A 56729-nucleotide genomic window follows, 5' to 3' on the forward strand; every position below is an offset into this window, starting at 1 on the left:
CCGCAGACCCTGATCAACGTGCGCCCCGTCGTCGCCGCGATCAAGGAGTTCTTCGGAACGAGCCAGCTGTCGCAGTTCATGGACCAGAACAACCCGCTCGCGGGCCTGACCCACAAGCGCCGCCTGTCGGCGCTGGGCCCGGGTGGTCTGTCCCGTGAGCGTGCCGGCGTCGAGGTGCGAGACGTTCACCCCTCGCACTACGGCCGCATGTGCCCGATCGAGACTCCTGAAGGCCCGAACATCGGCCTGATCGGTTCGCTCGCATCGTTCGCCCGCATCAACGCGTTCGGTTTCATCGAGACCCCGTACCGCAAGGTCGTGGACGGTCGCGTGACCGACCAGATCGACTACCTCACCGCCAGCGAAGAGAGCGACTACATCGTCGCTCAGGCCGGCGTCGAGCTGAAGGCGGACGGCACCTTCGTCAACGAGCGGGTCCTGGCCCGTCGCGGCCAGGGTGGCGAGGTCGACCTGTTCCACGCCGATGAGATCGGCTACATGGACGTCTCCCCGCGCCAGATGGTGTCGGTGGCGACCTCGCTCATCCCGTTCCTCGAGCACGACGATGCCAACCGCGCCCTCATGGGTGCGAACATGCAGCGTCAGGCCGTCCCGCTGCTGCGCAGCGAGTCGCCTGTCGTCGGCACCGGTATGGAGGGCTACGCCGCGATCGACGCCGGTGACGTCGTCACCGCCGACAAGCCCGGCGTGGTCGTCGAGGTCTCCGCAGACGTCGTGACGGTGCAGCTGGACGAGGGCGGCACGCAGGAGTACTTCCTGCGCAAGTTCGACCGCTCCAACCAGGGCACCAGTTACAACCAGCGCGTCATCGTCTCGGCGGGCGACCGCATCGAGGTCGGCGAGGTCATCGCCGACGGACCGGCGACGGAGAACGGCGAGCTCGCGCTCGGCAAGAACCTCCTCGTCGCGTTCATGATGTGGGAGGGTCACAACTTCGAAGACGCGATCATCCTCAGCCAGAACCTGGTGAAGGACGACACGCTCTCCTCGATCCACATCGAGGAGTACGAGGTCGATGCCCGCGACACGAAGCTGGGCAAGGAGGAGATCACCCGTGACCTCCCCAACGTCAGCCCCGAGCTGCTGAAGGACCTCGACGAGCGCGGCATCGTCCGCATCGGCGCCGAGGTCCGCCCCGGTGACATCCTCGTCGGCAAGGTCACGCCCAAGGGTGAGACCGAGCTTTCCGCCGAGGAACGTCTGCTCCGCGCGATCTTCAACGAGAAGAGCCGCGAAGTCCGCGACACCTCGCTGAAGGTGCCTCACGGCGAGCAGGGCACGATCATCGCGGTCAAGGAGTTCAACGCCGAGGACGGCGACGACGAGCTCGGCTCCGGCGTCAACCGCCGCGTCGTGGTCTACATCGCCCAGAAGCGCAAGATCACCGAGGGCGATAAGCTCGCCGGCCGCCACGGCAACAAGGGTGTCATCGCGAAGATCCTCCCGATCGAGGACATGCCGTTCCTCGCGGACGGCACTCCGGTCGACGTCATCCTCAACCCGCTCGGCATCCCCGGTCGCATGAACTTCGGCCAGGTGCTGGAGCTTCACCTCGGCTGGATCGCCCAGCAGGGCTGGAAGGTCGAGGGCACTCCGGAGTGGGCGGCAAGCCTGCCCGCGGAGGCGTTCGAAGCCGCCCCCGGCACGAAGGTCGCCACCCCGGTGTTCGACGGTGCGTTCGAGGAGGAGATCGCAGGTCTCCTGGATTCGACCCTGAAGAACCGCGACGGCGAGCGTCTGATCGACTCCACCGGAAAGACGCTGCTGTTCGACGGTCGCTCCGGTGAGCCGTTCCCCGCTCCGGTCTCGGTCGGGTACATGTACATCCTGAAGCTGCACCACCTGGTGGACGACAAGATCCACGCCCGCTCCACCGGTCCGTACTCGATGATCACGCAGCAGCCGCTGGGTGGTAAGGCGCAGTTCGGTGGTCAGCGTTTCGGTGAGATGGAGGTGTGGGCCCTCGAGGCCTATGGCGCCGCCTACGCACTGCAGGAGCTCCTCACGATCAAGTCCGACGACATCGTGGGCCGCGTGAAGGTCTACGAGGCGATCGTCAAGGGCGAGAACATCCAGGAGCCCGGCATCCCCGAGTCCTTCAAGGTGCTCATGAAGGAGATGCAGTCGCTGTGCCTGAACGTCGAGGTGCTCTCGGCAGACGGTACGACGGTCAATCTCCGCGACGGCGAGGACGAGGCGTTCCGCGCCGCGGAGGAGCTCGGAATCAACATCTCCACCCGGTTCGAGTCGACCTCGATCGACGAGATCTGATCCGGCCGATCGCGATATGCCGCAACGCGGCTAACCGAAAATTTTTTGAGACACAGGAGAACTAGTGCTCGACGCAACATCTTTCGATGAGCTTCGCATCGGTCTGGCCACCGCCGACGACATCCGCCGTTGGTCTTTCGGCGAGGTCAAGAAGCCCGAAACCATCAATTACCGCACGCTCAAGCCCGAGAAGGACGGCCTTTTCGGCGAGCAGATCTTCGGGCCCTCCCGCGACTGGGAGTGCGCCTGCGGAAAGTACAAGCGGGTCCGCTTCAAGGGGATCGTCTGCGAGCGCTGCGGCGTGGAGGTCACCAAGTCCTCCGTCCGTCGTGAGCGCATGGGCCACATCGAGCTCGCAGCTCCCGTGACCCACATCTGGTACTTCAAGGGCGTGCCCTCGCGCCTCGGGTACCTGCTGGACATGGCGCCGAAGGACCTCGAGAAGGTCATCTACTTCGCCGCCTACATGGTGATCTCGGTCGACGACGAGGCGCGTCACCGCGACATGCCGACGCACGAGTCGAACCTGCGCCTGGAGATGAAGAACCTCGGCGACCGCCGCGACTCCCGAGTCGCTGCCCGCCTGGCGAAGCTGGAAGAAGAGCTCGCCGCGCTGGAGGAGGAAGGCGCCAAGGCCGACCAGAAGAAGAAGGTCAAGGATGCCGCCGAGAAGGACATGGCGAACATCCGCAAGAGCTTCGACGAGCAGATCTCCAAGCTCGAGCGCGTGTGGGATGAATTCCGCAACCTCGAGGTCGGCAACCTGAAGCAGGAAGACGATGTCTTCCACGAGCTGCAGGACCGCTTCGGCCAGTACTTCGAGGCCTACATGGGCGCGGAGTCGATCCAGCGTCGCCTGCAGGCGTTCGACCTGGCCGGCGAGGCGGAGAACCTGCACCTGCAGATCTCCGAGGGCAAGGGTCAGCGCAAGATCCGCGCGATCAAGCGCCTGAAGGTCGTCAACTCGTTCCTGTCGACGGGCATGAGCCCGGCGGCGATGGTGCTCGATGTCGTCCCGGTGATCCCGCCGGAGCTGCGCCCGATGGTGCAGCTGGACGGTGGCCGCTTCGCGACCAGTGACCTCAACGACCTCTACCGTCGAGTGATCAACCGCAACAACCGTCTGCGGCGCCTGCTCGACCTCGGTGCTCCCGAGATCATCGTCAACAACGAGAAGCGCATGCTGCAGGAGGCCGTCGACGCACTGTTCGACAACGGCCGCCGCGGTCGCCCCGTCACCGGAACCGGTAACCGTGCGCTGAAGTCGCTGTCCGACATGCTCAAGGGCAAGCAGGGCCGGTTCCGCCAGAACCTGCTCGGCAAGCGCGTGGACTACTCGGGCCGTTCGGTGATCATCGTCGGACCCCAGCTGAAGCTGCACCAGTGTGGTCTGCCCAAGCAGATGGCGCTGGAGCTGTTCAAGCCGTTCGTCATCAAGCGCCTGATCGACCTGGGTCACTCGCAGAACATCAAGGCCGCCAAGCGCGCCGTCGAGCGCACCCGTCCCGAGGTCTGGGACGTGCTCGAGGAGATCATCCGCGAGCGCCCCGTGCTGCTCAACCGTGCCCCCACGCTGCACCGTCTGGGTATCCAGGCGTTCGAGCCGCAGCTGGTGGAAGGTAAGGCCATCCAGCTGCACCCGCTCGTGTGTGCCGCGTTCAACGCGGACTTCGACGGTGACCAGATGGCTGTCCACCTGCCGCTGTCGGTCGAGGCGCAGGCCGAGGCCCGCATCCTCATGCTGGCATCGAACAACATCCTCAAGCCCTCCGACGGCCGCCCGGTCACCCTGCCTTCGCAGGACATGATCATCGGTCTTCACCACCTGACCACCGTCAAGGACGGCGCAAAGGGTGAGGGCCGCGTGTTCGGTTCGGTCGGCGAGGCGATCCTGGCCAAGGACGAGGGCACCCTCGACCTGCAGGCCAAGGTGCGCATCCGCATCCCGGGTCTGACGTTCCTCGAGGGCGAAGCCCCCGAGGCCTACGAGCGCCACGGTCTCGTGGACGCCTCGCTGGGTCAGGCGATCTTCAACGACACCCTCCCGAAGGGCTACCCGTTCGTTCGCGAGCAGGCAGACAAGGGCAAGCTGTCGCAGATCGTCAACAAGCTGGCCGAGGAGTACCCGAAGGTGGAGGTCGCAGCTTCGCTGGACCGCATCAAGGATGCCGGCTTCTACTGGGCCACCCGTTCCGGTGTGACCGTCGCCCTCAGCGACGTGCTCACCCCGCCGAACAAGGCCGAGATCGTCGCCGGCTACGAGAAGCAGGCCGCCAAGGTGCAGGGCCAGTTCGAGAAGGGTCTGACCACCGACGCCGAGCGTCGTCAGGAGCTCATCAAGATCTGGACCGAGGCAACCGACGAGGTCCAGAAGGCGATGCGGGACAACTTCCCCGAGGACAACACCATCAACCGCATGGTCAGCTCCGGCGCCCGTGGTAACTGGCTGCAGATCCGTAACATCGCGGGTATGCGAGGCCTGGTGAACAACCCGAAGGGTGAGATCATCCCTCGCCCGATCATCTCCTCGTACCGCGAGGGTCTGTCGGTGGCGGAGTACTTCATCGCAACGCACGGTGCCCGTAAGGGTCTGGCCGACACCGCGCTGCGTACCGCCGACTCGGGTTACCTCACCCGTCGCCTCGTGGACGTCTCGCAGGATGTCATCATCCGCGAGGAGGACTGCGGCACCGGTAAGGGCCTGGAGTTCACCATCGCCGCACCCGGCACCGACGGGACGCTGCGTCGCGATGACAACGTGGAGAACTCGGTGTTCGCCCGTACCCTCGCCGCCGACGTCGTCGACGCGCAGGGCACGGTCGTGGCCACCGCGGGCGAAGACGTGGGCGACGTGCTCATCGACCGCCTCGTGGAGGACGGTGTCGAGACCATCAAGGTGCGCTCGGTGCTGACTTGCGAGTCCGCCGTCGGTGTCTGCGCGAAGTGCTACGGCCGTTCGCTTGCCACCGGCAAGATCGTCGACATCGGCGAAGCGGTCGGCATCATCGCCGCCCAGTCGATCGGTGAGCCCGGCACGCAGCTGACGATGCGTACGTTCCACACCGGTGGTTCGGCATCGGCAGATGACATCACGCAGGGTCTGCCCCGTGTGCAGGAGCTGTTCGAGGCGCGTACCCCCAAGGGCGCGTCGCCGATCGCGGAGTCCGCTGGACGCATCACGATCGACGAGACGGACAAGGCCAAGAAGGTCATCCTGACGCCTGACAACGGCGACGAGCCGCACGTGTACCCGGTGCTCAAGCGCGCGACGCTGCTGGTCGAGGACGGCCAGCACGTCACGGTCGGTCAGCCCCTGCAGGTCGGCACGCTCGACCCCAAGGAGGTCATGCGTGTCATGGGTGCCCGCGAGGTGCAGAAGTACCTCGTGAACGGCGTCCAGGGCGTTTACCGCTCGCAGGGTGTGCCGATCCACGACAAGCACATCGAGGTCATCGTGCGCCAGATGCTGCGCAAGGTCACCGTCGTCGACCACGCCGACACGAACCTGCTCCCGGGTGAACTGGTGGACTTCAAGCGCTACCAGAACATCAACCGCGAGGCGGTCGCCGAGGGCAAGCGCCCCGCATCGGGTCGTCCCGAGCTGATGGGTATCACGAAGGCGTCGCTCGCGACCGAATCGTGGCTGTCGGCGGCGTCGTTCCAGGAGACCACGCGCGTGCTCACGCAGGCCGCGATGGAGGGTCGCAGCGACCCGCTGGTCGGCCTCAAGGAGAACGTCATCATCGGAAAGCTCATCCCCGCCGGCACGGGACTTGCGAAGTACCGCAACGTCGTCGTGGAAGCGACGGAGGAGGCCAAGAGCGAGCGGTACCCCAACCGCATCTTCGCCTCGGACGGCACGTACAGCGATGCCGACCTGAGCTACGTCGATTTCGACAGCTTCTCGACGGACGACTTCACGCCCGGTACATACAACTGATCGGGGACTGACCCCGATAATCCGAAGCGCCCCCGGTTCACGCCGGGGGCGCTTCGGCGTTCCGCGCGCCGCCGCACACTGCGGGCCGCCACGACCTACCGTGGTGGGGGAGGTGGCGCATGGCCAGAAGCGGTGAGCGAAGCCCGTGGCTCGCGTGGACGGTCGGCATCCTGTCCGCCGGTGTCGTGGCGGGACTGGTGTGGCTGGCGATCCCGGGGCTGCCGGTGGTCGTGGGTCTCGCCGGAGATTCGCAGAACGGTTCCGCCGACGATGCCACTCCCGCGGCGTGCCGGACGCTCTACACCGATGCGCTGTGGGCGGGGTTGTCGTGGGAAGCCGGCTCGCAGCTGACGCAGGACCAGTCGCCGCCCGCCACCGCGGCGACGGTGCTCGTGGACTCCGTCGCCCCGCAGGTGCGTTTCACCTGCACCTGGACCTCCGATCTCGGCACGATCGTCACGACGCTCGCCGATGCCGGGCCGGATGCCGGCGCGATCGCCCAGTCGGCCCTGCCCGGCCTCGGGTTCGGCTGCGGCCCCGTGTCGGACACCCGCATACGCTGCACCAAGTCCGAGGGCGACGTGCTGGAGACGCTCGAGCTGGGCGACGGGCTGTGGCTGTCGACGGTCGAAACGGCGTGGCATCCGGAGCGCTACTCCTCGCGCGTGGCCGAGACGGTGTGGAACGGCTGAGTCAGTCGAACACCGCCGCCACGACCGCCGCGGTGAAGCCGGTGGGGGCGAGGTTGGAGTACTGCGTGTCGATGAGCACACCCGCGCGGTAGTACAGCGTGCGCCCGTCGGTGACCGGGTGGGTCTCGTTCGGCCAGCTCTTCTCGCACCGCACGCCCTCGTCGGGTCGGTAGCACTGGAAGCCCTCATCGGCGACGAGGGCGTTCAGCGCATCCATCGTGGGGTTCTCCTCGACCGCTGAGATCGCGGTGCGGAGGTTGGTCGTGACGGCATCGGGTGCGCCCCAGACGCACACCAGGGAGCCGTCGAGCTGGGTGCCTGACGGACCGAACGCGGGGTCGTTCAGCGGTGTGGCGCCCAGCTGGGCCAGGACCGCGCCGGAGACGATGGCGCGGCAGTCGCGCGGCAGGTCCGCCGCGCCGGGCAGGGGAGTGGCCGCGGCGGTGGGGGTGCTCGTGGCGGCGGGGGGCGGCGGGGTGGCGATGACGGTGGATGCCGCCGGCTCCGCGTCGCCCGCGCAGCCACCCAGCAGGGCCGCCGCAGCGATGATCGTCGCCGCGATCCATGCCCGATCCGCGTGAATCCTGCCCCACCGACTGTCCATGCCGCCACGATAGGCGCACCCGAGTCAGGAACGGAGTGCGACACACGACGGCACGCCTGCGCTGGTGCGCGCCCCGCCCGGGTTACCCTCGGCACTGCGGTGGCGTGCGCCCCGCGGGAGGAGTGCATCCCATGACCGACCCCAAGCCGTATGGCGAGCCGGTGGAAGAACCCACATCGGTGGACGACGTGGTCGGCCGCGCCCACGAGGGTCTGGCCGATGCCGAGGCCGCCGGGCGTGACGCGGTAGCCGACGGCTACCCGACCGAGCCCGCCGCGACCGACACCGCCGCCGAGCCTGCGCCCGCCGTGGCCGCCGACCCGCTGTCGCCGGACTACGAGCCCTCAGACGACGACTACGCTGCCGCCGGGTACGACCCGGCACGGCCGGAGGCCCCGGTGCGCGACATGACCGATGCGCAGCCCGCCAGCGTGTCCGGTTACGACGCCGCGTCGAGCCCGGCGTACGCCGTCTCCGACGACCGCGCCGACGCCCCCGCGGCGAACGAGCACGAGGCCCCCGCGGCCGTTGCGTACGAGCCGCCGGTGGCACCGGCGTATGAGCCCGTGCTCACCCCCAGCGAGCCGCTGGCCGGCTCCAACCCGCAGCCGATCTTCGTGCAGGCACCCGAGGCTCCCCGCCCCCGCGGCAACCGCGGCGCAGCAGGCGCCATCGGCCTGATCGCCGCGCTCGCATTCGGCGTGCTGTACCTGGCCGCGTGGCTGGGCTTCGGTGCCATTCGCGGCGACGTCACCGTCGAGAACGTCCTCGAGGTCACCCTCGGCATCCTCGGCACGTGGGCACTGTGGGTTCCGGTCGTCGTGTTCTTCTTCGCTTTCTGGCTGCTGGGCTGTCTGATCAACCGGGGCCGTTGGGGCCTCTGGGTGATCTTCGGACTGCTCGTGGGCATCGCGTCCTACGGTGGCCACCTGCTCGGCCAGCTCTTCCAGGCCCCGTTCTGGCTGCTGAGCGCGAGCGAGGGCGCAGCACTCGTTGAGGGTCAGCTGCTGGTGCCGCTGGCGATCACGGCATTCATCCTGGGCCGCGAGCTGACGATCTGGTTCGGCGCGTGGGTCGCCGCGCGCGGCCGTCGCGTCACCGAGCTGAACAACGAGGCGCAGCGCGAGTACGAGCGCACCCTCGAGGCCGGCCCGCAGCTGTACCGCCAGTGATGCCCGAGCGCGAAGGGGTGCAGCCGGCAGCGGCGCTCGCCTTCGCGCTCATCGGCTACATCGCGCTGGCGATCTGCGGGCTCGGCGTGACCAGTCTGGTCAGCGGGCGTGAGGTCATCGACGCCCCCGGAGCCGGTCAGGTACCGGGCATCGCGGGCATGGCGCTGTCGGTGATCGCGGTGGCCGTTGTGCTGTGGGTCATGCTGCGGGCGCCGCGGCCGTCGTACAGCGCGGCGCTGGTGGCGGCGCTGGCCGCCTTCCTCGGCTACCTCGCCGGGCTGTGCGTCGGGGTCGTCATCGCCGGAGTCGACGTCGGGCTGCTCGGGGGAGCGGTCTCCAGCTTCGTGCTGTCGTGGTTCTCGGTCGTGCTGGCGGTGGCCGGGGCGGTGGCCGGGTGGAGCGCCGTGGCACTTGTGCGCACCCGTTCCCAGCGGCCGCGGTGGCCCTGGGAGAGCGACGAAGACGAGTGATCGGCGACCCTGCGGCGGGGCGCGCTGTGCGCGAGGCCCCTTCGCAGGCGAGAATGTGACCGTGGAGCGCTCGCTCGAGACTCAGGTCAGCCAGGCCGTCGACGCCTGGCTGCGCTGGCTGCCGCGCTGGGAGCCGGCAACGCACCGCGGCCGCATCGCCCCGTGCCGGCGGTGCTTCGGCTCGCCGGTGCTCTCCGCCGCCGGACTCGGCTCCGACGTGCCCCACGGCGTGCAGCATGGCCTTTCCACCCGGATCAAGACGATCGTCGACCACGCCGTGGCGGTCTACACCGCCCAGAACCTCCCGATGCTGCAGGCCGAGCTCGATCAGCAGGCGGCGCGCAACCGTGCGCGCAGTTACCGGCCCGCAGAGGATCTGGAGCCGGAGTTCGAGGGCCTTCCGCTGGACCCCGAACCGCAGCCGGGCGCACCCTTCCTCTTCACGATCGCCGGACTCGCGCAGGAGGCGGATGCCGACGTGCCCGACCTGCCGCCGCTGGGGCCGGAGGCCAAGGCCGCCCTTCGCCAGGAGGTCGGGCTCGCCGACGACTACGCGAACATGATCGGCCGCGAGATCTGCGCGATCCTGTTGCGCCACCGCCTGCGCATCCAGGCCGGCGTCACCCAGTACGTCGAACCCCAGATCGCCGCGATGCTGGACGAGCTCACGCGCTCGCTGGACGCGCCGTTCGGGCCCGGCCTGGACACCACGGACCCGGCGTGACAGGTCCGGCTCACGTCGCAGCGTCCGTGGGCTCTAGGGTGGAGGCATCTTGCATCGCGGTGTGTGCCGCACGGCTCGTCGGGGAGGAGGCTGGGGCGGTGCTTCCTGCCCTTGATCATCGTGTCCGATAGCCTCTCCACCCCCACCCTCGTGCTGATCACGCTGATCGGTGTCATCCCGGCGCTCGCGATCTACGTCTGGACGGCCCTGGCGCTGTCTGCGGTGTTCGGCAAGATCGGCCAGGAGCCGTGGCGCGCCTGGGTGCCGATCGTCAACCAGGTCACGCTCGTGATGGTCGGGGGCATGTCGGGATGGTGGTTCCTGCTGATCCTCATCCCGGGCCTGGGGGCGCTGGCGTTCTGGGTCATCACGATCGTGGCGGTGCACCGCATCAACCGGGGCTTCGGCCTGGGCGGCGGGATGACCGCGCTTGCGGCGCTGCTGTTCCCGGTGTGGGCCAGCGTCGTCGGATTCGGTGAGCCCCGCTGGCGCGCCGCGGATGCCGTGACCGCCTCGGGCCCCGCCTACGCGCGCAGCGAGCACGTGCGCACCCTCGACCCCGCGCTGGGCGGCCTGCCGGCCACCGCGGAGCTGACGGTGCCGCCCCGGCCGCCGCTGCCCGCCCCCGCGTACCCGCCGCCGCCGCTGCCCCCCAGGGTCCCCGCCATGGCACCGATGCCGGAGCACGCGGCATCCGCCGCGGCCCCTGCCATGCCGGCGGCCCCCGCTGCGCCGGCCGCCCGACCGGCCGTGCTCGAACCCGGTGTCACAGCCACTCCGGCCGTGCCCGCCGAGGCTGCGCCGGCCCGCGCGCAGCAGCCCGCCGCGCGGTCGACCGCGTCGTCCGCCTGGGCACCGCCGCCTCCGCCCGCCCCGCCGAGCCCCACCGCGCCTGTGCCGACCGCCGCCGATGCGGTGTTCGCGCCGCCCACCGCGGGCCCGGACGCCCAGCCGGCATCCGGCCCCGTGCCGTGGAAGCCGGCGGCCGACGCCACCGCGCGACCCGCCCTCGCCGATGAGGGATTCGACGCACGCTGGGCCAGCGGCCTGGACGAGGTGTCTGCCATCTCGCAGCCGCCGCAGGGCGCGCCGGTCGCCGCGCGCCCCGTGGCGACGGGCCTGCCCGCCCTCGCCGGAGACGGTGCCACCGGTCCCGAGCGCGGTCGCACCGGCGAGGCCGCCCCCAGTGCGGCGATCGCGCCGCCGGTGCTGGCCGAACCCGCGCACCCGGTGCCGCTGCGCACCGCCCCGGTCGACATCGACCCGTCATTGCCCGCCGTCACCCGCGCGCCGGCGGGAGCGCCACGTGCCGCGAGGGCGGTGGACCCCGAGTTCCCCCTCGACACGGCGGACGAAGTCTCCGCGGTCGCCGGCGCACCGGTGGCGGGGGCCCCTCGTTCGGCGCTCAGTGCCGTCGCCGGGACCGACGCCACGTCTGTCGACGAGGGTTTCCCCGACCAGACCGTCGTCGCCCGTCGCCGCCGGGTGATGTGGACGCTGCAGCCGGCATCCGGTGCCCCGATCGACCTGACCGCCGATGTCGTCATCCTCGGGCGTCAGCCGGCATCCGACCCCGCCTACCGCACGGCTCAGCTGGTGGCCATCGCCGATGACACGCGCACCGTGTCCAAGACGCACGCCCGCCTCGAACTGCGCGGTGACCGGTGGATCGTCACCGACCTCGGCTCCACCAACGGTGTGATGCTGCCCACGCTCATGGGCACCGAGATCGAGGCGGATCCGGGTGCGGAACTGGCACCGGGGGAGCGGTTCCTGCTCGGCGACGTCGCGTTCCGGCTGGTGCGCGTCGAGGGGTGACCTGCCCCTCGTTTGACCACCACACCGCTCGCGCGTATCATTGACCGGGTGTGCGCATTGCGCGCCCTGTGTCGTGCCATGGCGCGGGACGGGTGCGGGAAGCGCCGCATCTGAGGGATCGGCCTGCGAACAGGCCACCCCCACGGCATATCCACTCACAAACGCCCGGCCACTTCGCGCCGCGCCGGTGGATCTGTGGTGAAACCACTTCGCTGTCACCGTGCAGCACAACAAGGAGAGAACGTGCCAACCATTCAGCAGTTGGTTCGCAAGGGGCGCTCGCCGAAGGTCACCAAGACCAAGGCACCCGCGCTGAAGGCGAACCCGCAGCAGGCCGGGGTCTGCACCCGCGTCTACACGACCACGCCCAAGAAGCCGAACTCGGCTATGCGCAAGGTCGCTCGTGTCAAGCTTCGCAACGGCACCGAGGTCACCGCTTACATCCCCGGCGAGGGCCACAACCTGCAGGAGCACTCGCTCGTGCTCGTGCGCGGCGGTCGTGTCAAGGACCTCCCGGGTGTGCGTTACAAGATCGTCCGCGGCGCCCTGGACACCCAGGCCGTCAAGAACCGTAAGCAGGCTCGTAGCCGCTACGGCGCAAAGAAGGGTTGAGTTAGATGCCTCGCAAGGGACCCGCCCCGAAACGCCCCGTCGTCAACGACCCGGTCTACGGCGCACCTATCGTCAGCCAGCTGGTGAACAAGATCCTCGTCGACGGCAAGAAGTCGATCGCCGAGTCGATCGTCTACACCGCCCTGCGCGGCGTGGAAGCCAAGAACGGCCAGGACGCTGTCGTCACCCTCAAGAAGGCGCTCGACAACGTGCGCCCCACCCTTGAGGTCAAGAGCCGCCGCGTCGGTGGCTCGACCTACCAGGTGCCGGTCGAGGTCAAGCCTCACCGCGCCAACACGCTTGCCCTGCGCTGGCTCGTCAGCTACGCGAAGGGTCGTCGTGAGAAGACGATGACCGAGCGCCTCCAGAACGAAATCCTGGATGCCTCGAACGGCCTGGGTGCCGCGGTCAAGCGCCGCGAAGACACTCACAAGATGGCCGAGTCGAACCGCGCCTTCGCCCACTACCGCTGGTAAACCCTCGACTGGCTCGGGGACCGGCCGCAAGGTCCGGTCCCCGAGCCGCGTCGGAGGGCACCGCCCCCGCGACATCCGTCACTACACGTAAGGAATACCCCGTGGCACAAGACGTGCTCACCGACCTCAACAAGGTCCGCAACATCGGCATCATGGCCCACATCGATGCCGGCAAGACGACGACGACCGAGCGCATCCTCTTCTACACGGGCGTCAACCACAAGCTCGGTGAGACGCACGACGGCGCCTCGACCACCGACTGGATGGAGCAGGAGAAGGAACGCGGCATCACGATCACGTCGGCCGCCGTCACCTGCTTCTGGAACAACAACCAGGTCAACATCATCGACACGCCCGGCCACGTCGACTTCACGGTCGAGGTCGAGCGCTCGCTGCGCGTCCTCGACGGCGCCGTTGCCGTCTTCGACGGCAAGGAGGGCGTCGAGCCCCAGTCGGAGACCGTCTGGCGTCAGGCCGACAAGTACGAAGTGCCCCGCATCTGCTTCGTCAACAAGATGGACAAGCTCGGCGCTGACTTCTACTTCACCGTCGACACCATCATCAAGCGCCTCGGTGCCAAGCCCCTCGTGCTGCAGTTGCCGATCGGTGCCGAGAACGACTTCGTCGGCGTCATCGACCTGGTCGAGATGCGCGCACTCGTGTGGCCCGGTGACTCCAAGGGTGACGTGACCATGGGCGCCAAGTACGAGGTGCAGGACATTCCCGCCGACCTCGCCGAGCGTGCCGCCGAGTACCGCGAGAAGCTGCTCGAGACGGTCGCCGAGACCGACGAGGTCCTGCTGGAGAAGCACTTCAGCGGCGAGGGCCTCACGGTCGCCGAGGTCAAGGCCGCCATCCGCAAGCTCACCGTCAACGGCGAGCTGTACCCCGTGCTGTGCGGTTCGGCGTTCAAGAACCGCGGCGTGCAGCCCATGCTCGACGCGGTCGTGGACTACCTCCCCTCGCCCCTGGACGTGCCGGCCATCGAGGCCCACGACCCCAAGGACGAAGAGAAGATCATCGTGCGTCACCCCGACGCGAACGATCCGTTCGCGGCGCTGGCGTTCAAGGTCGCCGTGCACCCGTTCTTCGGCCGCCTCACCTACATCCGCGTCTACTCCGGTCACCTGGAGTCCGGCGCACAGGTGGTCAACTCCACCAAGGGCAAGAAGGAGCGCATCGGGAAGATCTTCCAGATGCACGCCAACAAGGAGAACCCGGTCGACTCGGTCACCGCGGGCAACATCTACGCCGTGATCGGCCTGAAGGACACCACCACCGGTGACACCCTGGCCGACCCGCAGCAGCCCGTCGTGCTGGAGTCGATGACCTTCCCCGAGCCCGTCATCGAGGTCGCCATCGAGCCGAAGACCAAGGCCGACCAGGAGAAGCTGGGTCTTGCGATCCAGAAGCTCGCCGAAGAGGACCCGACCTTCCGCACCGAGCTCAACCAGGAGACCGGTCAGACGGTCATCAAGGGCATGGGCGAGCTGCACCTGGACATCCTCGTGGACCGCATGAAGCGCGAATTCCGCGTCGAGGCGAACGTCGGCAAGCCCCAGGTCGCGTACCGCGAGACCATCCGCAAGGCGGTCGAGCGTCACGACTACACGCACAAGAAGCAGACCGGTGGTTCGGGTCAGTTCGCGAAGATCCAGTTCGCGATCGAGCCGCTGGACCTGTCGGGCGATAAGACGTACGAGTTCGAGAACAAGGTCACCGGTGGCCGCATCCCGCGCGAGTACATCGAGCCGACCAACCAGGGCTTCCAGGACGCGATGAACGTCGGTGTCCTGGCCGGCTACCCCATCGTGGGTGTCAAGGCGATCCTTCTCGATGGCGCCTCGCACGACGTCGACTCCTCGGAGATGGCGTTCAAGATCGCCGGCTCCATGGGCTTCAAGGAGGCTCTCCGCAAGGCGAGCCCCGTCATCCTCGAGCCGCTCATGTCGGTCGAGGTGCGCACGCCCGAGGAGTACATGGGCGATGTCATCGGTGACCTGAACTCCCGTCGCGGCCAGATCCAGTCGATGGAGGATGCCGCCGGCGTCAAGGTCGTGCGGGCGCTGGTGCCGCTGTCCGAGATGTTCGGCTACATCGGTGACCTGCGCTCGAAGACTTCGGGCCGCGCCGTCTACTCGATGGAGTTCGACAGCTACTCCGAGGTTCCTCGCGCAGTGGCCGACGAAATCGTCCAGAAGAACAAGGGCGAATAACCCTGGTGCCGGGGGCTCGCCTCACCTTCGCGGTGAGCTCCCGGCATCCACCCAACTGAATATCGACCTGTCTACTAGACTGAACCAATCCCCGTAGAGCCCCGGTCGCAATCCAGCGCCCGTGCACTACACGACTGTCCTGAGGAGGACCCAGTGGCTAAGGCCAAGTTCGAGCGGACCAAGCCGCACGTCAACATCGGAACCATCGGTCACGTTGACCACGGCAAGACCACGCTCACCGCGGCGATCTCCAAGGTGCTCGCCGACAAGTACCCGTCGGCCACCAACGTGCAGCGCGACTTCGCGTCGATCGACTCGGCCCCCGAGGAGCGTCAGCGCGGCATCACCATCAACATCTCGCACGTTGAGTACGAGACCCCCAAGCGTCACTACGCGCACGTCGATGCGCCCGGTCACGCCGACTACATCAAGAACATGATCACCGGTGCCGCTCAGATGGACGGCGCGATCCTCGTGGTCGCCGCCACCGACGGCCCGATGGCTCAGACGCGTGAGCACGTGCTGCTCGCCAAGCAGGTCGGCGTGCCGTACCTGATGGTCGCGCTGAACAAGTCGGACATGGTCGACGACGAGGAGATCCTGGAGCTCGTCGAGCTCGAGGTGCGCGAGCTTCTCTCCTCGCAGGACTTCGACGGCGACAACGCCCCCGTCATCCGCGTCTCGGGCCTGAAGGCCCTTGAGGGTGACGAGAAGTGGGTTCAGTCGATCGTCGAGCTCATGGAAGCCGTCGACGAGTCGATCCCCGACCCGGTGCGTGACAAGGACAAGCCGTTCCTCATGCCCGTCGAGGACGTCTTCACCATCACCGGTCGTGGCACGGTCGTCACCGGCCGCGCCGAGCGTGGCACGCTGGCCATCAACTCCGAGGTCGAGATCGTGGGTCTGCGCCCGACGCAGAAGACGATCGTCACCGGTATCGAGATGTTCCACAAGCAGCTCGACGAGGCATGGGCCGGCGAGAACTGTGGTCTGCTCCTGCGCGGCACCAAGCGTGACGACGTCGAGCGTGGCCAGGTCATCGTGAAGCCGGGTTCGGTTACGCCGCACACCGACTTCCAGGGCACCGCGTACATCCTGTCGAAGGAAGAGGGCGGCCGTCACAACCCCTTCTACACGAACTACCGCCCGCAGTTCTACTTCCGCACCACGGACGTCACCGGCGTCATCTCGCTGCCCGAGGGCACCGAGATGGTCATGCCCGGCGACACCACGGACATGACGGTCGAGCTGATCCAGCCGATCGCCATGGAAGAGGGCCTCGGCTTTGCAATCCGTGAGGGTGGCCGCACCGTCGGCGCCGGCACGGTGACCAAGATCATCAAGTAACTCTTCGAGTTCCTTCACGAAACCCCCCGGAGCGATCCGGGGGGTTTTGTGCGTCCGGGCGCTTTCGTGCACGTGTCGACGGGTGCCGCAAGCCCCCTTGACGGGTCCATGGGCGGTTTGTAGCTTGTCCATGAGCTCGCGCTGCAGGCGGCCCTGGGGGGCCACATGCCGCAGAGGAACGCGTGTCTTGGGAGTCCGCTTCGGGGCTGCCCGCACGTCGACGAAAGCGACGAGGGTCTGGGATGAGCGGTATTCGGAGTGCGCGGAATCAACGGCGGGCAGAGCGACCAGGGTCGCTGCAGCGGCGGGGGCGGCGCCGCACAGGCATCGCGCTGATCGCGTTGCTGGTTGCAGGCCTCACCTTCGCGAACACCGCACCGGGCACCGCTCTGGCCGCTGTCGTGCCCCCGACCCCGCCGGTACCGGCGGAGTCGCCCGCGCCCGAGCCGCCGGCCCCGGAGGCTCCTGCCCCTGCTCCCGCGCCTGAGCAGCCGGCGCCCGAGCCGCCCCCGACCGAGGCGCCCCTGCCCGCCGAGCCCGAGGCGACCGAGCCACCCGCCACGGACCCGCCGGCAACCGCCGAGGAGCCGGCTCCGCTTGTGGACGATCCCGGAATCGTGACGCCGCTGGCTGCCGTCAGCGACTGTGTGGGGGGAAACACCGTCTGCGGCACGCTGAACATCGTGAACGTCGTGCAGGGCGGCTCGGCGACTCCGGCCGACTGGGCGCTGCGCGCCAACATCGTCGGCTCCGAGGACTGGTACGACTTCACCAGCGGGCAGTCGCGCCGCGTCGCCAAGCCCGGCTCCTACACACTGGAGGCGATCGGGACACCCGGGGTCACCGACAACTACACCACGACGCTCAGCTGCTTCCTCAACGACACCAGCGGGACCACCCGCCTGCAGTTCACCGAGGCCGAGGCCCTCGTGCAGTTCATCGGCACCGGGAACTCATCGTTGGTCGCCTCCTGCACCTTCACGCACACCTACACCGCGCCGGGCACCCTCGTGCTGAGCAAGGGCGGCGAGCGCACCGGCGCCCAGAGCGTCGCGCCGCTGGCGGGCGCCACGTTCGCGGTCTACAGCGGCGGCACGGCGACGCAGCCAGACACCAGCCCCGCAAACCTGGTCGGCACGTGCGTGACCGAGGAGAACGGTCTCTGCGAGGTGACGGTGCCCTCCGGTGCGCAGTACTGGGTCATCGAGACGGCGGCGCCGGCCGGGTACCGGATCATCGACAGTTTCGACGTCGGCACATCGACGACGGTCACCCAGCAGCCGTACCGGCTGCGCACCGACGTGATCCCGGCCGGCGAGCGGGTGAGCTACCCCGCGCAGACCGGCGGCAACACCAACCTGCAGGCGCGGGGCAGCCAGTGGGCCAACGCCGCGATCAACCCGACGCTGGCACAGACCTGCGGGCTGCGCGTAGGGCTGCTGGTAGACCTCTCCAACTCCCTGCAAAGCTCGCAGCAGGACCTGCGCAACGCGGCGGCGGGCTTCGTCGACGTCCTGGAGGGGACTCCCTCCTCCATCGGCATCTGGACCTTCGCCGGCGGTGCGCCGGCGGCGGGCAGCGCGAACACCACCCTGCCGCTCACGCCGGTGTCCACCGCCGCAGGGGCTGCCACGGTGCGCGCCAAGGCGAACAGCCTGACCGTGGTCAACACGGGCGGGTGGGAGCAGGGCACGAACTGGGACCAGGGGCTCTGGCAGGTCGCGGGGGCCAGCACAGCCGACACGCTGGACGTGCTGCTCGTCCTCACCGACGGCAGCCCCACCTACTACGGCCCTCCCGGAACCGGCTCCGGCGGCGCGCCGTCGGGCCCCGGCAACCGCACCCGCTTCGTCGAGATGGAAAACGCCGTCGCCTCGGCCAACGCGCTCAAGATCGAACGCGGCACCACTGTCGTGGGCGTGGGCATCGGACCGGCCTCGGCCGGTGAGGAGCAGAACCTGCAGGCGATCTCCGGGCCCACCATCGGTCAGGACTACTTCCTCGTCGACGGCTACGAGGATCTGCAGGCGTTTCTCGAGGAGCGGGCGCTGGGCGAGTGCGCCGGCACCGTCAACGTCACCAAACTCGTGATTCCGGCGGAGGGCGAGATCGCCGACGCGGTCCCCTCACCGGGGTGGACCTTCGACGCGGCGACCGATACCGAGGGAGTCACGCTCGATCCGGTATCCGCTGTGACCAACGAGACCGGTGCGGTCAGCTTCGCCGCCAACGACATCCCCGCCGGCGGCACGGCTGACGTCACCGTCACCGAGACGCAGCAACCGGGGTTCGAGCTCGTCCAACAGGACGGCGTCAACGCCGCCTGTACGGACACCGCAGGGACAGCTGTGCCCGTCACCGACGCCGGCGAGTTCGGGTTCACGACCACGGCGCAGCAGGGCGACATCGTCACCTGCACGGTGTACAACCGAGCACCGGAACCCACGGTGTCGCTGCGCGTGGATAAAGCGTGGGTCATCGACGGCGTCCCCTATGAGGACGGCACGCAGCCGGTGGGTAACGCCGACCTGACCCTCGACGGTGAGCCGCGCACGTTCGGCACCACCTACCCGCAGTACACCGTGGGGGACACCGTCGCCATCGGCGAAGAGGTGAGTGACCTGCCCTCCGGTTGCACCTACGAGTCGACGGGCGCCGGCGCTCACGTCATCACCCCCGACGACCCGAACGTGGTGACCGTGACGAACACCGTCACGTGCGTCACGTCGCTCACGCTGGTGAAGTCCATCGCGAACGGCGACGCGACCGTCGGCGACTTCACGCTCACCGCGTCGCCGATCGGCGGCACCGGTGTCGAGGGCCCGTCGGGCGTGAGCGGGACGACCGCGCCGGTGACCCCGGGCGTGCGGTACCTGCTCACCGAGACCGGGCCGGCCACGTATGTGCAGACCGTCGAGGAGGGGGTCACGCTGATCGACGGGGCCACCGGCAGCTGGGACTGCGTCGTCGACGGCGTCGGCGACTACGACGGCGCGGACGGCGGCGTCACCGTGTCGCTCGGGCAGGAGGTCACCTGCACGGCGACCAACCAGACCGCCACGATCGTGCTGCTCAAGCAGGTGATCAACGACGAGGGCGGAACCCTCACCGAGGATGCCTGGGACCTGACCGCCGACCCCGGCGGGGCGGTGCCCGGCCTGACGCCCACCACCGTCACCGGCGCCCCGAGCGCGACCGCGGACAACACCTTCGCCGTCAGGCCCGGCCAGAGCTACACGCTCTCCGAAGCCGGGGGCGGCCCCGGGTACCGCCAGTTCGCCCTGGAGCAGCTGGTCGCGGGGGCGTGGGTCATCGTGGATCCCACGGTCACCGTGCCCGCGCTCGGCACGAACACCTACCGCTTCGTCAACGTCGACGTCGCACCCACCCTCACCCTCGTCAAGACGGTGACCACTGACGACGGCGGCACCGCCGCCGAAACCGACTGGACGCTGTCGGCGACCAGCCCGGGCGAACCTGAGGTGACCGGCGTCACCGGCACGGAAGCGGTCACCGCGGTGCCCGTCTTCGGCGGGGTCCCGTACACCCTCGCCGAGGACGGACCCGATGGCTACACGTGGGAGTCGCTCACGTGCGACAACGGCGCCGACGTCTCACCGGCCAGCCCCACCCTGACCCTCGAGGTGGGCCAGGCCGTCACCTGCACCTTCGTCAACGACGACGTGCCCGGCTCGCTCACCCTGCTCAAGGACGTCGACAACACCCTGGGCGGCAGCGCCGAACCGGCCGACTGGGACCAGCGGCTCACGGCCCAGCCCGCCACGGGCGAGGCGATCGCCTTCGACCACGCCCAGACCCAGACCGTGCCTGCCGGCAGCTACACGCTGGCCGAGGTCGACCAGATCGCCGACTACGCGTGGACGGCGCTGTCGTGCGACACGGGCGGGGTGAGCCTCGACTCACCGGTGGTCACGGTCGCCAACGGCCAGGCCGTCACCTGCACGTTCATCAACGCTTCGATCGCCCCGACGCTCACGCTCGTGAAGAACGTCGACAACCAGGGCGGCGTCGGCTCGGCCACGCCCGAGCAATGGACCCTCAACGCCGTCGCCGGGGACAGCGATCCCCTGCTGTCGGGCGAAGGCACGCGCACCGGAGAGACCACCGCCGCCCTCTCGGGGCAGGTGGCCGCCGATGTCGACTACACGCTGTCGGAGACGTTCGGACCATCCGGATACACCGCGGGCGACTGGGCCTGCGTCGAGACCGAAGGCGGCGCCGCCTATCCGCTCGTCTCGGCCGGAGTCGTGCGGCTCAGCCTCGGCGTCGACGTCACGTGCGAGATCGTCAACACGGCGATCCGGGCGGAGGGGACGATCGACAAGCAGGTGACGGACGGTTCGCCGGTGCAGAACGCCGACGGCACGTGGACCATCTCCTACGACATCGTCGTCACCAACAACTCCGACACCTCGACGTTCATCTACAGCCTCGCCGACGAGCTGCAGTACGGCGACGGGATCACGCCGACCGCGGCCAGCTGGACCGGGCCCGACGGCACGTCCGGCACGTTCACCCTGCCGGCCGGCACCGCCACCCTCGCCACCGACGCCGCGCTGCCGACCAGCGGCGACCCGCAGGCGCGGGCGACGCACACCTACACGGTGACGGTCACGGCCGAGATCGCCGACGGCACCCAGGACGGCGACGAGTGGCGATGCGACACCGCCCCCGGTGTACCCACGGCGGGCGGCTTCCTCAACGCGGCGACGCTGTCGGCGACCGGCGAGGACGACCAGACCGTGTTCGGCTGCGCCGAGCCGGCGTTCCCGACCCTGGTGAAGACGGGCGTCGACCCGGCCACCCAGAACCCCGACGCCTCGTGGAACGTCTCGTACACCCTCACGCTCACGAACCCCGGTGCGGTGGCGGTGCAGGCGGAGCTGACCGACACGCTCCCGGCCGTGCCCGACGGGTGGATCCTCGCCGACGGGGCCTGGACGATCGCAGCCGAGGGCGACACCCCCGCCCCCGCCGCCTCGACAGCGGCACCGGGCGAGACGGCGGACGTGTGGACCGGACAACTGGAGCCGGCGGCGGTCTTCACGTACACCGTCAGCGGGGTGCTGACCCCGACCAACGACGCGGCGGACCCGGGGGAGTGTGCGACGGGCGGTGGCATCGTCAATACGGCGGGCGTCACCTCCGGCGAGATCGTGGTGGATGCCGAGGGCTGCGTGACGGTGCAGATCGCCGGCGTGACCGTCGACAAGGGCGACGGCGCGGCGCAGCAGCTGCCCGACGGGACCTGGCAGATCGATTACGTCGTGACCGTGGCCAACACCAGCGACGAGGTCGCCACGACGCACACACTCACCGACGCGCCGGCGCTGGGCGAGGGGATCAACCTGATCTCGGCAACGTGGGTCGGCGGCGCTCCGGCGCCGAACAGCCCGCTCGCGGCCGGGGCGACGGCCCAGTACACCCACCGAGTCGTGGCATCCATCGACCCCGCCGTGGAGGAGCCGTCGCTGGAGTGTGAGCCCGGCGAGGGTGGAGCCTTCTTCAACACCGTGGCGATCGCCTTCCCCGGCGGCACCGATGCCGACGACGGCTGCGCGGAGCCCGGCGGCCCCACGGTCACCAAGACCGCCGAGGCTGCCACGCCGCTCGGTGCGGGCGTCTGGGCCGTGTCCTACGCCGTGACGGTGTCCAACACCAGCGGCGTCACCGTCGCATACACGCTCGAGGATCGCCCCGACGAGCTCACCGGCGGGATCACCCTCGTGACGCCGTGGGCGGTGACCGGCCCCGTGATCGACCCGGCAGGCGCGGGCACCGCCACTCTCACCCCCGACTGGGACGGCGTACAGCAGCCGACGGTCGCGACCGGCCTGCTTCCCGACGGTGCGACCCACACCTACACCGTGACCGGACAGGTGAGCGTCGTCGGCGCCGACCCCGACGCGCTCACCTGCGGGGAGACGTCGGCGGACGGTGGCGTCTGGAACACCGCGAGGGTGGACAACGGCGCGTTCGAGGCGACGGATGAGGACTGCAGCGGACTGGTCGTGGTGCCGGTACAGCTGGAGAAGTCCGACGGCACGGTGAGTGAACTCGGCCAGGGCCGGTGGCGCATCGACTACGTCGTGACGGTCACCAACCCCGGGCTGCAGCCGACGACCTACACCCTCACCGACGCTCCCGACTTCGACACCGCGTTCACGATCCTCGCGCAGGGCTGGGTAGGGTCCCCGAGCGTCGCCGACGTGGAGATTCCGGCGGGAGGCGTGGACACCTACACCTACCGGGTGGATGCCGCGTCGACGCAGAGCCCGCTGCCCGGCACCGCGCTGGTGTGCACTGAGGACGGCGGCGGGTTCTTCAACACCGCCGCCGCAACGCACCCCGGCGGCGTGGCCGTCGACAGCGGCTGCGCGGTCCCCGTCCCGCCGGCGCCGGCACCCGCACCCGGGCTCGCCGGCACGGGCGGCACCCTGCCGATCGCGGCGACCTGGCTCGGGGGGACGACGCTCATCGGGGGCATCTTGCTGCTGATGATGCTCCGCCGGAGGCACCATCGGGCGTAGGGGTGACCGAAACCCCCCGGAGGGATCCGGGGGGTTTCGTGCGTCCGGGGCGCGGCATCCGCTGGCCGAAAGGCACCGGCTCGGGTGAGGAGATCTGCCGAGGTGAGGATGTCAGGGCCGGACCGGGGCCGCATCCGGGCGGATCTCCTCATCCCGGCGCTGACATCCGGCCACCACCGCGGCATGCTGGAACCAAGCGGACGGTCCGCGGAGGAGGAGAGCGACATGGGCGTTGACGACGTGGTGAACAAGGGCAAGGAATTCCTCGAGCAGAACCGGGAGAAGATCGAGCGGGCCCTGCGCTCGGACAAGGCGGAGGAAGTCAGCGACAAGGTGCTGCAGGCGGCGACCGAGTTCGTCAAGAAGATCGCGCCGGACTCCGCCGGCGAGAAGATCGACAAGGTCCGCGAGAAGGTGGACGGGGCCCTCGGTAAGAACAAGCCCGACGCCACCGGCGACGACGACACCCCCGCCGGTCCGGTCGGCGGCGCGTAGGGGACAAGCGGCACCAGCTGCCGCCTCGACGACGCGAGACCGACCCGCGACGGCATCCATCCCGCGACACGCCCGAGTTTGCGACACGCCCGGGCGGCACGTACACTAGTGAAGTTCCACATTCCGGTGGCCGCTGAGCGTGCCCCGGATCACTGTCACGGCAGTGCATAGGCGGCGCGAAATGCGCAGGGTCCTAGGCCGCGGGCAGCAGAACACCACATCCCACACACCCGACCCGGCAACGGGTCACCGCCATGCGCGCGGGTCGTGGGGGAGCCGGATGCCTTCGGGTGTGCGGTTTGACATGAGAACAGCGGTGCAGCATCCCCCGCCCCGGCGGTGGAGAAGTGCCAGGCGCTCCAGCGCCACCGTGCGTCCAATGCGCTCACGACCTGTGAGACGTAAGACGCGGATAGAGAGTGAGCAGACAATGGCGGGACAGAAAATCCGCATTCGCCTGAAGTCGTATGACCACGAGGTCATCGACACGTCGGCGCGCAAGATCGTCGACACCGTGACCCGTGCGGGCGCGACGGTTGTGGGCCCCGTGCCCCTGCCGACCGAGAAGAACGTCGTGTGCGTCATCCGGTCGCCCCACAAGTACAAGGACAGCCGCGAGCACTTCGAGATGCGCACCCACAAGCGCTTGATCGACATCATCGACCCGACGCCCAAGGCCGTCGACTCGCTGATGCGTCTCGACTTGCCGGCCGACGTCAACATCGAGATCAAGCTCTGAGGTTCGACATGGCTGACATCAACAACAAGATTTCGAAGGGTCTCCTGGGCACGAAGCTCGGCATGACCCAGGTTTGGGATGAGAACGGCAAGCTCGTTCCCGTCACCGTCATCGAGGTTGCACCCAACGTGGTCACCCAGGTGCGTACGCCCGAGAAGGACGGCTACAAGGCCGTTCAGATCGCGTACGGCCAGATCGACCCCCGCAAGGTCAACCAGCCCCTCACGGCCCACTTCGAGGCCGCAGGCGTGACCCCCCGTCGCCACCTCACCGAGGTGCGCACCGCTGACGCTGCTGACTACTCACTCGGTCAGGAACTCACGGTGGATGCCACGTTCGAGGCCGGCCAGCTGGTCGACGTCGTCGGCACCAGCAAGGGCAAGGGCACCGCGGGTGTCATGAAGCGTCACAACTTCAAGGGCGTCTCGGCTTCGCACGGTTCGCACCGTAACCACCGCAAGCCCGGCTCGATCGGCGCATCGTCGACCCCGAGCCGCGTCTTCAAGGGCATGCGCATGGCCGGCCGTATGGGTGGCGAGCGCGTGACCGTCCTCAACCTCAAGGTGCACGCCGTCGACGCCGAGAAGGGTCTGCTGCTCGTCAAGGGCGCTGTCCCCGGCGCGCGCGGCCGCATCGTCTACGTCCGCAACGCAGTGAAGGGTGCCTGAACATGGCTGACTCGACTCTCGCGCTCGACGTTCGCACTGCCGATGGCAAGAAGGCCGGCTCCGTGGAGCTGCCCGCCGCGCTGTTCGACGTCAAGACGAACATCCCCCTGATCCACCAGGTCGTCGTCGCGCAGCTTGCCGCCGCACGCCAGGGCACTCACTCGACCAAGCGTCGCGGTGAGGTCTCCGGTGCCGGCCGCAAGCCCTTCAAGCAGAAGGGCACCGGTAACGCCCGTCAGGGCTCGATCCGCGCGCCCCAGATGAAGGGTGGTGGCATTGTCCACGGCCCGAAGCCGCGTGACTACTCGCAGCGCACCCCCAAGAAGATGATCGCCGCCGCCCTGCTGGGCGCGCTCAGCGACCGTGCTCGCGGGGAACGTCTGCACATCGTCGAGTCCTTCGCGATCGACGGCGCCCCCTCGACGAAGGCCGCAGCTGCGGTGCTCGCCGAGTTCGCCTCCGCGAAGCGGGTTCTCGTGGTCATCGACCGCAACGACGAGATCAGCGTCAAGAGCCTGCGCAACCTCGAGGTCGTGCACGTGCTGACCTTCGACCAGCTGAACGCCTACGACGTGATCGTCTCCGACGACATCGTCTTCACCAAGGCCGCCTACGACGCGTTCGTCGCGTCGAAGACGGCCAACACCGAGGAGGTCTCGGCATGACCACCGCGCACATCGCACTGAACAAGGACCCGCGCGACGTCATCCTCAAGCCGGTCGTTTCCGAGAAGAGCTACGGGCTCATCGACGAGGGTAAGTACACCTTCCTCGTGGATCCCCGCGCCTCCAAGACCGAGATCAAGCTCGCCATCGAGAAGATCTTCGACGTCAAGGTGGCCTCGGTGAACACGCTCAACCGCCCCGGCAAGGCACGTCGCACCCGCTTCGGGATGGGCAAGCGCAAGGACACCAAGCGCGCCATCGTGACGCTCAAGTCGGGAACCATCGACATCTTCACGGCAGTCGGCTGACGGTCGGGACAGAGGACTAGAGAACATGGCTATTCGCAAGTACAAGCCCACGACCCCGGGTCGCCGCGGCTCGTCGGTGGCCGACTTCGCCGAGATCACCCGATCGACGCCTGAGAAGTCGCTCCTCCGCCCGCTCTCCAAGACCGGTGGTCGCAACAACCAGGGACGCATCACCACGCGTCACATCGGTGGTGGCCACAAGCGTCAGTACCGCGTCATCGACTTCCGTCGTCATGACAAGGACGGCATCAACGCCAAGGTCGCTCACATCGAGTACGACCCCAACCGCACCGCACGCATCGCGCTGCTGCACTACTTCGACGGCGAGAAGCGATACATCATCGCGCCGAACAAGCTGGCACAGGGCGACATCGTGGAGTCGGGTTCCGGCGCTGACATCAAGCCGGGCAACAACCTGCCGCTGCGCAACATCCCCACCGGTACCGTGATCCACGCGATCGAACTCCGCCCCGGCGGCGGTGCCAAGATCGCCCGCTCGGCCGGCGCCTCTGTGCGTCTGGTCGCAAAGGACGGCCCGTACGCGCAGCTTCGTCTGCCCTCGGGTGAGATCCGCAACGTCGACGCGCGCTGCCGTGCAACCATCGGCGAGGTCGGCAACGCCGAGCAGTCGAACATCAACTGGGGCAAGGCCGGTCGTAACCGCTGGAAGGGCATCCGCCCGACCGTCCGCGGTGTCGCGATGAACCCGGTCGACCACCCCCACGGTGGTGGCGAGGGCAAGACGTCCGGTGGTCGTCACCCGGTCAGCCCCTGGGGCCAGGCTGAGGGTCGCACCCGTCACGCCAACAAGGAAAGCGACAAGTACATCGTCCGTCGTCGCAACGCCGGCAAGAAGCGCAAGTAGGAGTAGAGGAAGATGCCTCGCAGCCTTAAGAAGGGCCCCTTCGTCGACGAGCACCTGCTTCGCAAGGTCGTCTCGCAGAACGAAGCCGGTTCCAAGAACGTCATCAAGACCTGGTCGCGCCGTTCGATGATCATCCCCGCAATGCTGGGACACACCATCGCCGTGCACGACGGTCGCAAGCACATCCCTGTGTTCGTGACCGAAACCATGGTCGGCCACAAGCTGGGCGAGTTTGCGCCCACCCGCACCTTCCGCGGCCACGAGAAGGACGACAAGAAGGGCCGCCGCCGCTAACGCGGTGGCGCAGAGAGGAGAGAGAGATGGTGGATTCCATCGCCCGCGTGCGACACATCCGCGTGACCCCTCAGAAGGCTCGTCGTGTCGTCGCTCTCATCAAGGGCAAGCAGGCTCAGGAGGCCTTGGCCATCCTGAAGTTCGCGCCGCAGAGTGCTTCCGAGCCGATTTACAAGCTCGTCGCCTCGGCTATGGCGAACGCTCGCGTCGCTGCCGACAAGGACGGCGAGTACCTGGACGAGCAGGACCTGTACGTGAAGAACGCGTACGTCGACGAGGGCACGACGCTGAAGCGTTTCCGCCCCCGTGCACAGGGTCGCGCGTTCCAGATCAAGAAGCGGACCAGCCACATCACTGTGGAGCTGGCGACCCCCGAGGTCCAGGCCGCTGCCCCCGCCACGACTAGCAAGAAGGCGAGCAAGTAATGGGACAGAAAGTTCACCCGTACGGCTTCCGCCTCGGCATCACCACCGATCACGTCTCGCGGTGGTTCTCCGACTCGACCAAGCCGGGCCAGCGCTACGCCGACTACGTCGCGGAGGACATCAAGATCCGTCGTCTGCTGACCACGTCGCTCGACCGCGCCGGCGTCAGCAACATCGAGATCGAGCGCACCCGTGACCGTGTGCGTGTGGACATCCACACCGCCCGCCCGGGTATCGTGATCGGCCGCCGCGGCGCCGAGGCTGAGCGCATTCGCTCGGACCTCGAAAAGCTCACCGGCAAGCAGATCCAGCTGAACATCCTCGAGGTCAAGAACCCCGAGGCTGACGCTCAGCTGGTCGCGCAGGGCATCGCCGAGCAGCTCTCCGCCCGCGTGGCTTTCCGCCGCGCGATGCGTAAGGGTCTGCAGGGCGCTCAGCGCGCCGGTGCCAAGGGCATCCGCATCCAGGTCTCCGGCCGCCTCGGCGGCGCCGAGATGAGCCGTTCGGAGTTCTACCGCGAGGGTCGTGTGCCGCTGCACACGCTGCGCGCGAACATCGACTACGGCTTCTACGAGGCAAAGACCACCTTCGGCCGCATCGGCGTGAAGGTCTGGATCTACAAGGGTGATCTCACCAACAAGGAGCTCGCCCGCGAGCAGGCCAACGCTCCGAAGGCAGCCCGTGGCCGTGACGACCGTGGCGGCGACCGCCGCCGTGGTCCGCGCAACGACGCCCCCGTCGCAGAAGGAGCATCGGCGTAATGCTTATTCCCCGTAAGGTCAAGTACCGCAAGCAGCACCACCCCGGTCGTTCAGGCCAGGCCACCGGTGGCACGAAGGTCTCCTTCGGCGAGTTCGGCATCCAGGCCATCACGCCGGCGTATGTGACCAACCGTCAGATCGAGTCCGCTCGTATCGCCATGACGCGTCACATCAAGCGTGGCGGAAAGGTGTGGATCAACATCTACCCCGACCGTCCGCTCACCAAGAAGCCGGCCGAAACCCGCATGGGTTCCGGTAAGGGCTCGCCCGAGTGGTGGGTTGCCAACGTCAAGCCGGGTCGCGTCCTCTTCGAGGTCGCGGGCGTCAACGAGCAGCTTGCTCGCGAGGCTTTGACCCGTGCAATTCACAAGCTGCCCCTGAAGGCACGCATCATCAAGCGCGAGGAGGGCGACGCGTAATGGCTGTCGGCACCAAGACGCTCGCACCAAGCGAGCTCGATACGTTCGAAGACCAGCGCCTCGTGGAGGAGCTGCGCAAGGCCAAGGAAGAGCTGTTCAACCTGCGCTTCCAGTCGGCCACCGGCCAGCTCGACAGCCACGGTCGCATCCGTGCCGTCAAGCGTGACATTGCGCGGCTGTACACCGTGATCCGCGAGCGCGAGCTGGGCATCCGTGCCACGCCCGCGCCCGTAGAGACCGCGACCAAGGCGAAGAAGACCAAGGCCAAGAAGGCGGATGCCGCTGACGAGGCCGTGAAGGAAGAGGCCGAGTGATGGCTGAGACCACCGAGAAGAAGGCTCCTGCCAAGAAGGCAGCCCCCAAGACCACGGCCGCACCGGTCGAGGCCAAGGGCCACGAGTCGTCCGAGCACGATGTCCGCGACGTCAACGCGCGCGGATATCGCAAGTCCCGCCGCGGCTACGTGGTCAGCGACAAGATGGACAAGACGATCGTCGTCGAGGTTGAGGACCGCGTTAAGCACCCCCTCTACGGCAAGGTCATCCGTCGCACCTCCAAGGTCAAGGCGCACGACGAGGGCAACACGGCCGGTATCGGCGACCTCGTGCTCATCAACGAGACCCGCCCGCTGAGCGCCACCAAGCGCTGGCGCCTGGTCGAGATCCTCGAGAAGGCCAAGTAAGGCTTCGGCCTGCTTGGAATCCAAGGAGTAAGAAGTGATTCAGAACGAATCCCGACTCAAGGTTGCCGACAACACCGGTGCCAAAGAGTTGCTCACCATCCGTGTGCTCGGCGGCTCCGCCCGCCGGTACGCCGGTGTGGGCGACATCATCGTGGCAACGGTGAAGGATGCCATCCCCGGCGGCAACGTCAAAAAGGGCGATGTGGTCAAGGCCGTCATCGTGCGCACCGTCAAGGAGACCCGTCGTCCCGACGGCTCGTACATCAAGTTCGACGAGAACGCCGCCGTGATCCTGAAGAACGATGGGGAGCCCCGCGGCACCCGCATCTTCGGGCCGGTCGGTCGTGAGCTTCGCGACAAGAAGTTCATGAAGATCGTCTCGCTGGCCCCGGAGGTTATTTGATCATGGCGAAGATCAAGAAGGGCGACCTGGTTCAGGTCATCACGGGCGCCGACAACGGTAAGCAGGGCAAGGTCCTCGAGGTCCTCGTCGAGCGCAACCGCGTCGTCGTCGAAGGCGTGAACTACGTCACCAAGCACACCCGTGTGGGTCAGACCCAGCGCGGCACCAAGACGGGTGGCATCGAGACCCTCGAAGCCCCCCTCCACATCTCCAACGTCGCCCTGGTCGACCCCGAGACGAAGAAGCCGACCCGTATCGGCCGCCGCGTCGAGGAGCAGACCAAGAACGGCGTCAAGCGCACGGTCCGCGTGCGCTTCGCGAAGAAGTCAGGCAAGGACCTCTGAGAATGAGCACTGCACCTGCCGCGGTGGCTGGCAAGATCCAGCCCCGCCTGAAGCAGAAGTACAAGAACGAGATCCAGAAGGCGATGCAGGAAGAGTTCGGCTACGCGAACGTCATGCAGATCCCTCGGATCGTCAAGGTCGTCGTCAACACCGGTGTCGGTGAGGCTGCGCGTGACAGCAAGGTGATCGATGGTGCGGTCGACGACCTCACCAAGATCACCGGCCAGAAGCCGGTTGTCACCAAGGCTCGCAAGTCCATCGCGCAGTTCAAGCTGCGCGAGGGTCAGGCCATCGGTGCGCACGTCACCCTTCGCGGTGACCGTGCGTGGGAGTTCCTGGACCGCCTCGTGAACCTCGCGCTGCCGCGCATCCGCGACTTCCGCGGACTGTCGCCCAAGCAGTTCGATGGTCACGGCAACTACACCTTCGGCTTGCAGGAGCAGTCGGTGTTCCACGAGATCAACCAGGACAAGATCGATCGCGTTCGCGGCTTCGACATCACTGTCGTCACCACGGCGGCCACCGACGCGGAAGGTCGCTCGCTGCTTCGTCAGCTGGGCTTCCCCTTCCGTGCCGACGACGCCCAGGCGTAATCCGATAGACTGTGGCGTTTGGTCCCGGACCCTGCGGTCCGGGACCAAACGTCCGTACAACTGAATACTGCGAAATCATCGCAGGTCGGCTGTCGCGTAACGGCATCCGAAACCTCGTGAACGAAGGAACAAACACATGACAATGACAGACCCGGTCGCAGACATGCTGACCCGTCTGCGCAACGCGAACTCGGCCCACCACGATTCCGTGTCGCTGCCGAGCTCCAAGCTCAAGACTCACATCGCCGAGATCCTCCAGCAGGAGGGCTACATCGCCGGCTGGGAGGTCACTGACGCCCGCGTCGGCCAGACCCTCACGCTGACCCTGAAGTACGGCCCGAACCGCGAGCGGTCGATCGCCGGCATCAAGCGCGTGTCGAAGCCGGGTCTCCGCGTCTACGCACGCTCCACCGAGATCCCCACCGTGCTCGGCGGCCTTGGCGTAGCAATCCTGTCCACCTCCTCTGGCCTCCTCACGGACCGCCAGGCCGAGTCGAAGGGCGTCGGTGGGGAAGTCCTCGCCTACGTGTGGTGATCTGAATGTCCCGCATCGGTCGTCTTCCCATCGACATCCCCGCCGACGTTACCGTCGAGGTCTCCGGCCAGGATGTCTCCGTCAAGGGCCCCAAGGGTGAGCTCAACCTCACCGTTTCGCGCCCCATCGAGGTCGCGGTCACGGAGGGCCAGGTTCTGGTCTCCCGTCCCGACGACGAGCGCGAGTCGCGGTCGCTTCACGGCCTGACCCGCACGCTCATCCACAACAACATCATCGGCGTCACCCAGGGCTACACCAAGGGCCTTGAGGTCGTCGGCACCGGTTACCGCGTCGCACAGAAGGGCGGCTCGGTCGAGTTCGCCCTCGGCTTCTCGCACCCCGTGCTGGTCGAACCGCCGGCAGGCATCACGTTCACGGTCGAAGGCAACAACAAGGTCACCGTGAGCGGCATCGACAAGCAGGCCGTCGGTGAGGCTGCCGCCAACATCCGCAAGATCCGCAAGCCCGAGCCCTATAAGGGCAAGGGTGTGCGCTACGCCGGCGAGGTCGTTCGGCGCAAGGCCGGAAAGGCTGGTAAGTAACCATGGCTGTGACTTCCAAGTCCGTCGCACGTGCGCGTCGTCACGCGCGCCTGCGCAAGAAGGTCGTCGGCACCGAAGCGCGTCCGCGCCTCGTCGTCACCCGTTCGGCCCGCCACGTCTTCGTCCAGCTGGTCGACGACAGCAAGGGTCACACCGTGGCGTCGGCATCGACGCTCGAGACTGACCTGCGTACCTTCGACGGTGACAAGACTGCCAAGGCCCGCAAGGTCGGCGAGCTCGTCGCCGAGCGTGCGAAGGCCGCCGGCGTCGTCGACGTCGTGTTCGACCGTGGTGGCAACCGCTACGCGGGTCGTGTGGCCGCGATCGCCGAAGGCGCCCGCGAGGGAGGCCTGAACCTGTGAGCGAGAACAAGGAGAACGAAGTGACCGAAACCGCTCCGGCTGCGGCTACGGCCGAGGCCGCTACAGCGGCGCCCGAGACGGCGGCTGCCGAGCGCGAGCCGCGTCGCGGCGGTCGCGAGCGCAACCCCAACCGGGAGCGCAACTCGCGTGACCGCAACGAGAGCCAGTTCCTCGAGCGCGTCGTCACGATCAACCGTGTGTCCAAGGTCGTCAAGGGTGGTCGCCGCTTCAGCTTCACCGCCCTCGTGGTCGTGGGCGACGGCAACGGTCTGGTCGGCGTCGGATACGGCAAGGCCCGCGAGGTGCCCCTGGCCATTTCCAAGGGTGTTGAAGAGGCCAAGCGCAACTTCTTCCGCGTGCCCCGTGTCGGCTCGACCATCCCGCACCCGGTGCAGGGTGAGGCCGCTGCCGGTGTTGTGCTGCTGCGTCCGGCTGCTGCCGGTACCGGTGTCATCGCCGGTGGTCCGGTGCGTGCCGTGCTCGAATGCGCCGGCATCCACGACGTGCTCTCGAAGTCGCTCGGTTCGTCGAACACGATCAACATCGTGCACGCGACCGTCGCGGCTCTGAAGAGCCTTGAGGAGCCGCGTGCGGTTGCCGCACGCCGTGGCCTGGACTTCGATCAGGTTGCTCCCGCCCGTCTCATCCGCGCCGAGGCAGCTGCTGCCGAGGCCGCGCGCGAGAAGAAGGTTGGTGCCTGATGGCTGCCCGTCTGAAGGTCACGCAGACCAAGTCCAAAGTGAGCGAGAAGCAGAACCAGCGCGACACGCTGCGCAGCCTCGGTCTCAAGCGGATCGGCGACACTGTCGTCCGTCCGGACGACGCGCAGACGCGCGGCTACGTCAAGACCGTCGCCCACCTCGTGAAGGTTGAGGAGATCGACTAATGGCTGAACAGGCCAAGAAGAAGGACGAGGCCGCTCAGGCCGCGCCCAAGAAGGCTGCCGCTAAGAAGCCGGCCGCTGCCAAGGCTGCACCGAAGACGGATGCTCCGGCGTCCCGTCCCGGCGTGCTGAAGGTGCACCACCTGCGTCCGGTCCCCGGATCCAACACCGCCAAGACTCGCGTCGGCCGTGGTGAAGGCTCCAAGGGTAAGACCGCGGGTCGAGGCACCAAGGGCACGAAGGCGCGTTACAGCGTTCGGGTCGGCTTCGAGGGCGGTCAGATGCCGCTGCACATGCGTACGCCGAAGCTGCGCGGGTTCAAGAACCCGTTCCGCGTCGAGTACCAGGTGGTCAACCTCGACAAGCTCGCCGAGCTGTACCCCAACGGTGGCGACGTCACCGTGAGCGACCTGGTCGCCAAGGGTGCCGTGCGCAAGAACGAGAAGGTCAAGGTGCTGGGCACCGGCGACATCTCCGTCAAGCTCACCGTGGCCGTCGACAAGGTCTCCGGCTCTGCTGAGCAGAAGATCGTCGCAGCTGGCGGCACTATCAAGTAATCGCGTGACAGGGGTCGGAGCAAGTCTCCGGCCCCTGTTGCCGTACGCTGGTTGATGCCGCGCCCGCGGGGTGACCGGCAATCCCCTTGGAGGAATCCGACTTGTTCAGCGCCATTGCGCGGGTCTTCCGCACACCCGACCTGCGGCGGAAGATCGGCTTCACGCTCGCGATCATCGCCATCTACCGCCTCGGCGCGCACGTGCCGACGCCCTTCGTCGACTTCCCCAACGTGCAGTCGTGTCTCGCGCAGTCGGGCGGCACCGAGGGCCTGATGTCCCTGGTGAACCTGTTCTCCGGTGGGGCGCTGCTGCAGCTGTCGATCTTCGCGCTCGGTGTGATGCCCTACATCACGGCCACCATCATCGTGCAGCTGCTGCGCGTGGTGATCCCGCACTTCGAGACCCTCTACAAGGAGGGCCAGGCCGGCCAGGGCAAGCTCACGCAGTACACGCGCTACCTCACCATCGCGCTGGCGCTGCTGCAGTCGACCACCCTCATCACGGTGGCCCGCAGCGGTCAGCTGTTCGGCGTCACCGGCGTCGCGGAGTGCAACCAGCTGCTCACCAACGACGCGTGGTGGGCCCAGCTGCTCATGATCATCACGCTGACCGCCGGCACCGGCCTCATCATGTGGTTCGCCGAGCTCATCACCGAGCGTGGCGTCGGCAACGGCATGTCGATCCTCATCTTCACCTCGATCGCGGCGACCTTCCCCTCGGCCATGTGGTCGATCTGGCAGGCCCGCGGCTTCGAGATCTTCCTCATGGTGCTCGCCGTCGGCGTGCTCACCGTCGGCCTCGTCGTGTTCGTCGAACAGTCCCAGCGCCGCATCCCGGTGCAGTACGCCAAGCGCATGGTGGGACGCCGCACCTACGGCGGCACCAACACCTACATCCCGATCAAGGTGAACATGGCCGGCGTCGTGCCCGTCATCTTCGCCTCGTCGCTGCTGTACATCCCCGCGCTGATCGCACAGTTCAACCAGAACCCGGATGCCGAAGGCAACGTGCCCGGCTGGGTCGCGTGGATCCAGCAGTACTTCACCACCGGTGACAACCCGCTGTACATGCTGGTGTACTTCCTGCTCATCGTCGGATTCACCTACTTCTACGTCGCGATTACGTTCAACCCGGTCGACGTCGCGGACAACATGAAGAAGTACGGCGGGTTCATCCCCGGCATCCGTGCCGGCCGGCCCACCGCCGAGTACCTGGACTACGTGCTCACCCGCATCACGCTTCCCGGCTCGATCTACCTGGGTCTCATCGCCCTGATCCCGCTGATCGCCCTGGCCACGGTCGGTGCGAACCAGAACTTCCCGTTCGGTGGGGCATCCATCCTCATCATCGTCGGCGTGGGTCTGGAGACGGTGAAGCAGATCGACGCGCAGCTGCAGCAGCGCCACTACGAAGGACTCCTCCGATGACCACCCCTCGTCTCCTCATCGTCGGGCCGCAGGGCTCGGGCAAGGGCACGCAGGGCGTGCGCATCGCCGAAGCGTTCGGCATCCCCGTCATCTCCACCGGCGACGTGTTCCGCGCCGCCGTGAAGGACGGCACCGAGCTCGGAAAGCAGGTGCAGGCGATCATCGATGCCGGTGACCTGGTACCCGACGAGCTGACCAGCGCGATCGTGCGCGAGCGGCTGGCGCAGGCGGATGCCGCGGGCGGGTTCCTCCTCGACGGGTATCCCCGCAACCTCGGTCAGGTCGCCGACCTCGATGCCTTCCTGGCCGCGCGCGGCGAGGAGCTCACCGGCGTCATCGAGCTGAGCGTCCCGCGGGACGAGAGCATGACGCGGCTGACGCGTCGCGCGCACGAGCAGGGCCGGGCCGACGACACCGAAGAGGCCATCGCCAAGCGGTTGTCGATCTACGAGCGCGAGACCGCGCCCATCCTCGACGTCTACCGCGAGCGCGGCATCGTCGACACGATCGACGGCGTCGGCACGCTCGATGACATCACCGAGCGGGTCACCGCGGCACTGGCCGCGCGCGACCTCGTCGGCGCCTGACGACGTGCTGCGCCGCTCGATCTACAAGACCCCCGCACAGCTGCGGGCCATGGTTGAACCCGGCCTCATCACCGCCGCGGCCCTGGACGCCGTCCGTGCGCTCGTGGCACCCGGCGTGACGACGTTGGAACTGGATGCCGCGGCATCCGAGGTCATCCGTGCACGCGGCGCGGTGTCGAACTTCCAGCTGGTGCGCGGCTACCGCCACACCGTCTGCACGTCGGTGAACGAGCAGGTGGTGCATGGGATCCCGAGTGACCGCGTGCTGCAACCGGGCGACATCGTCTCGATCGACGCCGGCGCGCAGTACCAGGGCTGGAACGGCGACTCGGCGATCACGATCGTCGTGCCCGATCCGTCGCGGCCCGAGCTGGTGGCCGAGCGCGAGCGGCTGTCCCAGGTGACCGAGGGGTCGCTGTGGGCCGGCATCGCCGCACTGGCGAACGCGCGGCACATCGCCGAGGTCGGCGACGCCGTGCAGGGGTACATCGAATCGTCGGGGGAGACCTACGGGATCCTCCGCGACTACGTGGGCCACGGCATCGGACGCAAGATGCACGAGGCGCCGTCGGTGTTCAACTACCGCACGGCCGACCTCGGCGCCGAGGTCCGCCCTGGCCTGTGCCTGGCGATCGAGCCGATGGTCGTCGCCGGCAGCGAAGAGACTCTCGTCGAGGACGACGACTGGACGGTCTCTACCATCGACGGCTCAGTCGGCTCCCACTGGGAGCACAGCGTCGCGGTGCATGATGGCGGTATCTGGGTGCTCACCGCGCCCGATGGCGGAGCTGCGGGTCTGGCGCCGTTCGGCGTTGTCCCGCGCAGGATCGAATAGGGGACAACTTCGTGGCATCGGCAGGGAACAAGACCAACTGGTTCGCGGTATGGGTCAGCGCCGCGGTCGTCGTCGTGCTGGTCGGCGTCGGAGCGCTGGTGTGGTGGATGAACAGTGCCGCCTCGCCCGAGGCATCCGCCCCCACGGGGTCCTCGATCGAAGCCGAGACCGGCGCGATCGTCGTCGGTGACGGCGCGGACGAGGTCGAGCTGTGGATGGACTTCTACTGCCCTCACTGCCAGGACTTCGAGGATGCGTACGGATCCACGATCAGCGAGCTCGTGGATTCGAACGCCATCACCCTGCGGGTGCAGCCGGTGGCGCTGGCCTCGCTCAACGCGGCATCCGGCACCGAGTTCTCGGCCCGCTCGGCCAGCGCGATGTACTGCGTCGCCGAGACCAGCGGGCAGGCGGCGTACGACTTCATGACCGCCGTCTTCGCCACGCACCCGACCGGGCAGGGCCTGACCGACGACGAGCTCGCGCAAATCGCGGCGGATGCCGGTGCCCCCGACGCCGCCGAGTGCATCGCCGACGAGACGTACGCGGACTTCGTGCTGTCGCAGGCGCAGGAGCTGCCGGAGAGCCCCGAGGGCTCCGCCGGCACCCCGACGCTGCTGGTGAACGGCGAGTACGTGACGATCACCGGCGATGTGACCGCCGACCTGACGTCCCGCCTGGGGATGTAACGCCCGCGCTTCCGCGCCCGCGCCCGCGCTGAGAAACCACTTCTCGGATGAGACACCACGCACCGCGTGGTTTCTCGACCGAGAGGTGGTTTCTCACTTCGGCAACGACCGCGGGTTGTGTCGCAGCGTCGCCAGCAGGGCACGCTGCGGGGGCCGCACGCGCGGCACGCCGGCGCGGCCGAGTCGCTCGTCCAACGGGGCGACGCGCATCGCCGTGGCCCAATCCCACCGGGTGAACTCGCGCACCTGGCGGCGGAGGCGATCTTCCCTCTGCTTCTCGTTCACGATTCGTGCCACGGTGTCCGCGGCATCGGTGCCGACGTACTTGCCGTAACCGTCTGACTCGCCGATCACGCTCGCGCGACGCCAGAAAAAGTCGGCCCGGTCGACGAAGCCCTCGGCGACGAACTCGACTTGCAGTTCGGGGCCCTCGTACCCGAGCCAGACGATGACCGCGTGGCTGACTGTCTCGCCCACGGACTCCGACCGCGGATCCACCAGCTCCAGCAGCAGTGCCACGCGGGCGCTGCCACGCCGGTTCACCTGCGAGCCGGCGATCTCACGCAGCAGGTCGACGGATGCCGCATCGGGCCGGCTCGCCGACACCACGGCATCCGCGACAGCAAGTCCGAACGCCGGGGGCAGCACCCGCATGAGGTCGACGGCGGTGGCAGCCGGCGCCGTCATCAGCATGCCGCCGCGCAGCTCGACGGGCTTGGCATCGGCGCTGGTGTGTACGCAGACGTCGCCGAAGCGGCGGGAGCTGGTGCGCTCCGGGTCGTAGACGTGAATGTCGCGGGGCTCCCCGAAGACGGGGAGGCCCATCGCCGCGGCGGCGGACTCGAGGGCGAGGATCGCGTCGGGATGCTTGAGGTGAAACGCATGGACCCGCGCTCGATACCGCTCCCACGGTTGGAGCCTGACCCATTGGTCCCGGGGCGCGTAAACGCCCGGACGCACCCTGATCACGGCCGCGCCCGCGCGGACGCGCAGCCCGGCGTGCGCGGCGTCGCCCTGCAGCGTGAGCATGACGGGGGCGGGCGCGATCTGCAGCGATTTCATGTCCCCAGCGTGCGCACGCGCGGCATCCGGCGTCGGCGCCCGCATCCCGATCCGGGGACAGCACCGCCCATCCGCGCCCTGTGGAGGAAGCGCCGCGCGCACGGGCCCGACGTCGACGCCGCTGAAAAACCACGTTTCGGATGAGAAACACCGCGATGCATGGTTTCTCGCCCGAGAAGTGGTTTCTCGGGGGAGAGGGCGGCGCGATAGCCGCGGGGCCCGGGCAGCCGGGGGCGGCGCGATAGCGGCGGGGCCCGGGCAGCCGGGTGCGGCGCGACACGCCCGACGCGGCGCGTCGACACGCCCGAGTTGCCGCACGCGGTACTACCACGTATGCTTGACGTTTGGTGCGTTGCGCCTATTTTGGCGTGTCGCCGCACCGAATCCCATCCACCGCAGACCGACCGGTCCGCATAACTGTAAGCGAGCGTATGGCGAAGAAAGACGGTGTCATCGAGATCGAGGGTGTGATCTCCGAGGCTCTCCCGAACGCGATGTTCCGCGTCGAGCTGAGCAACGGACACAAAGTGCTCGCAACCATCTCGGGCAAGATGCGGCAGAACTACATCCGCATCATCCCCGAGGACCGCGTTGTCGTTGAGCTCAGCCCTTATGACCTCACGCGCGGCCGCATCGTCTACCGCTACCGCTAGACCGGTCGAGAAGTAACGCCCCAGGTCGCTCGCGCGATCCTGCCCGGCGAAGACAGCGAATAGGAAGCATCATGAAGGTCAAGCCCTCCGTCAAGCCCATCTGCGATCACTGCAAGATCATCCGCCGCCACGGCCGCGTCATGGTCATCTGCAAGGCGAACCCCCGCCACAAGCAGCGCCAGGGTTGACAGGACGGATGCCGCGGCATCCGTCTCACAGACTCACAACTGAACAAACACACACGGCAGGATCAGAACCTCGCAAGAGGGGACACCTCGGGCGGAGGCCCGGGCACCGATTCTGCTCCACACCTCCACTCACTCCTAGGAGAGTCGCATGGCACGTCTTGCCGGCGTCGACATCCCGCGCGATAAGCGCGTGATCATCGCCCTGACCTACATCTACGGCGTTGGCCGTACCCGTTCCAACGAGATCCTCGCTGCCACCGGCATCGATGGAAACATCCGCGTCAAGGACCTCACCGACGAGCAGCTCGTCTCGCTCCGTGACCACATCGAGGGCACCTACAAGGTGGAGGGTGACCTTCGCCGCGAGGTGGCCGCCGACATCCGCCGCAAGATCGAGATCGGTTCGTACGAGGGCGTGCGCCACCGCCGCGGCCTCCCGGTGCGCGGCCAGCGCACCAAGACCAACGCGCGTACCCGCAAGGGCCCCAAGCGCACGGTCGCCGGCAAGAAGAAGGCGCGCTAGGCCTCCGCCGGCGCCTCAGGATTTAGGGAGAACGCAGAACATGGCACAGGCCAAGAGCGCCGCGCGCAAGCCGCGCCGCAAGGAAAAGAAGAACATCGCACTGGGCCACGCCCACATCAAGTCGACGTTCAACAACACGATCGTCTCGATCACCGACCCGTCCGGCGCTGTCATCAGCTGGGCATCGTCCGGTGGCGTGGGCTTCAAGGGCTCGCGCAAGTCGACCCCGTATGCCGCAGGCATGGCGGCCGAGTCGGCAGCGCGTCAGGCCCAGGAGCACGGCGTCAAGAAGGTCGACGTCTTCGTGAAGGGCCCGGGTTCGGGCCGCGAGACCGCGATCCGGTCGCTGACCGCCGCCGGTCTTGAGGTTGGCTCCATCCAGGACGTCACCCCCCAGGCGCACAACGGCTGCCGCCCGCCCAAGCGCCGCCGCGTCTGATCCTCGACAGGTTCACGAGCCCGGGCCCCGCGTACACGCGCGGCCCGGTCTCGGCCCTGACGACTGCACGCATACCGGATGCCGCGAGGCGCGGCATCCGTCACAACTCAACACCTCACCACACACACGTGTCATATAGCGGTCACGTGATCGAAAGGAACACATCGTGCTCATCGCACAGCGTCCCACTTTGACCGAGGAGAAGATCGGCGAGTTCCGCAGCCGGTTCATCATCGAGCCGCTGGAGCCCGGTTTCGGATACACGATCGGCAACGCGCTGCGCCGCAGCCTGCTGTCGTCGATCCCCGGGGCAGCCGTCACCAGCATCCGTATCGACGGCGTGCTGCACGAGTTCAGCACCATCCCCGGTGTCAAGGAAGATGTCACCGAGATCATCCTCAACATCAAGCAGCTCGTCGTTTCGAGCGAGCGCGACGAGCCCATCACGGCTTACCTGCGCAAGACCGGCTCCGGCGAGGTCACGGCCGCCGACATCTCGGCTCCCGCCGGTGTCGAGGTCCACAACCCCGAGCTGGTCATCGCGACCCTCAACGACACCGCCAAGTTCGAGCTCGAGCTGACGATCGAGCGTGGCCGCGGCTACGTCTCGGCCACCCAGAACCGCAACGAGTACGCCGAGGCCGGGGTCGTCCCGATCGACTCGATCTACTCGCCGGTCCTCAAGGTCAGCTACCGCGTCGACGCGACGCGTGCCGGTGAGCGCACTGACTTCGACAAGCTCGTGCTCGACGTCGAGACGAAGGCCTCCATGGCCCCGCGCGACGCCGTCGCTTCGGCCGGTCGCACCCTCACCGAGCTGTTCGGTCTCGCCCGCGAGCTGAACGTCGAGGCCGAGGGCATCGAGATCGGCCCCGCGCCGGTGGAGACGGTTCTCTCCAACGAGCTGTCGATGCCGATCGAGGACCTCGACCTGTCGGTGCGTTCGTACAACTGCCTCAAGCGCGAGGGCATCAACACGGTTTCGGAGCTCGTCGCCCTGTCGGAGACGCAGCTGATGAACATCCGCAACTTCGGTCAGAAGTCGGTCGACGAGGTGCGCGACAAGCTCGTCTCGCTCGGCCTGTCGCTGAAGGACTCGGTTCCCGGGTTCGACGGCGCGCACTTCTACGGCGGATACGACGAAGAGACCATCTGATTTACCGGATGCCGCGACCTCGGCGTGACGCCTGGTCGCGGCATCCGCACCGCACTTCTTTCCAACTGGAGTTATAGACATGCCCAAGCCCACCAAGGGTCCCCGCCTCGGAGGCGGCCCCGCCCACGAGCGCCTGCTTCTCGCGAACCTCGCCGCGGCGCTGTTCACGCACGGCTCGATCACGACCACCGTGACCAAGGCCAAGCGTCTGCGCCCCCTGGCCGAGCGTTTCATCACGTTCGCCAAGCGCGGCGACCTGCACGCGCGTCGTCGCGTGCTGTCGGTCATCGGTGACAAGACCGTGGTCCACACGCTCTTCACCGAGATCGCCCCCCAGGTCGCTGACCGCGAGGGCGGCTACACCCGCATCACGAAGATCGGCAACCGTAAGGGCGACAACGCCCCCATGGCCGTCATCTCGCTGGTGCTCGAGCCCGTGAACCCGAAGCCGAAGTCGGCGAAGAAGTCGGCTGCTGCCGCTTCCGCTGCTCCCGCTGCGGAGGAGCCGGCCGCTGAGGCAGAGGTCGAAGAGACCCCCGCCGAGGAGACCGCCGCCGAGGAGACCCCGGCCGCCGAGGCCGGCGCCGAGTCGCCCGAAGAGGGCGCCGCGGCCGAGGCTGCTGCCGAGGACGCTGTCGAGACTCCCGCCGAGGAGAAGTCCGAATAATCCCTTTCGGGTCGAGTCCGCTCGATCCTGCACCCGAGGCCCGCACCTGGTTCGCCAGGCGCGGGCCTCGCTGCGTTTCCCGGCCCCCTAGGGTGGACCGGTGAGCAATACGACGACTCTGACCCAGCGCATCGGCCCGGTGGCGGACCCGCAGCTGCCCCGGCATCCGGATGTCGCCACCTGGCGCATGGCCACCCGGGACGACATCGACGCGATGCACGGCGTCATCGCGGCATCCGACCGCGTCGACCACCCCAGCTGGACGACGCCGCGTGAGGACGTTGCCGACACGTTCGAACTGACGCACATCGACCACGGCCAGGACACGGTGCTCGGCTTCGCCGCCGACGGGATGCCGGTGGCCGTCGGCAGCTCGTTCGTGCACCCGTCCCGCGAGGTGCGGATGCAGATCGACCTGCAGGGCTCCGTGCATCCGGACTGGCGCCGTCGCGGCATCGGCACCGCCCTGCTGGCCTGGCAGCACGAGCGGGCGCTGCAGCAGTTGTCGCAGTCCGAGTCGACGCTGCCCGGCGAGGTGCGGCTGCACGCCGCCGAGACGCAGGACGACGCGGTGCGGCTCGCCGAGCGGCGCGGGTTCCATGTGGATCGCTGGTTTGCGTCGATGCAGCGCGACCTCGCTGCGCCGGTGGACCAGCGCGAGGCGCCGGAGGGCATCACCCTGGTGCCATACACCGCCGAGCGCGCCCTGGATGCCCTGGAGGCCCGCAACGACGCCTTCCGCGATCACTGGGGGAGCCTGCCGAGCGAACCGGAGCGGTGGCAGAAGTTCGTCGGCGGTCCGTTCCTGCGCCCCGAGCTGTCGACCCTGGCGCTGGAAGGCGACCGGATCGTGGCATTCTGCCTCGCGTCGGTGAACGAGGACGACTGGGAGAGCCTCGGCGTCTCGCATGCCTACATCGACCTCATCGGCGTCGTGCGCTCGCACCGCGGTCGGGGGCTCGCGCCGCTCGTGATCGCGCGGACGCTGCGTGCGGCGGCGGATACCGGGCTGGGCGCGGCCGTGCTCGACGTGGACACCGAGAGCCCCACCGGCGCGAACTCGCTGTACGAGCGGCTCGGCTTCGTCACGACCGAGCGCGACCAAGCCCTGGTGCGCCGGTACTGACGGGGGCCCGCCGGCGGCCGCGCCGCGCGCCCGCCCGGGTGAGAAACCAGTATCCGGGTGAGAAACCCTGCATCGCGTGGTTTCTCGACCGAGAAGTGGTTTCTCGGGGGGAGCGGCGGATGCCGGGATGGACGGCGCCGACGACGGGCGGATGCCGCGACGTCACTCCGCGGGGAGGAGCCGGCCCAGCTCTCGCGCGCGCTCGTGCCCCGCGGCGCGCACCAGGTGGGCGGCGTGGGTGACGTTGAGACGGTCCACGGTGTCGGCCACGGTCGACGCGTACACCTCGGCCGCCGCGGGGCTCGGGTGCACGCCGTCGCCGGCCAGCAGGTCGGTGCGGCCGGCGATCGCGCCGCTCCAGTGCGCAACGGCGTAATGCCGGGCGCGCGAAGACAGCGGTGCGTTCAAGAAACAGCTCGCAGAGGGTGTGGCGGGGGACCCTCGGGCGGGCTGTGCGCACCGGCTCGAGGAAGACGTCTCCAGTGTATGTCGGGGCTCTCCCACGCCCCGGGTTGCCACCGGGAGTCGCCGCAGTGGTGCGCACAGCTCACCCCCTGCACGCGGGCGTTCGGTCATAGGCTGGCAGCAGCGCACCATCTGACGGAGGAAGACATGACCGAGAAGATCGTTGTTGGCGTAACCGAGGCCCCGGTGACCCGTCGGGCCGTCGATTGGGCGGTGCGCCGGGCGGCCCACCGGGGCCAGCAGGTCGAACTCGTCAGCGTCGTGGGCGGCGCGATCGGGGCGGTGGGCGAAAGCTCGGTGATGGCGACGGTGCTCGATGCCCACCGGCACATGCTCGAGGCCGAGGTTGCCCGGTCCGCCTCCTCCGGCGTGCACATCACGACACGTGTGGTGGCGGGAAACCCGGTGAACGTGCTCGTGGAGGAATCCGCCAATGCGGCGCTGCTGGTCATCGGCAGCGACTACCGGGGGCCGGGTTCGGGTCCGGCACGCGGAGCCCACGGCATCCGCGTCGTGGCGGCATCCCACTGCCCGGTCGTGGTGGTGCCCGACATCGACATCCACGACCGCACCGGCGTGCTCGTCGGCGTCGACGGGTCGCCGGTGTCGGAGGGGGCTATCCGGTTCGCCGCCGCCGAGGCCGACCGCCTGGGCGAGCCGCTGATCGCGGTGTGCGTGTGGACGCCGGTCACCGCGCCCCGCAACGCCGCGATGGTTTACCCCGAGTTGTACCTGGCGAACATGCAGCGCACCGCCGAGGAGAACCTCGCGCTGTCGCTGGCGGGCCTGCGCGCGCAGTACCCCGACCTCGTCATCGACGAACGTGCCGTGAAGGGCTACCCCGCCGCGGTGATCAACGCGCTCGCCGCCGACGCGAAGCTCGCGGTGATCGGCACGCGAGGCCGCAGTGCGGTGGCGCGGTTCCTGCTCGGCTCGATCAGTCACGAGGTGCTGCAGCGCGTCGCGACGGTGACGGTCATCACCCGCTGACACCGGCGAAACGCAGCGGAGCGGGGACGGCGGCTGAGTAGGCTTGTGGCGTGCGCATCCGTCTTGACATCGCCTACGACGGCACGCATTTCCGCGGCTGGGCGCGGCAGCCGGGGCTGCGCAGCGTGCAGGCCACGATCGAAGACGCCATCGCCCGGATCCTCGGCGGTGTGCCCCGGCTCGTCGTAGCGGGGCGGACGGATGCCGGCGTGCACGCGACCGGCCAGGTGGCCCACCTCGATCTGACCGACGCGCAGGTCGCGCGGCTGCGGGCACGGCGGGCCCGCCGTGCCGAGCGCGAGGGTGGCACGCAGGCGGATGCCGCCGACGGTGCGCCGCCGCCGGATGACGACGCCGAGCGTGTCGCCGCACTGGCGAGTCGGATCGCCGGGGTGCTGGGCCAGTACCCCGATGTGTACGTTCGGCGCACCAGCGTGGCGCCAGAGGGCTTTGACGCCCGGTTCTCGGCCACGAGTCGCCGCTATGAGTACCGCATCGCGGATGCGGTGACCGGATACGACCCGATGCAGCGGCACCGCACCACCACGGTGCGCACCCGCCTCGACGTGCCGGCGATGGATGCCGCCGCCCGCTCGCTCATCGGCCTGCACGACTTCGCGGCGTACTGCAAGCCCCGGGACGGAGCCACGACCATCCGCACGCTCCTCGAGTTCGACTGGCGCCGTGACGCTACGGCCGACGTCGTGGCGAACGTGCGGGCCGACGCCTTCTGCCACAGCATGGTGCGGGCGCTCGTCGGAGCCTGTGTCGGCGTGGGGGAGGGGCGCCTGGATCCGCGGGATGTGGTGGCGCTGCGCGATGGGGCCACGCGCACGAGCGAGTTCAAGGTGTTCGCGGCCCGGGGGCTCACCCTCACCGAGGTGGGCTACCCCGCCGACGAGCTGCTGGCCGTGCGCGCCGAGCAGACGCGCCGGCGTCGGGTCGTCGAGTAGCGGCATCCGGCCCTGGCTTACCCGTTCAGCGGACGCATGCGCAACCTTCACCGGGGCACCAGGTGCCGGGCATAATCTGGTGACACCATGAGGGTGATCTCGTACAACTTACGCAAGCACCGGGCTGCCGGTGAACTGACCGATCTGGTCGAGAAGCACGGCGCCGACGTGCTGTGCCTGCAAGAGGCCGTCACGGCCGGCATCCCCGACCACATCGGTGGACTGAAATTGGCTGATGCCACCCACCGCAATCGCCTCGGCCTGGCGGTGTATTACCGCGCCAACACATACCGCGCTGTCGAGGCGCGGTCGATGTCGCTGAAGAAGTCGCTGCACGACCGGGTGCTCAAGCCCGCCGAGGAGCGGATGCTGGGCGTGCGTCTGCGGGACATCGACAACAACCGCGAGGTCATCGTCGCGTCGTTCCACGCCGCCCCGCTCACCGCGCTCAACTCGCTGCGCCGGCACCAGATCAAGACGGCGCTCACTGAGCTGGCCGATCTGGGCGAGGGGCTGCCGATCCTGATGGTCGGCGACTACAACTATCCGGTGTTCAAGGAAAGCCTCGGCCAGAAGGTGCGCGAGCAGGGGTATGAACTGACGCTGAGCGATGTGCGCACCTACACGCGCTACAAGTTCTTCCGCGGTCACTACGACTTCGCGACGTCGGTGGGATTCGACATCGAGCGGGTCAAGACGCTTCCGCAGGGTCTCAGCGACCATCTGCCGATCCTCGTGACCGCCGAGCCGTCCATGGTGCGTGCCCCGGAGGGCGCGGCGTGACGCATGGTGTGACACCGAGCAGCGTCACCCCGCGCCCTTGGCAGCTGCAGCCGGCCGGACCCCCCACCTTCGCGGCCGGCTGACAGCTTCCCCCTGTGTAGCGATCCCCACGTCGCCACTTGGTCATTGAACCGGGCGGCCTCAGACGCTTGCGCTTCTTGCGCCAAAGTTGCGTCAGAAATATGGCTGCGGCGCTCCAAGCTCAACGCCCCCGCAGACGCAAGAACGCCCCGGACCGAGGCCCGGGGCGTTCTTGTTCGTTTGTGCGAAGGTCAGGCAGTCGCCTGCGCACGGTGACGACGCACCGTGCCTGCAACGGCCAGGCCGCCACCGGCGAGCAGGAGCGCGCCGCCGCCGACCCAGAGGCCGAGGAGGGCGCTGTTGTCGCCACCCGTGATGGGGAGCGTGTCGCCGCCCGCAGTCACCGCGGTGACCGTGACCGCGGCCGTGACGGTGGCACCGCTCGCGTCCACGCCGGACGCGCGCACCGTGTACTGGCCGATCGCGTTGCTGGGGAGGCGGATGTCGGCGCTGAGCGAGCCGTCGGCTGCGGCATCGACCGTGCCGAGCGTCGCGGTCTCGACGGCGAACTTGACGAATGCGAGCGAGGCGCCGCTGGCGTTCTCACCCGTCAGCGAGATGACCACGTCGGAGCCGGGAGCGAAGGTGTCGTCGGCGACCTCAAGCTCAACCACGCCGCCGGGGGCGACAGTGGCGTCTTCGACGGTGACGTCGGCCGGGGGCACGACGTATGCGGCGTGCGCGGCGGTGGGGATGGCGAGGGCGAATGCGCCAGCGAGCAGAGTCGCTGCCGTGGCCGCCTTAAGTGTCTTATTCATGGCTTCAGTGCTTTCGGTCAGGGGGTCTGTGCTTGCTGGGGCTCCCTGACAACTCTGAATTGCATGCGGTAAGAGTCAGGAAGGAGACTTCTTTAGTCAGTATTGGGGTAAAACCGGTGTCGGCGCAAATTCGGGTGGTTTCATTTGTGTTAAGAGTGCACGAAGGCACCCGTTTCAGAGGCTCCCGGCACCGCCGCATTCGCTGAGTGACGGCGACCGCAAGAAACCCCCAAGGAACCGCTAAGGGCGCGAAAATACGCGGTTTTCGGGTTCTTCCGACCCTAGTATTCAAGAGTCATCACGCGGAGAACCCGAGTTCTGACGTCCGTGTCTGGGGAGACATGGGTGCCCGGACTTTCCGCGAGGTGACCGCCGCGACGTCGGGAACAGGAAGTGCGCGTGGCGGCGACGCGCCGCTAGTCCGCTGAGTCCGATGTCATGCGGTAGCCGACGCCGCGTACCGTCTCGATGTATCGGGGGGGGGCGGCGCTGTCGCCGAGTTTGCGGCGCAGGTTTGTCATGTGTGCCTCAATGGCGCGCTTGTCCGCTTCGCCGACGTAGTAGTTCGTCACGTACGAGTCCGCGCGCACCACAAGGGTGAGATCTGCTTTGCTGCGCACCCGGCGCTTGGACTCCATAAGCGTGGAGAGCAGGTCGAACTCGGTGCGGGTGAGCTCCAATTCCTGCCCGGCCGCGATGACGATGCGGCTGTCGGGATCGAGTTCGAGATCGCGGTGTGCGAGAGCGCCGGCACCCAGCCGGCCGTGAGGGTGCGGCTGCAGGGGCGCCGGCTCGGGGGGATGAAGCGCCGGGAGGACCGTCGTAGCCGACTGGGCGCCGGTGAAAGTCAGGGCCGCCTGGTGCTGCTGGGCGACGTTCGCGGTGTCCCCGCCGATACGCGGGCGACGCAGCAGCGCGTCGATGCGGGCGCGCAGCTCGCGCGGGCGGAAGGGCTTGTAGATGTACTCGTCGGCACCGGCGCCGAACCCGAGCAGCACATCGGCCTCTTCTTCGAGCCCGGTGAGCATGATGATGTAGGTGTCGCTCTGGGCGCGGATGCGGCGGGCGGCTTCGAATCCGTCGATTCCTGGCATGTTGACATCGAGTGTCGTGATCAGCGGCTGGTAGGCCAGTACCGCCTCTACGCCATCCACGCCGTTGTCGACCGAGACGGTCTCAAAGCCCATGGCTCCCAGGACTTCCACCAGGAGATGCCGGATATCCGGGTCGTCTTCGACGATCACCGCGGTTTTCGGTGGCGCGGTGGAATCAGTCATATTGCACAACCTCGGGGGGACGGGGTGATCTTTTTCCTCATGGTACACACGACGGGGCGGTGTGTCTGTGCACGCCTCAAAAGGGCTACACCGCGGCCTACGCCGCCGGTGAACGGTGGGATGCGCGGGTGCGTGCCGAGGATCAGTGCTGAGCGCGCGCGCGTCGCGCGGCCGCTGCTGCGGCGATCGCCGTGCCACCCAGCAGCAGGGCGCCGCCGCCCAGCCACAGACCCATCATGCCGCTGCCGTCGCCGCCGGTCACCGGCAGACCGCCGCCTGAGGCTGCGATCGTGGTGCTGCCGGCGCCGCCGGCCGAGGTCGCCGAGATCGCCGCGATGTTGTACACGCCGCTGGCATCTGCCGGCAACGTGATCTCAACGGGCTCAAGTGAGCCGGTCGCGGTGGAGGTGCGCGTGGTACTGCCGGTGGAGATGGCGAATTTCACGAATGCGGCGCCGAAAGTGGCACCCGCGCCGTTCTCGCCGGTGATCGTGATGGTGACCGTCTCGTTGGCGCTGAACGTGCTGGCGTTGCAGGCGAAGTCGAAAGGCTCACCCGCGACCATGGTTGCGGATGAGACCGCGCACGAGTCGGACGGCGGGTAGATGGTGGAGGCGTTGGCCGCTGCAGGAAGGGCCAGCATCGAGGCTGCTGCGATCGCCGTTATGGCGAGGGCCCGGGTCACTCGACGCGTCATGAGTCTCTTTCGATAAAGGCGTGAAAAACCGCCGCTTTCCGACTCTATGGGCTAAAGGCAGTCCGAGACAATTTCGGTCGGCGCGTCCGCCGCGATCGTCGGCGTCACTTCGGCGATGATCGTGGCGGCGGCGGGCCCCGGCGTGCGTACCGAGACGGTCACCGTCACGCTTTCACCGGGCGCGAGGTCGGCGCCGAACGACAGCACCTGCCGATCGTCGTGAAATCCGCCGCCGAACCCCTTGTCGATCGACAAGTCCGCTTCGGTCAGCTCGTAGCCCTGCGGAAGATAGAGGTACGTGACGGTGCGGGACACTCCCGCCGGTATGCCGAAAGCGCCGCCCCCGGTGATGTATTCGGGCAGCGACGTCGCGGCATCCGCCGGCGCGGTGTTGGTGAGGGTGAGGGTGAGGCTCGCCTCCCCGGTGGCCCGACCCTCGTCATCGAGCGCGCACGTGCTCCACGCCAGTTGCGTGTCAGCACGCATGTAGTAATCCATCTTCGAGCCGGTGCCGTCGTTGAGGTACACCCCGAACCGTCCCGCCTCGGCGTCGGTCGCGGGCAGACCCCCGGCGAGGGTGGTGCCGGCGAGCACTTCCTGCTCGCCCTCGATGGCGCTCCACAGCAGCAGGCGGCGCTCCTGGCCGGCGCGGGCGAGCGAGGCGACCATCGCGGCGGGGTCCGCCGCGCCGCCGGCGAGCCGGTCGAACACCGCGGCCGCCGCGGCGGCGAAGAACGCGTCCTGGTCTCGGGGGCGCTCATAGCGCTGGTACACCTCGTTGAGCAGCAGCTGCACGGCGTTGTCGGCGGTGAGCTCATCGCCGGTAGGCAGCGTCACGGGGCCGGTGGCTTCCAGCAAGTACGACAGCGCGACGGGATCCATCGCGATGACGCCGTCGACCTGCTGACCGGTCTCGCGCAGCCACATCTCGCGGGCCAGCGCGGCCGAGACGGCGAAGTCGGGCACCTGGGTGACGTTCTGCATCCACCGCCCGGGGCGCGGGCCGTAGAGCGAGAGCAGCTCGTCGGACAGTGGCAGCACGGCGTCGTCGTAGCGGGGGAACGCGGCACCCGAATTCTGCGCGCTCAGCTGCAGCGTGCCGTCCGCGGTGTGGACGACCGCCATCGCGCCGACGATGCCCCCGAGCGAGCGCCACTCGGCGTTGTTCTGGAACACGATGAGGTAGTCGCGCTCGCCGTCGGCGCCGAGCATGCCCGGCAACAGCGTGCTCGCGCGGGCGAGCGCGTCGGTGGCGGTGGCTCCGGTGCGCAGCAGGTCGGACACCTGGGCGACTGCGTCCCGCACCGGTGCGAGCAGGGGCGCCCGATCGATGGCGGCGACGGATGCCGCGGCGGCGGCCACGTCGTCGGCTCCCGCCCGTGCCGGCTCGGCGATGGCCTGGAACACCGTCGTGTCGATGCGCCCGCTCGCCGGCCGCAGCGCGTCGATGGAGAATGACGAGGCGACCTCGGCGAGCGGGGGGAGGGCGGTTCCGGCGACCTCGTCGGCCGCCGCTGCGATGGTCGACACCGCGGCCAGCTGCGGCCCGATCCAGGGCAGGCCTTCGGCGGCACGCCACACCGGGTCGGAGGTGAGCCGGTGTGCGGCGGACGTCTCGCCGGAGAGGGCGTTGATGAGCCCCGCGGCTTGCGCCGGATCGCTGAGGCTGTCGATCGCCTCGCCCATGGTGGCCTGAGCGGTGCGTAGGTGCTGGTAGGCCGATGCCGCCCGCACGCCGATCCACGCGCCGGCCACGATGGCTGCCACCAGTAGGGCCCCCAGGACACTTGCGAACACGATTCCCGCGATGCGCACGGGTCGGGGGAGAACGGCAGCGGTCACGCGATCAGCCTACGGGGAGCGTCACGCGCTCCCAGCGGTCGCCGCCGCTGCGGTGCGCCTGGGCGCTGGCTGCGCGGGCGGCGGCGAGCAGTTCGTCGAGGTCGTAGCCGACGGTGTCGACGCTGGCCCAGCCGATGCTCGCCGAGACGCGTGTTGCAATCGGCCGCGCGGGGTCCGCGGTGGCCACCCTGTCCAGCAGCCGGGCCAGCAGTTGGCGCACCGCGCCCTCGGGGCGCGGCAGCAGCACGACGATCCCGCTGTCACCCTGCAACTCGATGTCGGCATCGGGCGGCAGCACCGAGGTGACATCGCGCGCGAAGCGGTCGGCGATGCGGGAGAAGTCCGCAGCGCTGAACGCCTCACGCAGGTCCTCCGGGTCGTCCAGCCGAATGTCCAGCAGGCACCACCACGGGTCGCCCGCCGCCTCAGCACGCCGCAGCCGGTCTTCGGCGACGGCGCGGAAGGGGGTCTTCGTCAGCGTGACGTGCGGGGTCGATGCGCCCTCGCGAGACAGCAGCAGCAGGGTGATCATGGCGGCCGTGCCGTAGACGATCGAGGCCATCGAGTTGAGGTCGCGGATGAGCGACAGAGCGTCGCCCGCACCGGCGCCGCCGGTGGGGAAGCCGCGCATGAGGCCGTCGGCGACACTCAGCACGCTGAAGATGATGAAACCGGCTGACGCCACCGCCAGCGGCAGGGTCTCATGCCGCATCCGCGCCCCGATGCGCACCAGTTCGGCGAGGGTGAGGGCGGCAAAGACGCCGGCGACGACGAAAGCCGCCCGGAAGATGATCGAGAACGCATCGAGCTCTGCGGTCAGCGGCAGCACGATCGTGCACGTGAGGGTGAACACCACGGCGATCCATGTGTAGGAGCGCGCGCCGCGTCGCACCCGCAGCCCCACCCAGATGAACACCGTCGCGCCGAGCATGGCGGCGGCGCACGCGGCACGCAGCGAGACGGAGCCCATGGCGTCCGCGGCGACCCACCCGTACGACGTGATCATCGCCAGCGTGAACGCGAACGTCCAGATGCCCGTCGCGCGGCTGGGCCGGTAGAAGAACGCCAGCCCGACCATCACCGCGGTGTTGACCGTCGACAGCGTCACGAGCACGACGCCCACACCGGAGTTGATCATGCTGGCGCTCCATCTTGCTCGTGCGCGGCAAGGTGCACCACAACGGTGGTGCCGCGCCCGAGCGCGCTCGTGAACGACAGTTGCCCGCCGTGCTGCTGCACGATCTCGCGGGTGATCACCATGCCCAGTCCGGTGCCCGGCATGCCGCTGTCGCGCGCGGTCTGGCCGCGGAAGTACGGCTCGAACACGCGGTCCACGTCCGTCGTGCTCATGCCGATGCCGGTGTCGGTCACCGCCAGGCGGACCTCGCCGTCGACGAGGCGGGCATCCACGCGGATCGTCCCACCCCGCGGGGTGTACTTCACGGCGTTGCCGATGATGTTGTCCACCGCCTGGCGCAGGCGAAAGGCATCGCCGGTGACGAACAGGTCGCGCTCGAGTGCGGCTTCCACGGTGAGCTGCTCGGTCTGTGCCGCAGGGCCGAACGCATCGACGGATGCCGCGACGACGCGGCCCAGGTCGACGACCCGTGCCGCCGGCGGGGCGGGCTTGTTCTTCTCCAGGACGGAGGCGATCAACCGTTGCATCCGCTGACCGGCGTTCTCGACCACCGCCAGCTTCTCCTGCACGTCGCGGGGCAGATCGTCACGGTCCAGCAGCAGATCGACGTGCCCGACGATGGAGGTGAGCGGATTGCGCAGTTCGTGGGACACGACGCTCGTGAGCGTCTTCTTCTCCTGCTCCGCGTTGACCGCCGCGGTCACGTCGCGAATGGTCAGCAGCGTGACCTCGGGCTCGTCCGAGGTGGATGCCACGACGCTGGTGGAGACGTCGAGCGCGTGCCACTGCCCGGACGTGTCGTACAGCCAGATGCGCTGATCGGCGAAGATCTCGCCTCGGGCCGCGCGGGCGATCATCGTGTCGTGCGGCGGCAGCGGCTCGCCGCGGTAGCCGTCGTATTCGACGGCGGCCGGCGGGTGGGCGTGGGAGGCGTCGCTGATCGAATAGAGGCGCTGATAGGCATCGTTCGCGCCTCGGACGATGCCACGCCCGTCGACGCGGGCCAGTGCGGTGTCGACGGAGTTGAACAGCACCAGAGCCCGCTTCTCCTGCGCCTCGACGCGGCGGAGGGTGCGTTCCAGCTGCGCGAACTGACGCTCGAGCAGACGACTGAAGGCGCGCGTGCGGCGGGAACCGATGGTGATGGTCACCCCGATGAACACCAGCGCCAGCAGCACCACCAGCAGCTGCACGGTCTGCTCGGAGGTGAGCGAGGTAAGGAGCATGTCGGTGACGAGGATCGCCGCGATCGCGCACAGCGCGGCGACCAGCCACGGCAGCGAGTAATAGGTCGAGACCCACGCGATCGGGAACACCCAGAGAATCGCGAGCAGACCGTCGCTGGCCGAGGCCATGAGCCCGATGGCCATGATGTCCAGGCCGGGGATCAGTGCGACGGTGCGGTGCGAGAACCGGTCCCACGGCACCACCAGGGTGAGCGCACTGACGAGCAGGAGCAGCAGCACGCCGAGGATGAACACCGGATGGGCGAACGTCTGCGGCGTGAGCAGCACGATGACCGCGGCGATCGCCGCGACGGCGACGGCGAGCACCAGTTGCCACTGCCAGATGGATCGGGTGCGGGGGTCGCTCCACCGAGTGGATACGCCGTCGTTGCGCGGCGGTACCTCGGGGGTCGGGGGGTCCGCCATGGGGTCAGTGTATCCAGATGGGCGACTACGGCTCGCTGTCTTCGGCGTCCTCATCCGGGTGCGGCGCGACCGCGCGATATCCGGCACCGCGCACCGTCTCGATGAACCGAGGTTGCAGCGCGCTATCGCCGAGCTTGCGACGCAGGTTGGTCATGTGCGCTTCGATTGCGCGCTCGTCGGCCTCGCTGACTTTGGAGGGATCGAGGTAGGTCTCGTCGTGCAGCGTGAGCACCAGGTCGGCTTTGCTGCGCACCCGGCGCCCTGACTCGAGAATCGTGGCGAGCAGCTCGAACTCGGTGCGCGTGAGCGCGATGTCGTTGCTGTCGACGACGACGGTGCGGGTGTCACGGTCCAGCAGCAGCCCGTCCAAGCGCACCGCATCCGACACGTGGGTGGTCGTGGAAGCCGCACTCGTGGCGGAGCCGTCGCTGCGCGGCGCATCAGGGTCGGAGACGCGAGGGCGGCGCAACAGGGCGAGCAGTCGCGCTCGCAGCTCCCGCGGGCGAAAGGGCTTGGTCACCACGTCGTCGGCACCGACGCCGAACCCCAGCACCGCATCGGCCTCATCGGTGAGCGCCGTGATCAGGACGACGTAGGCGTCACTGCCCTGCGCGCGGATGCGCCGGGTGACTTCGAACCCGTCGATGCCCGGCATGTCGACATCGATGGTGGTGATCACCGGATCGTAGGCGACCACCGCGGCGATGCCGTCGATGCCGTTCTCAGCGGCGGTGACGGTGAATCCCGCGCTGGTGAGGATCTCAATCAGCAAATGGCGAACGTCGGTGTCGTCTTCGATAACGACAGCCCTCGGCGATGCTGTGTGCGCCATGGTTCCCCCTGCACCCGCGAGAAACGGGATCCCCTCGTCCGTTCGCGGTGGATCTGATTGTGCCCAGATCGCGCGCTCAGCGCTAGGGGCAATCGCGACGGGAGAAGGCGGCCCCGGCAAGACCCCTCTAAAATCCGAGGCCGCCGAGATCAAATTAGGGCGCCGCAACAAGCGGCGTAAAACCATTGCATCCGGATGCGCATTTCTGGTACTTATGGGCGACCCATGCCGTAGTACTCCCACCCGGCGGCACGCCAGGCAGCAGCGTCGAGGCAGTTTCGGCCGTCGACGATGACGCGCCCGGACACGAGGGATGCCGCGTGCTCAGGGGACATCTGCCGGCGGTATTCGTCCCATTCCGTCACGACGATCACCGCGTCGGCTCCGCGCAAAGCCTCGTCGCGGTCGGCAACGTAATTCAGTTGCGGATGCCGCTCCCGTGCATTTTCGATCGCTTCGGGGTCGGTGATGGTGACCCACGCGCCCAGGCCATGCAGGCGCACGGCGACGTCGAGGGCGGGCGAGTCGCGGATGTCGTCGGAGTGCGGCTTGAATGCTGCGCCCAGCACCGTCACGTTCTTCTTGAACACCGATCCGCCCAGGGCGCTCACGACGAGGTCGACCGCCCGGTCACGGCGGCGCATGTTGATCGCGTCCACCTCTCGGAGGAACGCGATCGACTCGCCTCGACCGAGCTCTTCGGCACGGGCAGCGAACGCGCGGATGTCCTTCGGAAGGCACCCGCCGCCGAACCCGATGCCGGCGCCCAGGAACCGGCGACCGATGCGCGCATCGTGTCCGATCGCATCGGCCAGCGTGGTGACGTCGGCACCGGTGACCTCGGCGATCTCGGCCATCGCGTTGATGAACGAGATCTTCGTGGCCAGGAACGCGTTGGCGGCGACCTTGACCAGCTCGGCGGTGGCGTAGTCGGTGACGATGAAAGGCGTGCCCTTGGCAACGGACGGGTGGTAGACCTCCCGCAGGATGTCGGCGACGCGCTCGCCGTCTTCGCGCACCCCGACGACCATCCGGTCGGGATCGATGGTGTCCTTCACGGCGAAACCCTCCCGCAGGAACTCGGGATTCCACACCAGGGTCGCGCCGGTCGGTGTGACGCGCTCGGCGAGTGTGGCGGCCGTGCCCACCGGCACGGTCGACTTGCCAGCGACGACATCGCCTTCGGAAAGGTAGGGGATCAGCGCGTCGATGGCGGCGTTCACAAACGTGAGGTCCGCGGCCGATCCGTCTTTCTGCTGCGGCGTGCCGACGCCCACGAAGTGCACTTTCGCGCCCTGCGCCTCGGCCATATCGGTCGTGAACCGCAGCCGGCCGGACGCGATGCCCTCGGTCAGCAGCTCCGGCAGCCCCGGCTCGAAGAACGGTGCCTCGCCGCGCGAGAGGGACGCGATCTTGCTCTCGTCCACGTCGATGCCGACCACGTCGTGACCGATGGATGCCATGGCCGCCGCGTGAACCGCGCCGAGATAACCGCAACCGATGACAGACAGACGCATGGCATTCCTCAGGTCGAAGAAGTAGGGGCTTCGGATGCGGGTGCCGGCACCGGTGGGCGGCTATCGATTCCTTCCCTATTCCTAGCAGACCGCGGAGGCCATTGATTGATGCCTATAGGGGGCGTAGCGTCGCGTTCGGACGCTGGGGTCCATTGGGGTCCGCTCGTGCGGAGCGGTAAGGGCGTTGTGGGGGAACGATGCTCATGGGGATTTTGGCTTTCGTGGACAGGACGATGTGGGGCGTTGGCACTGTCCAGTGCGAGGAATGCGGGGCTTTAGTGCGTCCGCACCGCGCGATATGGCGCGGTGCGCATCCCTACTGCTCGGTCGCGCATGAACTGCAGGACAACGACGAGTTCGCCTGAGTATCGCCTATTCGCGAATAGCGTCCACGTTGTCGCGGTACCAGGCAACAGTGCGCTCGAGGCCCTCTTCGAGAGTGATCTTCGCGGTCCAGCCCGCTTCGGCGAGCTTGGAGACATCGAGCAGCTTCTGCGGCGTGCCGTCGGGCTTGGTGGTGTCCCACTCGGTGGCACCGGTGAATCCCACGACGGTGCCGATGGTCTCGGCGATCTCACGGATGGTCACATCCGTGCCCGTGCCCACGTTCACCTGCTCGGGACCGTCGTAGTGCTCCATCAGGTGCAGCACGGCGTCGGCCATGTCGTCGGAATGCAGGAACTCGCGGCGCGGTGTGCCGGTGCCCCAGTTCGTGACGGTCGGTGCGCCCGATGACGCCGCTTCGTCGTAGCGGCGGATGAGTGCTGGCAGCACGTGCGAGCCCTGGGGCGAGAAGTTGTCGTTGGGGCCATACAGATTGGTCGGCATGGCGGAGATCCAGGGGAGCCCGTACTGACGGCGTACGGCTTGCGTGTGCAGGATGCCGGCGATCTTCGCGATCGCATACGCGTCGTTAGTGGGCTCGAGGTGCCCCGTCA

59 protein-coding genes (2 of these 59 running past the window's edge) are annotated in these 56729 nt (G+C 68.2%); 47 read left to right on the forward strand and 12 right to left on the reverse strand.

The genetic code is table 11. The features are described 5' to 3' along the window. The 3 genes from rpoB to QNO11_RS02025 form a co-directional block, all read left to right on the forward strand. Positions 1–2292: the 3' portion of a DNA-directed RNA polymerase subunit beta gene (rpoB, locus tag QNO11_RS02015; RefSeq protein WP_257509062.1), read on the forward strand. The gene continues 1209 nt to the left of window position 1, outside the view; the window shows 2292 of its 3501 coding nt (coding positions 1210–3501); its start codon lies beyond the left edge, outside the window; its stop codon occupies positions 2290–2292. A gap of 64 nt (positions 2293–2356) precedes the next feature. Further along, entirely contained in the window at positions 2357–6232 is a 3876-nt protein-coding gene (locus QNO11_RS02020; protein ID WP_257509063.1) for a DNA-directed RNA polymerase subunit beta', read from the forward strand. Between the two features lie 119 nt (positions 6233–6351). Beyond that, positions 6352–6924, forward strand: coding sequence for a hypothetical protein (locus tag QNO11_RS02025; protein WP_257509064.1), 573 nt, complete (start codon positions 6352–6354; stop codon positions 6922–6924). A 1-nt stretch (position 6925) separates the two neighbouring features. Here QNO11_RS02025 and QNO11_RS02030 read toward each other — a convergent pair whose 3' ends face one another. Continuing rightward, the gene (locus tag QNO11_RS02030; RefSeq protein ID WP_257509065.1) at positions 6926–7528 is read right to left on the reverse strand and encodes a hypothetical protein; all 603 of its coding nucleotides are present in this window, start codon (positions 7526–7528) and stop codon (positions 6926–6928) included. A gap of 131 nt (positions 7529–7659) precedes the next feature. Between QNO11_RS02030 and QNO11_RS02035 the strand changes: the two genes are divergently transcribed. From QNO11_RS02035 to QNO11_RS02200, 34 genes are all read left to right on the forward strand, one after another. Then, positions 7660–8700, forward strand: coding sequence for an ABC transporter (locus QNO11_RS02035; protein WP_257509066.1), 1041 nt, complete (start codon positions 7660–7662; stop codon positions 8698–8700). Continuing rightward, complete coding sequence (locus QNO11_RS02040; protein WP_257509067.1) at positions 8700–9170, forward strand: DUF6121 family protein; 471 nt, start codon at positions 8700–8702, stop codon at positions 9168–9170. The genes QNO11_RS02035 and QNO11_RS02040 overlap by 1 nt, the downstream gene beginning before the upstream one ends. 61 nt (positions 9171–9231) lie before the next feature. After that, complete coding sequence (locus QNO11_RS02045; RefSeq protein WP_257509068.1) at positions 9232–9894, forward strand: spermidine/putrescine ABC transporter substrate-binding protein; 663 nt, start codon at positions 9232–9234, stop codon at positions 9892–9894. Between the two features lie 120 nt (positions 9895–10014). Further along, a complete protein-coding gene (locus QNO11_RS02050) occupies positions 10015–11712 on the forward strand; it encodes a DUF5684 domain-containing protein (protein ID WP_257509069.1) in 1698 nt (565 codons plus the stop codon). Positions 11713–11955: 243 nt separating this feature from the next. After that, positions 11956–12324 (forward strand): 30S ribosomal protein S12, encoded by a 369-nt coding sequence (gene rpsL / locus QNO11_RS02055; protein WP_018187369.1) that lies wholly within the window; start codon positions 11956–11958, stop codon positions 12322–12324. A gap of 5 nt (positions 12325–12329) precedes the next feature. Continuing rightward, entirely contained in the window at positions 12330–12800 is a 471-nt protein-coding gene (gene rpsG / locus QNO11_RS02060; RefSeq protein ID WP_257509070.1) for a 30S ribosomal protein S7, read from the forward strand. A 101-nt stretch (positions 12801–12901) separates the two neighbouring features. Continuing rightward, complete coding sequence (fusA, locus tag QNO11_RS02065; protein WP_257509071.1) at positions 12902–15016, forward strand: elongation factor G; 2115 nt, start codon at positions 12902–12904, stop codon at positions 15014–15016. A gap of 153 nt (positions 15017–15169) precedes the next feature. Continuing rightward, on the forward strand, positions 15170–16363 hold the full coding sequence (gene tuf, locus QNO11_RS02070; RefSeq protein ID WP_257509072.1) for an elongation factor Tu: 1194 nt from the start codon (positions 15170–15172) through the stop codon (positions 16361–16363). A 242-nt stretch (positions 16364–16605) separates the two neighbouring features. Beyond that, a complete protein-coding gene (locus tag QNO11_RS02075; protein ID WP_285169607.1) occupies positions 16606–22914 on the forward strand; it encodes a SpaA isopeptide-forming pilin-related protein in 6309 nt (2102 codons plus the stop codon). Between the two features lie 225 nt (positions 22915–23139). Beyond that, positions 23140–23409, forward strand: a complete 270-nt coding sequence (locus QNO11_RS02080) for an Rv0909 family putative TA system antitoxin (protein ID WP_306817316.1) — start codon at positions 23140–23142, stop codon at positions 23407–23409. Between the two features lie 430 nt (positions 23410–23839). Then, the gene (rpsJ, locus tag QNO11_RS02085; RefSeq protein WP_005050520.1) at positions 23840–24148 is read left to right on the forward strand and encodes a 30S ribosomal protein S10; all 309 of its coding nucleotides are present in this window, start codon (positions 23840–23842) and stop codon (positions 24146–24148) included. A gap of 8 nt (positions 24149–24156) precedes the next feature. Next, positions 24157–24816 (forward strand): 50S ribosomal protein L3, encoded by a 660-nt coding sequence (gene rplC, locus QNO11_RS02090; protein WP_257509074.1) that lies wholly within the window; start codon positions 24157–24159, stop codon positions 24814–24816. A 2-nt stretch (positions 24817–24818) separates the two neighbouring features. Then, positions 24819–25481 (forward strand): 50S ribosomal protein L4, encoded by a 663-nt coding sequence (rplD, locus tag QNO11_RS02095; RefSeq protein WP_257509075.1) that lies wholly within the window; start codon positions 24819–24821, stop codon positions 25479–25481. Continuing rightward, positions 25478–25789, forward strand: coding sequence for a 50S ribosomal protein L23 (rplW, locus tag QNO11_RS02100; protein ID WP_257509076.1), 312 nt, complete (start codon positions 25478–25480; stop codon positions 25787–25789). The genes rplD and rplW overlap by 4 nt, the downstream gene beginning before the upstream one ends. A 25-nt stretch (positions 25790–25814) precedes the next feature. Next, positions 25815–26654 carry a 50S ribosomal protein L2 gene (gene rplB, locus QNO11_RS02105; RefSeq protein WP_257509077.1) on the forward strand — a complete coding sequence of 280 codons (840 nt, stop codon included), beginning with the start codon at positions 25815–25817 and terminating at the stop codon, positions 26652–26654. A 12-nt stretch (positions 26655–26666) separates the two neighbouring features. Next, positions 26667–26948 carry a 30S ribosomal protein S19 gene (gene rpsS, locus QNO11_RS02110; RefSeq protein WP_045246805.1) on the forward strand — a complete coding sequence of 94 codons (282 nt, stop codon included), beginning with the start codon at positions 26667–26669 and terminating at the stop codon, positions 26946–26948. Positions 26949–26974: 26 nt separating this feature from the next. Continuing rightward, positions 26975–27373 (forward strand): 50S ribosomal protein L22, encoded by a 399-nt coding sequence (gene rplV, locus QNO11_RS02115; RefSeq protein ID WP_257509078.1) that lies wholly within the window; start codon positions 26975–26977, stop codon positions 27371–27373. Next, entirely contained in the window at positions 27373–28134 is a 762-nt protein-coding gene (gene rpsC / locus QNO11_RS02120; RefSeq protein ID WP_257509079.1) for a 30S ribosomal protein S3, read from the forward strand. Before rplV ends, rpsC begins: the two co-directional genes overlap by 1 nt. Next, a complete protein-coding gene (gene rplP, locus QNO11_RS02125) occupies positions 28134–28553 on the forward strand; it encodes a 50S ribosomal protein L16 (RefSeq protein ID WP_005050509.1) in 420 nt (139 codons plus the stop codon). The genes rpsC and rplP overlap by 1 nt, the downstream gene beginning before the upstream one ends. Further along, positions 28553–28867: a 50S ribosomal protein L29 gene (gene rpmC, locus QNO11_RS02130; RefSeq protein ID WP_257495802.1), complete on the forward strand. Its 315-nt coding sequence runs from the start codon at positions 28553–28555 to the stop codon at positions 28865–28867. The genes rplP and rpmC overlap by 1 nt, the downstream gene beginning before the upstream one ends. After that, on the forward strand, positions 28867–29235 hold the full coding sequence (gene rpsQ / locus QNO11_RS02135; protein ID WP_257509080.1) for a 30S ribosomal protein S17: 369 nt from the start codon (positions 28867–28869) through the stop codon (positions 29233–29235). The genes rpmC and rpsQ overlap by 1 nt, the downstream gene beginning before the upstream one ends. A gap of 34 nt (positions 29236–29269) precedes the next feature. Continuing rightward, positions 29270–29638, forward strand: a complete 369-nt coding sequence (rplN, locus tag QNO11_RS02140) for a 50S ribosomal protein L14 (protein WP_257509081.1) — start codon at positions 29270–29272, stop codon at positions 29636–29638. A gap of 2 nt (positions 29639–29640) precedes the next feature. Then, complete coding sequence (gene rplX / locus QNO11_RS02145) at positions 29641–29982, forward strand: 50S ribosomal protein L24 (RefSeq protein ID WP_257509082.1); 342 nt, start codon at positions 29641–29643, stop codon at positions 29980–29982. A 2-nt stretch (positions 29983–29984) separates the two neighbouring features. After that, positions 29985–30575, forward strand: coding sequence for a 50S ribosomal protein L5 (rplE, locus tag QNO11_RS02150; protein WP_257509083.1), 591 nt, complete (start codon positions 29985–29987; stop codon positions 30573–30575). A 136-nt stretch (positions 30576–30711) separates the two neighbouring features. Beyond that, positions 30712–31110: a 30S ribosomal protein S8 gene (rpsH, locus tag QNO11_RS02155; protein WP_257509084.1), complete on the forward strand. Its 399-nt coding sequence runs from the start codon at positions 30712–30714 to the stop codon at positions 31108–31110. Positions 31111–31115: 5 nt separating this feature from the next. Further along, a complete protein-coding gene (gene rplF / locus QNO11_RS02160) occupies positions 31116–31652 on the forward strand; it encodes a 50S ribosomal protein L6 (protein ID WP_257509085.1) in 537 nt (178 codons plus the stop codon). 2 nt (positions 31653–31654) lie between these two features. Then, a complete protein-coding gene (gene rplR, locus QNO11_RS02165; protein ID WP_257509086.1) occupies positions 31655–32014 on the forward strand; it encodes a 50S ribosomal protein L18 in 360 nt (119 codons plus the stop codon). Then, positions 32011–32715: a 30S ribosomal protein S5 gene (gene rpsE / locus QNO11_RS02170; protein ID WP_257509087.1), complete on the forward strand. Its 705-nt coding sequence runs from the start codon at positions 32011–32013 to the stop codon at positions 32713–32715. The genes rplR and rpsE overlap by 4 nt, the downstream gene beginning before the upstream one ends. Beyond that, entirely contained in the window at positions 32715–32900 is a 186-nt protein-coding gene (gene rpmD / locus QNO11_RS02175; protein ID WP_257509088.1) for a 50S ribosomal protein L30, read from the forward strand. The genes rpsE and rpmD overlap by 1 nt, the downstream gene beginning before the upstream one ends. Further along, positions 32900–33454, forward strand: coding sequence for a 50S ribosomal protein L15 (gene rplO, locus QNO11_RS02180; RefSeq protein ID WP_257509089.1), 555 nt, complete (start codon positions 32900–32902; stop codon positions 33452–33454). The genes rpmD and rplO overlap by 1 nt, the downstream gene beginning before the upstream one ends. A 101-nt stretch (positions 33455–33555) precedes the next feature. Beyond that, positions 33556–34881, forward strand: coding sequence for a preprotein translocase subunit SecY (secY, locus tag QNO11_RS02185; RefSeq protein WP_257509090.1), 1326 nt, complete (start codon positions 33556–33558; stop codon positions 34879–34881). Then, positions 34878–35468 (forward strand): adenylate kinase, encoded by a 591-nt coding sequence (locus QNO11_RS02190; protein ID WP_257509091.1) that lies wholly within the window; start codon positions 34878–34880, stop codon positions 35466–35468. Before secY ends, QNO11_RS02190 begins: the two co-directional genes overlap by 4 nt. A 4-nt stretch (positions 35469–35472) precedes the next feature. Beyond that, positions 35473–36303, forward strand: a complete 831-nt coding sequence (map, locus tag QNO11_RS02195; RefSeq protein ID WP_257509223.1) for a type I methionyl aminopeptidase — start codon at positions 35473–35475, stop codon at positions 36301–36303. A gap of 11 nt (positions 36304–36314) precedes the next feature. Further along, positions 36315–36992: a DsbA family protein gene (locus QNO11_RS02200; protein ID WP_257509092.1), complete on the forward strand. Its 678-nt coding sequence runs from the start codon at positions 36315–36317 to the stop codon at positions 36990–36992. A 93-nt stretch (positions 36993–37085) separates the two neighbouring features. On the opposite strand, the gene QNO11_RS02205 is transcribed toward QNO11_RS02200, so the two are convergent. Then, the gene (locus QNO11_RS02205; protein WP_257509093.1) at positions 37086–38054 is read right to left on the reverse strand and encodes a hypothetical protein; all 969 of its coding nucleotides are present in this window, start codon (positions 38052–38054) and stop codon (positions 37086–37088) included. 431 nt (positions 38055–38485) lie between these two features. On the opposite strand from QNO11_RS02205, the gene infA reads away from it, so the two are divergent. The 7 genes from infA (at position 38486) to QNO11_RS02240 (ending at position 42806) form a co-directional block, all read left to right on the forward strand. Continuing rightward, positions 38486–38707: a translation initiation factor IF-1 gene (gene infA, locus QNO11_RS02210; protein ID WP_017201569.1), complete on the forward strand. Its 222-nt coding sequence runs from the start codon at positions 38486–38488 to the stop codon at positions 38705–38707. A 71-nt stretch (positions 38708–38778) separates the two neighbouring features. Then, positions 38779–38895 (forward strand): 50S ribosomal protein L36, encoded by a 117-nt coding sequence (rpmJ, locus tag QNO11_RS02215; protein ID WP_257509094.1) that lies wholly within the window; start codon positions 38779–38781, stop codon positions 38893–38895. 148 nt (positions 38896–39043) lie between these two features. Next, entirely contained in the window at positions 39044–39418 is a 375-nt protein-coding gene (gene rpsM / locus QNO11_RS02220; protein ID WP_257509095.1) for a 30S ribosomal protein S13, read from the forward strand. A gap of 40 nt (positions 39419–39458) precedes the next feature. After that, positions 39459–39857, forward strand: coding sequence for a 30S ribosomal protein S11 (rpsK, locus tag QNO11_RS02225; protein WP_023954078.1), 399 nt, complete (start codon positions 39459–39461; stop codon positions 39855–39857). A gap of 166 nt (positions 39858–40023) precedes the next feature. Beyond that, positions 40024–41013, forward strand: coding sequence for a DNA-directed RNA polymerase subunit alpha (locus tag QNO11_RS02230; protein ID WP_257509096.1), 990 nt, complete (start codon positions 40024–40026; stop codon positions 41011–41013). A gap of 79 nt (positions 41014–41092) precedes the next feature. Beyond that, positions 41093–41680 (forward strand): 50S ribosomal protein L17, encoded by a 588-nt coding sequence (rplQ, locus tag QNO11_RS02235; RefSeq protein WP_257509097.1) that lies wholly within the window; start codon positions 41093–41095, stop codon positions 41678–41680. Positions 41681–41780: 100 nt separating this feature from the next. Continuing rightward, positions 41781–42806, forward strand: coding sequence for a GNAT family N-acetyltransferase (locus QNO11_RS02240; protein ID WP_257509098.1), 1026 nt, complete (start codon positions 41781–41783; stop codon positions 42804–42806). Positions 42807–42968: 162 nt separating this feature from the next. Here the strand turns inward: QNO11_RS02240 and QNO11_RS02245 are convergent, their stop codons facing one another. Then, complete coding sequence (locus tag QNO11_RS02245) at positions 42969–43214, reverse strand: SGNH/GDSL hydrolase family protein (RefSeq protein ID WP_257509099.1); 246 nt, start codon at positions 43212–43214, stop codon at positions 42969–42971. A 204-nt stretch (positions 43215–43418) separates the two neighbouring features. Between QNO11_RS02245 and QNO11_RS02250 the strand changes: the two genes are divergently transcribed. The 3 genes from QNO11_RS02250 (at position 43419) to QNO11_RS02260 (ending at position 45997) form a co-directional block, all read left to right on the forward strand. Continuing rightward, the gene (locus QNO11_RS02250) at positions 43419–44261 is read left to right on the forward strand and encodes a universal stress protein (protein ID WP_257509100.1); all 843 of its coding nucleotides are present in this window, start codon (positions 43419–43421) and stop codon (positions 44259–44261) included. Positions 44262–44311: 50 nt separating this feature from the next. Beyond that, complete coding sequence (locus tag QNO11_RS02255) at positions 44312–45214, forward strand: tRNA pseudouridine synthase A (RefSeq protein WP_257509101.1); 903 nt, start codon at positions 44312–44314, stop codon at positions 45212–45214. An 87-nt stretch (positions 45215–45301) separates the two neighbouring features. Continuing rightward, a complete protein-coding gene (locus QNO11_RS02260) occupies positions 45302–45997 on the forward strand; it encodes an endonuclease/exonuclease/phosphatase family protein (protein WP_257509102.1) in 696 nt (231 codons plus the stop codon). Between the two features lie 272 nt (positions 45998–46269). On the opposite strand, the gene QNO11_RS02265 is transcribed toward QNO11_RS02260, so the two are convergent. The 9 genes from QNO11_RS02265 to QNO11_RS02305 all read right to left on the reverse strand — a co-directional run. Beyond that, positions 46270–46836 (reverse strand): hypothetical protein, encoded by a 567-nt coding sequence (locus QNO11_RS02265; RefSeq protein WP_257509103.1) that lies wholly within the window; start codon positions 46834–46836, stop codon positions 46270–46272. Positions 46837–47252: 416 nt separating this feature from the next. Beyond that, entirely contained in the window at positions 47253–48113 is an 861-nt protein-coding gene (locus QNO11_RS02270; protein WP_285169641.1) for a response regulator transcription factor, read from the reverse strand. Between the two features lie 142 nt (positions 48114–48255). Continuing rightward, positions 48256–48810 (reverse strand): cell wall protein, encoded by a 555-nt coding sequence (locus tag QNO11_RS02275; RefSeq protein WP_257509105.1) that lies wholly within the window; start codon positions 48808–48810, stop codon positions 48256–48258. A 51-nt stretch (positions 48811–48861) separates the two neighbouring features. Continuing rightward, a complete protein-coding gene (locus QNO11_RS02280) occupies positions 48862–50652 on the reverse strand; it encodes a DUF4012 domain-containing protein (RefSeq protein ID WP_257509106.1) in 1791 nt (596 codons plus the stop codon). 4 nt (positions 50653–50656) lie between these two features. Further along, positions 50657–51790 (reverse strand): nucleotidyl cyclase domain-containing protein, encoded by a 1134-nt coding sequence (locus QNO11_RS02285; RefSeq protein ID WP_257509107.1) that lies wholly within the window; start codon positions 51788–51790, stop codon positions 50657–50659. After that, on the reverse strand, positions 51787–53442 hold the full coding sequence (locus tag QNO11_RS02290; protein WP_257509108.1) for a sensor histidine kinase: 1656 nt from the start codon (positions 53440–53442) through the stop codon (positions 51787–51789). Before QNO11_RS02290 ends, QNO11_RS02285 begins: the two co-directional genes overlap by 4 nt. 25 nt (positions 53443–53467) lie before the next feature. Then, entirely contained in the window at positions 53468–54274 is an 807-nt protein-coding gene (locus QNO11_RS02295) for a response regulator transcription factor (protein WP_257509109.1), read from the reverse strand. 212 nt (positions 54275–54486) lie between these two features. Continuing rightward, complete coding sequence (locus tag QNO11_RS02300; RefSeq protein WP_257509110.1) at positions 54487–55791, reverse strand: UDP-glucose dehydrogenase family protein; 1305 nt, start codon at positions 55789–55791, stop codon at positions 54487–54489. 372 nt (positions 55792–56163) lie between these two features. After that, positions 56164–56729, reverse strand: the 3' portion of a protein-coding gene (locus QNO11_RS02305; RefSeq protein ID WP_285169643.1) for a GDP-L-fucose synthase family protein. The gene runs 427 nt beyond the window's last position; 566 of the gene's 993 nt are visible here — the last part of the coding sequence; the start codon falls outside the window, past its right edge — the gene reads right to left on this strand; it ends in the stop codon at positions 56164–56166.

Source organism: Microbacterium sp. zg-B96 (assembly GCF_030246865.1).
In the GTDB taxonomy this organism is placed as follows: Bacteria; Actinomycetota; Actinomycetes; order Actinomycetales; family Microbacteriaceae; genus Microbacterium.

What these genes read in the sequence shown, in the direction of transcription:
- QNO11_RS02075 (WP_285169607.1), top strand. Translation starts at nt 16,606, where the DNA reads ATGAGCGGTATTCGGAGTGCGCGGAATCAACGGCGGGCAGAGCGACCA.
- QNO11_RS02250 (WP_257509100.1), top strand. Translation starts at nt 43,419, where the DNA reads ATGACCGAGAAGATCGTTGTTGGCGTAACCGAGGCCCCGGTGACCCGT.
- QNO11_RS02025 (WP_257509064.1), top strand. Translation starts at nt 6,352, where the DNA reads ATGGCCAGAAGCGGTGAGCGAAGCCCGTGGCTCGCGTGGACGGTCGGC.
- QNO11_RS02030 (WP_257509065.1), bottom strand. Translation starts at nt 7,528, where the DNA reads ATGGACAGTCGGTGGGGCAGGATTCACGCGGATCGGGCATGGATCGCG.
- QNO11_RS02260 (WP_257509102.1), top strand. Translation starts at nt 45,302, where the DNA reads ATGAGGGTGATCTCGTACAACTTACGCAAGCACCGGGCTGCCGGTGAA.
- QNO11_RS02275 (WP_257509105.1), bottom strand. Translation starts at nt 48,810, where the DNA reads ATGACGCGTCGAGTGACCCGGGCCCTCGCCATAACGGCGATCGCAGCA.
- rpmC (WP_257495802.1), top strand. Translation starts at nt 28,553, where the DNA reads ATGGCTGTCGGCACCAAGACGCTCGCACCAAGCGAGCTCGATACGTTC.
- rpsG (WP_257509070.1), top strand. Translation starts at nt 12,330, where the DNA reads ATGCCTCGCAAGGGACCCGCCCCGAAACGCCCCGTCGTCAACGACCCG.
- QNO11_RS02290 (WP_257509108.1), bottom strand. Translation starts at nt 53,442, where the DNA reads ATGGCGGACCCCCCGACCCCCGAGGTACCGCCGCGCAACGACGGCGTA.
- rpsK (WP_023954078.1), top strand. Translation starts at nt 39,459, where the DNA reads ATGGCACAGGCCAAGAGCGCCGCGCGCAAGCCGCGCCGCAAGGAAAAG.
- QNO11_RS02205 (WP_257509093.1), bottom strand. Translation starts at nt 38,054, where the DNA reads ATGAAATCGCTGCAGATCGCGCCCGCCCCCGTCATGCTCACGCTGCAG.
- rplX (WP_257509082.1), top strand. Translation starts at nt 29,641, where the DNA reads ATGGCGAAGATCAAGAAGGGCGACCTGGTTCAGGTCATCACGGGCGCC.
- rpmJ (WP_257509094.1), top strand. Translation starts at nt 38,779, where the DNA reads ATGAAGGTCAAGCCCTCCGTCAAGCCCATCTGCGATCACTGCAAGATC.
- rpsH (WP_257509084.1), top strand. Translation starts at nt 30,712, where the DNA reads ATGACAATGACAGACCCGGTCGCAGACATGCTGACCCGTCTGCGCAAC.
- QNO11_RS02270 (WP_285169641.1), bottom strand. Translation starts at nt 48,113, where the DNA reads ATGACTGATTCCACCGCGCCACCGAAAACCGCGGTGATCGTCGAAGAC.
- rplE (WP_257509083.1), top strand. Translation starts at nt 29,985, where the DNA reads ATGAGCACTGCACCTGCCGCGGTGGCTGGCAAGATCCAGCCCCGCCTG.
- rplQ (WP_257509097.1), top strand. Translation starts at nt 41,093, where the DNA reads ATGCCCAAGCCCACCAAGGGTCCCCGCCTCGGAGGCGGCCCCGCCCAC.
- rpsJ (WP_005050520.1), top strand. Translation starts at nt 23,840, where the DNA reads ATGGCGGGACAGAAAATCCGCATTCGCCTGAAGTCGTATGACCACGAG.
- rplF (WP_257509085.1), top strand. Translation starts at nt 31,116, where the DNA reads ATGTCCCGCATCGGTCGTCTTCCCATCGACATCCCCGCCGACGTTACC.
- QNO11_RS02285 (WP_257509107.1), bottom strand. Translation starts at nt 51,790, where the DNA reads ATGATCAACTCCGGTGTGGGCGTCGTGCTCGTGACGCTGTCGACGGTC.
- rpsC (WP_257509079.1), top strand. Translation starts at nt 27,373, where the DNA reads ATGGGACAGAAAGTTCACCCGTACGGCTTCCGCCTCGGCATCACCACC.
- QNO11_RS02040 (WP_257509067.1), top strand. Translation starts at nt 8,700, where the DNA reads ATGCCCGAGCGCGAAGGGGTGCAGCCGGCAGCGGCGCTCGCCTTCGCG.
- QNO11_RS02080 (WP_306817316.1), top strand. Translation starts at nt 23,140, where the DNA reads ATGGGCGTTGACGACGTGGTGAACAAGGGCAAGGAATTCCTCGAGCAG.
- rpmD (WP_257509088.1), top strand. Translation starts at nt 32,715, where the DNA reads ATGGCTGCCCGTCTGAAGGTCACGCAGACCAAGTCCAAAGTGAGCGAG.
- rplR (WP_257509086.1), top strand. Translation starts at nt 31,655, where the DNA reads ATGGCTGTGACTTCCAAGTCCGTCGCACGTGCGCGTCGTCACGCGCGC.
- rplB (WP_257509077.1), top strand. Translation starts at nt 25,815, where the DNA reads ATGGCTATTCGCAAGTACAAGCCCACGACCCCGGGTCGCCGCGGCTCG.
- rpsM (WP_257509095.1), top strand. Translation starts at nt 39,044, where the DNA reads ATGGCACGTCTTGCCGGCGTCGACATCCCGCGCGATAAGCGCGTGATC.
- rplW (WP_257509076.1), top strand. Translation starts at nt 25,478, where the DNA reads ATGACCACCGCGCACATCGCACTGAACAAGGACCCGCGCGACGTCATC.
- rplV (WP_257509078.1), top strand. Translation starts at nt 26,975, where the DNA reads ATGGTGGATTCCATCGCCCGCGTGCGACACATCCGCGTGACCCCTCAG.
- rpsQ (WP_257509080.1), top strand. Translation starts at nt 28,867, where the DNA reads ATGGCTGAGACCACCGAGAAGAAGGCTCCTGCCAAGAAGGCAGCCCCC.
- rpsS (WP_045246805.1), top strand. Translation starts at nt 26,667, where the DNA reads ATGCCTCGCAGCCTTAAGAAGGGCCCCTTCGTCGACGAGCACCTGCTT.
- QNO11_RS02295 (WP_257509109.1), bottom strand. Translation starts at nt 54,274, where the DNA reads ATGGCGCACACAGCATCGCCGAGGGCTGTCGTTATCGAAGACGACACC.
- infA (WP_017201569.1), top strand. Translation starts at nt 38,486, where the DNA reads ATGGCGAAGAAAGACGGTGTCATCGAGATCGAGGGTGTGATCTCCGAG.
- QNO11_RS02300 (WP_257509110.1), bottom strand. Translation starts at nt 55,791, where the DNA reads ATGCGTCTGTCTGTCATCGGTTGCGGTTATCTCGGCGCGGTTCACGCG.
- QNO11_RS02265 (WP_257509103.1), bottom strand. Translation starts at nt 46,836, where the DNA reads ATGAATAAGACACTTAAGGCGGCCACGGCAGCGACTCTGCTCGCTGGC.
- rplD (WP_257509075.1), top strand. Translation starts at nt 24,819, where the DNA reads ATGGCTGACTCGACTCTCGCGCTCGACGTTCGCACTGCCGATGGCAAG.
- rplO (WP_257509089.1), top strand. Translation starts at nt 32,900, where the DNA reads ATGGCTGAACAGGCCAAGAAGAAGGACGAGGCCGCTCAGGCCGCGCCC.
- rplC (WP_257509074.1), top strand. Translation starts at nt 24,157, where the DNA reads ATGGCTGACATCAACAACAAGATTTCGAAGGGTCTCCTGGGCACGAAG.
- QNO11_RS02190 (WP_257509091.1), top strand. Translation starts at nt 34,878, where the DNA reads ATGACCACCCCTCGTCTCCTCATCGTCGGGCCGCAGGGCTCGGGCAAG.
- QNO11_RS02035 (WP_257509066.1), top strand. Translation starts at nt 7,660, where the DNA reads ATGACCGACCCCAAGCCGTATGGCGAGCCGGTGGAAGAACCCACATCG.
- rplP (WP_005050509.1), top strand. Translation starts at nt 28,134, where the DNA reads ATGCTTATTCCCCGTAAGGTCAAGTACCGCAAGCAGCACCACCCCGGT.